The organism is Undibacterium sp. Tian12W (assembly GCF_049339405.1).
GTDB lineage: Bacteria > Pseudomonadota > Gammaproteobacteria > Burkholderiales > Burkholderiaceae_D > Undibacterium.
In genome coordinates this window covers 1-57,671 of sequence record NZ_JBMPPK010000004.1, presented here as the reverse complement: position 1 = coordinate 57,671, position 57,671 = coordinate 1, and the positions used below count along the sequence as shown (strand labels likewise).

Annotated in this window: 55 protein-coding genes; 20 read left to right on the top strand and 35 right to left on the bottom strand. The window is 51.9% G+C overall.

The annotated features are described in order from the left end of the window. The first annotated feature begins 134 nt into the window (after positions 1-134). On the top strand, positions 135-1,064 hold the full coding sequence (locus ACO0LI_RS05955; protein ID WP_423031625.1) for a hypothetical protein: 930 nt from the start codon (positions 135-137) through the stop codon (positions 1,062-1,064). Positions 1,065-1,215: 151 nt separating this feature from the next. Here ACO0LI_RS05955 and ACO0LI_RS05950 read toward each other — a convergent pair whose 3' ends face one another. Both ACO0LI_RS05950 and ACO0LI_RS05945 read right to left on the bottom strand, forming a co-directional pair. Next, complete coding sequence (locus ACO0LI_RS05950; RefSeq protein ID WP_423031623.1) at positions 1,216-2,106, bottom strand: PhaM family polyhydroxyalkanoate granule multifunctional regulatory protein; 891 nt, start codon at positions 2,104-2,106, stop codon at positions 1,216-1,218. A gap of 33 nt (positions 2,107-2,139) precedes the next feature. Next, positions 2,140-3,390, bottom strand: coding sequence for a branched-chain amino acid ABC transporter substrate-binding protein (locus ACO0LI_RS05945; RefSeq protein WP_423031943.1), 1,251 nt, complete (start codon positions 3,388-3,390; stop codon positions 2,140-2,142). A gap of 173 nt (positions 3,391-3,563) precedes the next feature. Between ACO0LI_RS05945 and ACO0LI_RS05940 the strand changes: the two genes are divergently transcribed. Together ACO0LI_RS05940 and ACO0LI_RS05935 are read left to right on the top strand one after the other, a co-directional pair. Continuing rightward, entirely contained in the window at positions 3,564-4,700 is a 1,137-nt protein-coding gene (locus tag ACO0LI_RS05940; RefSeq protein ID WP_423031621.1) for a DUF3108 domain-containing protein, read from the top strand. A 2-nt stretch (positions 4,701-4,702) separates the two neighbouring features. Next, a complete protein-coding gene (locus ACO0LI_RS05935) occupies positions 4,703-5,461 on the top strand; it encodes a DUF3108 domain-containing protein (RefSeq protein ID WP_423031619.1) in 759 nt (252 codons plus the stop codon). Positions 5,462-5,476: 15 nt separating this feature from the next. On the opposite strand, the gene ACO0LI_RS05930 is transcribed toward ACO0LI_RS05935, so the two are convergent. The 3 genes from ACO0LI_RS05930 to queC all read right to left on the bottom strand — a co-directional run bounded on the left by ACO0LI_RS05930 (position 5,477) and on the right by queC (position 8,469). Further along, complete coding sequence (locus ACO0LI_RS05930; protein WP_423031617.1) at positions 5,477-6,919, bottom strand: protein kinase domain-containing protein; 1,443 nt, start codon at positions 6,917-6,919, stop codon at positions 5,477-5,479. 12 nt (positions 6,920-6,931) lie between these two features. Beyond that, the gene (locus tag ACO0LI_RS05925; protein WP_422950141.1) at positions 6,932-7,675 is read right to left on the bottom strand and encodes a metallophosphoesterase family protein; all 744 of its coding nucleotides are present in this window, start codon (positions 7,673-7,675) and stop codon (positions 6,932-6,934) included. Between the two features lie 71 nt (positions 7,676-7,746). Then, positions 7,747-8,469, bottom strand: a complete 723-nt coding sequence (queC, locus tag ACO0LI_RS05920) for a 7-cyano-7-deazaguanine synthase QueC (RefSeq protein WP_423031615.1) — start codon at positions 8,467-8,469, stop codon at positions 7,747-7,749. 154 nt (positions 8,470-8,623) lie between these two features. On the opposite strand from queC, the gene ACO0LI_RS05915 reads away from it, so the two are divergent. Continuing rightward, positions 8,624-9,907, top strand: coding sequence for a lipopolysaccharide biosynthesis protein (locus ACO0LI_RS05915; RefSeq protein ID WP_423031613.1), 1,284 nt, complete (start codon positions 8,624-8,626; stop codon positions 9,905-9,907). Here the strand turns inward: ACO0LI_RS05915 and ACO0LI_RS05910 are convergent. From ACO0LI_RS05910 to ACO0LI_RS05880, 7 genes are all read right to left on the bottom strand, one after another. Further along, the gene (locus ACO0LI_RS05910) at positions 9,876-11,822 is read right to left on the bottom strand and encodes a serine aminopeptidase domain-containing protein (RefSeq protein WP_423031611.1); all 1,947 of its coding nucleotides are present in this window, start codon (positions 11,820-11,822) and stop codon (positions 9,876-9,878) included. The two genes, ACO0LI_RS05915 and ACO0LI_RS05910, sit on opposite strands and share 32 nt — an antisense overlap. 10 nt (positions 11,823-11,832) lie before the next feature. Then, positions 11,833-14,382, bottom strand: coding sequence for a glycosyl hydrolase 2 galactose-binding domain-containing protein (locus ACO0LI_RS05905; RefSeq protein WP_423031609.1), 2,550 nt, complete (start codon positions 14,380-14,382; stop codon positions 11,833-11,835). An 8-nt stretch (positions 14,383-14,390) separates the two neighbouring features. Continuing rightward, positions 14,391-15,377: a DUF1839 family protein gene (locus ACO0LI_RS05900; RefSeq protein WP_423031607.1), complete on the bottom strand. Its 987-nt coding sequence runs from the start codon at positions 15,375-15,377 to the stop codon at positions 14,391-14,393. A 7-nt stretch (positions 15,378-15,384) separates the two neighbouring features. Then, positions 15,385-16,296: an amino acid--[acyl-carrier-protein] ligase gene (locus ACO0LI_RS05895; protein ID WP_423031605.1), complete on the bottom strand. Its 912-nt coding sequence runs from the start codon at positions 16,294-16,296 to the stop codon at positions 15,385-15,387. A 13-nt stretch (positions 16,297-16,309) separates the two neighbouring features. After that, a complete protein-coding gene (locus tag ACO0LI_RS05890; protein WP_423031603.1) occupies positions 16,310-17,479 on the bottom strand; it encodes an acyl-CoA dehydrogenase family protein in 1,170 nt (389 codons plus the stop codon). A 1-nt stretch (position 17,480) separates the two neighbouring features. Continuing rightward, positions 17,481-17,720, bottom strand: a complete 240-nt coding sequence (locus tag ACO0LI_RS05885) for an acyl carrier protein (RefSeq protein WP_422950133.1) — start codon at positions 17,718-17,720, stop codon at positions 17,481-17,483. A gap of 331 nt (positions 17,721-18,051) precedes the next feature. Beyond that, on the bottom strand, positions 18,052-19,260 hold the full coding sequence (locus tag ACO0LI_RS05880) for an ABC transporter substrate-binding protein (RefSeq protein WP_423031601.1): 1,209 nt from the start codon (positions 19,258-19,260) through the stop codon (positions 18,052-18,054). A gap of 183 nt (positions 19,261-19,443) precedes the next feature. Between ACO0LI_RS05880 and ACO0LI_RS05875 the strand changes: the two genes are divergently transcribed. Next, on the top strand, positions 19,444-20,277 hold the full coding sequence (locus ACO0LI_RS05875) for an SIR2 family NAD-dependent protein deacylase (protein ID WP_423031599.1): 834 nt from the start codon (positions 19,444-19,446) through the stop codon (positions 20,275-20,277). A gap of 2 nt (positions 20,278-20,279) precedes the next feature. Here ACO0LI_RS05875 and ACO0LI_RS05870 read toward each other — a convergent pair whose 3' ends face one another. Beyond that, positions 20,280-21,452 (bottom strand): alpha-D-ribose 1-methylphosphonate 5-triphosphate diphosphatase, encoded by a 1,173-nt coding sequence (locus ACO0LI_RS05870; RefSeq protein ID WP_423031597.1) that lies wholly within the window; start codon positions 21,450-21,452, stop codon positions 20,280-20,282. A 280-nt stretch (positions 21,453-21,732) separates the two neighbouring features. Between ACO0LI_RS05870 and ACO0LI_RS05865 the strand changes: the two genes are divergently transcribed. Further along, positions 21,733-22,617: an amino acid ABC transporter substrate-binding protein gene (locus ACO0LI_RS05865; protein WP_422950129.1), complete on the top strand. Its 885-nt coding sequence runs from the start codon at positions 21,733-21,735 to the stop codon at positions 22,615-22,617. Between the two features lie 18 nt (positions 22,618-22,635). Next, positions 22,636-23,313 carry a DUF1045 domain-containing protein gene (locus ACO0LI_RS05860; RefSeq protein ID WP_423031595.1) on the top strand — a complete coding sequence of 226 codons (678 nt, stop codon included), beginning with the start codon at positions 22,636-22,638 and terminating at the stop codon, positions 23,311-23,313. 20 nt (positions 23,314-23,333) lie between these two features. Here the strand turns inward: ACO0LI_RS05860 and ACO0LI_RS05855 are convergent, their stop codons facing one another. After that, positions 23,334-24,215 carry a LysR family transcriptional regulator gene (locus ACO0LI_RS05855; RefSeq protein WP_423031593.1) on the bottom strand — a complete coding sequence of 294 codons (882 nt, stop codon included), beginning with the start codon at positions 24,213-24,215 and terminating at the stop codon, positions 23,334-23,336. Between the two features lie 132 nt (positions 24,216-24,347). On the opposite strand from ACO0LI_RS05855, the gene ACO0LI_RS05850 reads away from it, so the two are divergent. From ACO0LI_RS05850 to ACO0LI_RS05835, 4 genes are all read left to right on the top strand, one after another. Continuing rightward, on the top strand, positions 24,348-24,992 hold the full coding sequence (locus ACO0LI_RS05850) for an NAD(P)-dependent oxidoreductase (protein WP_423031591.1): 645 nt from the start codon (positions 24,348-24,350) through the stop codon (positions 24,990-24,992). Positions 24,993-25,012: 20 nt separating this feature from the next. Continuing rightward, the gene (locus tag ACO0LI_RS05845) at positions 25,013-26,221 is read left to right on the top strand and encodes an MFS transporter (protein WP_423031589.1); all 1,209 of its coding nucleotides are present in this window, start codon (positions 25,013-25,015) and stop codon (positions 26,219-26,221) included. An 89-nt stretch (positions 26,222-26,310) separates the two neighbouring features. After that, positions 26,311-26,613: a hypothetical protein gene (locus tag ACO0LI_RS05840; protein ID WP_422950124.1), complete on the top strand. Its 303-nt coding sequence runs from the start codon at positions 26,311-26,313 to the stop codon at positions 26,611-26,613. A gap of 20 nt (positions 26,614-26,633) precedes the next feature. Next, positions 26,634-27,371, top strand: a complete 738-nt coding sequence (locus tag ACO0LI_RS05835) for an alpha/beta fold hydrolase (protein ID WP_423031587.1) — start codon at positions 26,634-26,636, stop codon at positions 27,369-27,371. Positions 27,372-27,378: 7 nt separating this feature from the next. Here ACO0LI_RS05835 and ACO0LI_RS05830 read toward each other — a convergent pair whose 3' ends face one another. Next, on the bottom strand, positions 27,379-28,773 hold the full coding sequence (locus tag ACO0LI_RS05830) for a CoA transferase (protein ID WP_423031585.1): 1,395 nt from the start codon (positions 28,771-28,773) through the stop codon (positions 27,379-27,381). 119 nt (positions 28,774-28,892) lie between these two features. Between ACO0LI_RS05830 and ACO0LI_RS05825 the strand changes: the two genes are divergently transcribed. Further along, positions 28,893-30,110, top strand: a complete 1,218-nt coding sequence (locus ACO0LI_RS05825; RefSeq protein ID WP_423031583.1) for a citrate synthase family protein — start codon at positions 28,893-28,895, stop codon at positions 30,108-30,110. A gap of 1 nt (position 30,111) precedes the next feature. Here the strand turns inward: ACO0LI_RS05825 and ACO0LI_RS05820 are convergent, their stop codons facing one another. From ACO0LI_RS05820 to ACO0LI_RS05780, 9 genes are all read right to left on the bottom strand, one after another. After that, the gene (locus tag ACO0LI_RS05820) at positions 30,112-30,345 is read right to left on the bottom strand and encodes a helix-turn-helix domain-containing protein (protein WP_422976446.1); all 234 of its coding nucleotides are present in this window, start codon (positions 30,343-30,345) and stop codon (positions 30,112-30,114) included. A gap of 7 nt (positions 30,346-30,352) precedes the next feature. Next, complete coding sequence (locus ACO0LI_RS05815; protein WP_423031581.1) at positions 30,353-30,940, bottom strand: DUF2975 domain-containing protein; 588 nt, start codon at positions 30,938-30,940, stop codon at positions 30,353-30,355. A gap of 179 nt (positions 30,941-31,119) precedes the next feature. Beyond that, positions 31,120-33,519 (bottom strand): TonB-dependent receptor plug domain-containing protein, encoded by a 2,400-nt coding sequence (locus tag ACO0LI_RS05810; protein WP_423031579.1) that lies wholly within the window; start codon positions 33,517-33,519, stop codon positions 31,120-31,122. A gap of 147 nt (positions 33,520-33,666) precedes the next feature. Then, positions 33,667-34,527, bottom strand: coding sequence for an STM4011 family radical SAM protein (locus tag ACO0LI_RS05805; protein WP_423031577.1), 861 nt, complete (start codon positions 34,525-34,527; stop codon positions 33,667-33,669). Continuing rightward, a complete protein-coding gene (locus tag ACO0LI_RS05800) occupies positions 34,524-35,864 on the bottom strand; it encodes an STM4012 family radical SAM protein (protein ID WP_423031575.1) in 1,341 nt (446 codons plus the stop codon). The genes ACO0LI_RS05805 and ACO0LI_RS05800 overlap by 4 nt, the downstream gene beginning before the upstream one ends. After that, entirely contained in the window at positions 35,861-36,676 is an 816-nt protein-coding gene (locus tag ACO0LI_RS05795) for an STM4013/SEN3800 family hydrolase (protein ID WP_423031573.1), read from the bottom strand. The genes ACO0LI_RS05800 and ACO0LI_RS05795 overlap by 4 nt, the downstream gene beginning before the upstream one ends. Beyond that, positions 36,664-37,329: an HAD family hydrolase gene (locus ACO0LI_RS05790; RefSeq protein WP_423031571.1), complete on the bottom strand. Its 666-nt coding sequence runs from the start codon at positions 37,327-37,329 to the stop codon at positions 36,664-36,666. The genes ACO0LI_RS05795 and ACO0LI_RS05790 overlap by 13 nt, the downstream gene beginning before the upstream one ends. Further along, complete coding sequence (locus tag ACO0LI_RS05785) at positions 37,322-38,431, bottom strand: STM4014 family protein (RefSeq protein ID WP_423031569.1); 1,110 nt, start codon at positions 38,429-38,431, stop codon at positions 37,322-37,324. The genes ACO0LI_RS05790 and ACO0LI_RS05785 overlap by 8 nt, the downstream gene beginning before the upstream one ends. A gap of 5 nt (positions 38,432-38,436) precedes the next feature. Continuing rightward, entirely contained in the window at positions 38,437-39,504 is a 1,068-nt protein-coding gene (locus ACO0LI_RS05780) for an STM4015 family protein (RefSeq protein ID WP_423031567.1), read from the bottom strand. A 483-nt stretch (positions 39,505-39,987) separates the two neighbouring features. Between ACO0LI_RS05780 and ACO0LI_RS05775 the strand changes: the two genes are divergently transcribed. Together ACO0LI_RS05775 and ACO0LI_RS05770 are read left to right on the top strand one after the other, a co-directional pair. Then, complete coding sequence (locus tag ACO0LI_RS05775) at positions 39,988-40,200, top strand: cold-shock protein (RefSeq protein ID WP_162043691.1); 213 nt, start codon at positions 39,988-39,990, stop codon at positions 40,198-40,200. 417 nt (positions 40,201-40,617) lie between these two features. After that, the gene (locus ACO0LI_RS05770) at positions 40,618-40,749 is read left to right on the top strand and encodes a hypothetical protein (RefSeq protein WP_422950111.1); all 132 of its coding nucleotides are present in this window, start codon (positions 40,618-40,620) and stop codon (positions 40,747-40,749) included. 217 nt (positions 40,750-40,966) lie between these two features. On the opposite strand, the gene ACO0LI_RS05765 is transcribed toward ACO0LI_RS05770, so the two are convergent. The 10 genes from ACO0LI_RS05765 to ACO0LI_RS05720 form a co-directional block, all read right to left on the bottom strand. Further along, positions 40,967-41,416: a TerB family tellurite resistance protein gene (locus ACO0LI_RS05765; protein WP_423031565.1), complete on the bottom strand. Its 450-nt coding sequence runs from the start codon at positions 41,414-41,416 to the stop codon at positions 40,967-40,969. Positions 41,417-41,442: 26 nt separating this feature from the next. Next, a complete protein-coding gene (locus ACO0LI_RS05760; protein ID WP_423031563.1) occupies positions 41,443-43,272 on the bottom strand; it encodes an ATP-binding protein in 1,830 nt (609 codons plus the stop codon). Between the two features lie 74 nt (positions 43,273-43,346). Beyond that, the gene (locus tag ACO0LI_RS05755) at positions 43,347-44,063 is read right to left on the bottom strand and encodes a PspA/IM30 family protein (RefSeq protein ID WP_162061092.1); all 717 of its coding nucleotides are present in this window, start codon (positions 44,061-44,063) and stop codon (positions 43,347-43,349) included. 99 nt (positions 44,064-44,162) lie between these two features. Then, on the bottom strand, positions 44,163-45,020 hold the full coding sequence (locus ACO0LI_RS05750; protein WP_423031561.1) for a hypothetical protein: 858 nt from the start codon (positions 45,018-45,020) through the stop codon (positions 44,163-44,165). 33 nt (positions 45,021-45,053) lie between these two features. Next, positions 45,054-45,947 (bottom strand): hypothetical protein, encoded by an 894-nt coding sequence (locus ACO0LI_RS05745; RefSeq protein WP_423031559.1) that lies wholly within the window; start codon positions 45,945-45,947, stop codon positions 45,054-45,056. Positions 45,948-45,982: 35 nt separating this feature from the next. After that, entirely contained in the window at positions 45,983-46,924 is a 942-nt protein-coding gene (locus ACO0LI_RS05740; protein ID WP_423031557.1) for an ABC transporter ATP-binding protein, read from the bottom strand. Continuing rightward, on the bottom strand, positions 46,906-47,703 hold the full coding sequence (locus ACO0LI_RS05735) for an ABC transporter permease (protein ID WP_423031555.1): 798 nt from the start codon (positions 47,701-47,703) through the stop codon (positions 46,906-46,908). The genes ACO0LI_RS05740 and ACO0LI_RS05735 overlap by 19 nt, the downstream gene beginning before the upstream one ends. Before the next feature lie 5 nt (positions 47,704-47,708). Further along, positions 47,709-49,406 carry an OmpA family protein gene (locus ACO0LI_RS05730; protein ID WP_422950103.1) on the bottom strand — a complete coding sequence of 566 codons (1,698 nt, stop codon included), beginning with the start codon at positions 49,404-49,406 and terminating at the stop codon, positions 47,709-47,711. Between the two features lie 70 nt (positions 49,407-49,476). Further along, entirely contained in the window at positions 49,477-50,211 is a 735-nt protein-coding gene (locus ACO0LI_RS05725) for a hypothetical protein (protein WP_423031553.1), read from the bottom strand. A gap of 239 nt (positions 50,212-50,450) precedes the next feature. Continuing rightward, positions 50,451-50,993, bottom strand: a complete 543-nt coding sequence (locus tag ACO0LI_RS05720; protein ID WP_423031551.1) for a GNAT family N-acetyltransferase — start codon at positions 50,991-50,993, stop codon at positions 50,451-50,453. Positions 50,994-51,227: 234 nt separating this feature from the next. On the opposite strand from ACO0LI_RS05720, the gene ACO0LI_RS05715 reads away from it, so the two are divergent. Together ACO0LI_RS05715 and ACO0LI_RS05710 are read left to right on the top strand one after the other, a co-directional pair. Next, complete coding sequence (locus tag ACO0LI_RS05715; protein ID WP_423031549.1) at positions 51,228-51,686, top strand: GyrI-like domain-containing protein; 459 nt, start codon at positions 51,228-51,230, stop codon at positions 51,684-51,686. Positions 51,687-51,713: 27 nt separating this feature from the next. Next, positions 51,714-52,586: an AraC family transcriptional regulator gene (locus ACO0LI_RS05710; RefSeq protein ID WP_423031547.1), complete on the top strand. Its 873-nt coding sequence runs from the start codon at positions 51,714-51,716 to the stop codon at positions 52,584-52,586. On the opposite strand, the gene ACO0LI_RS05705 is transcribed toward ACO0LI_RS05710, so the two are convergent. Continuing rightward, positions 52,583-53,491: a LysR substrate-binding domain-containing protein gene (locus tag ACO0LI_RS05705; RefSeq protein ID WP_423031545.1), complete on the bottom strand. Its 909-nt coding sequence runs from the start codon at positions 53,489-53,491 to the stop codon at positions 52,583-52,585. The genes ACO0LI_RS05710 and ACO0LI_RS05705 overlap by 4 nt on opposite strands. 143 nt (positions 53,492-53,634) lie before the next feature. Between ACO0LI_RS05705 and ACO0LI_RS05700 the strand changes: the two genes are divergently transcribed. The 4 genes from ACO0LI_RS05700 (at position 53,635) to ACO0LI_RS05685 (ending at position 57,436) form a co-directional block, all read left to right on the top strand. Beyond that, positions 53,635-54,291, top strand: coding sequence for a hydrolase (locus ACO0LI_RS05700; RefSeq protein WP_423031544.1), 657 nt, complete (start codon positions 53,635-53,637; stop codon positions 54,289-54,291). Between the two features lie 79 nt (positions 54,292-54,370). Continuing rightward, entirely contained in the window at positions 54,371-56,248 is a 1,878-nt protein-coding gene (locus tag ACO0LI_RS05695; RefSeq protein WP_423031542.1) for an amidohydrolase, read from the top strand. Continuing rightward, positions 56,245-56,655 (top strand): hypothetical protein, encoded by a 411-nt coding sequence (locus tag ACO0LI_RS05690; protein ID WP_423031540.1) that lies wholly within the window; start codon positions 56,245-56,247, stop codon positions 56,653-56,655. Before ACO0LI_RS05695 ends, ACO0LI_RS05690 begins: the two co-directional genes overlap by 4 nt. A gap of 43 nt (positions 56,656-56,698) precedes the next feature. Further along, positions 56,699-57,436, top strand: a complete 738-nt coding sequence (locus tag ACO0LI_RS05685; RefSeq protein WP_423031538.1) for a YoaK family protein — start codon at positions 56,699-56,701, stop codon at positions 57,434-57,436. The last annotated feature ends 235 nt before the right edge of the window (positions 57,437-57,671 follow it).

The following is a 57,671-nucleotide window of genomic DNA, read 5'->3' as shown; positions in this document are numbered from 1 at the left end:
AATTACTTGATTGACACGCTTACACCTGTCATGCACCATCCATTTACTTTAATGCATCATGCGCCCAGATACGATGCCCTATTTGGGAACAGGCATAGCTTGACCAATTTCAACAACTTTCATCCAGCGACCACATGAAAAGCTCATCTTCCCTGAAAACCCTCAGCCTGCTCGCCGCCAGTCTCGCGTGTATCACGGCCCCTGCTATGGCTGCAGACTACAGTCCTTTTCCCAAAGCCGGCGTCTATGATGCCAGCGACAATGGCTTTGAACGTCTGTTGACGGTGAAGCCTGATGGCAAATTCACGCTGGAAGTGGCAGAAAAAGGCAAACCCGGTAATTTGCGCAGCGGTGCGGGCGAAGGAAAACTGACGGATGCCCCGGGTGGCTGGAGCTACGCTGAAGGCCGTTGCAATATGACTCTGAAACGCGCTGCGGGCGGCATGCAATTGCATGTAGAAACCTGTGCCAGTGCCTGGGGTGATGTGCCATTCGATGGCAAATACAAATATCAGGGTGAAGAAGTTGCCGCAGCACCCGTCAAGGCTGCACCTGCAGCAGTTGCCGCACCAGTTGCTACAGCTAAAGCCGCTGCGCCTGTGGCGGCAGTTCCACCTGCTGCCCCGGCAGGCAATGGCTTGCCATCGCGCAAGGAGCTTAAGGACATCTGGTCTGGAATAAGTGTAGCTAGTATTGGCAACAAACACATACTCGTCGCCGTCAAATCCATAGAAAATAAATCCGGTGTCCCAAATCCTATTGAGCAATTTTCCAGAGCTGCGTTTGTTATCGATACAAATATCCGGTATGAAGAAATGTCAGCAACTGAGCTCGCAAAATTTCCCTTGCAGTTGATAGACATCCCATTGCCGGCCATCGGCCCCAAAGAAGGTTTGGAATTTAAAAGCGATTGCGTCTATGGCAAATCAGATAAAGTGATCGTCATCAACAGGACCGGCCATCCGACCATCAAACGCTTGTCTGCCTGGATGATGGATAATAATTTGAAGGTAGTAGAAATCAAGCAAATCAACAAGGTTAACTGCGCTTCTCCGTTCTATTGAAATTCCAGTCAGAAATCAGGGTCCGGCATATTTTCGCATAAGCCTTGTCAACCCGGCCCAGTCTGTCAGCGTAATAAAGTCACAGTCAGGGCGCACGCCCGCCCATCAAACCTGCCGATGCTGATCATTCAGCATCGGCATTCTGATTATTTCATTTATCCTTACTTGTTTTGCTAGCCCTGACGGCAGGTTTAGCCGTTGGCTTGGTGGCTGCCTTGCTAACTGCCTTGATTAACGTCTTGCCAGTTGCGGCAGTTTTGGTTTTACTTGCTGGTTTCGCTGCTGCTGGCCTTGACGCAGGTTTGGCTGCTGGCTTGCTGCCAGTTTTCTTTGCCGCTGTCTTTTTTTCTGGCACTTCTACTGTTGCGCCTGCCACCTCAGCCTGTTGCCCTTCCATTGCCTTGCTGACTGCTTGCTTGAACTGCTCTTGCAGTAGCCCCCACCAGGCAGCAGGATTGACGAATGGGGTACTGGTATCTGTTGTCTCTGCAGCTTTTGCAGCTTTTGCAGACCCCGCAGATTGAGCATTCTCGTCTGCCGGCACGTCAGCCTCCACAGAATTTGCACCAGCTTCTGGTGGCATGTCAGCACTATCTTCTTCAACTTCTTCATCTGGATCAGGTTCTGCGACCTTTGTCTTGGCAGCATTGGGATGCATGGGCCAGTCGGCATTGCTGCCTGGATTGCCCACTCCTGTTGTTCCTGTTGTGGCCGCAGCTGTAGCCGACACGGCCTGCTCTGCCATCGCACCAGCCTGTTGTGCATGCTGTGCGAAACTCTCGCCCAATGATTGCAAGGCAGCCAGGGTAGCGCGCTGGACTTCCAGCGCCTGTATGGTGCCGCGCAGCATGTTCATGTTGACGGTCAGCCAGGATTCCACCGTCTTCAAATCCTGAATTTTCTTGTCCAGCTCATCGACTGACATAGGCGGTGCCACCATGCCGGGTACCTGCATATTGCCCCAGAGTTTTTTGACGAAAGACAGGGTATCGCCCATGGCATTCATGCCGGGGATTTCAGAACCAGAAAACGGATTACTCATACGACTTCTCCTTCATATTTTCAAGGTTGCAGTTTATTTAATCTTAAGCATCTTGCATGAGCTGGGCAAGGCCGTCAATCGCGCATCAAAATAACGTTCGGTTTTAAAACCATAGCCACTACCCTCATTATCAAAGCGCACGCCGCTTTCGCCCTTTTTTTGCATGACCGAGACATACAGCGGCTGTATCAGTTGATGGTCTTCTGCACGCATGATGGCATCATGGAAGGCATTCTTGTAATGCGCGCCCTCCATGGCATGGGCCACGGCTGCTGCTTCGGTCGTCCTGGCTTTTTCTATGGCGCTAACCAGCATCTCCACCATGAGCTGCATGCGCAGATGGACATAATCGTCGCGCGGGTCGGGATAGCGTTGACGGAATTGCTGATAGAAGGCGTCACTGTCAGCACCGCCAGCATTGGGATGCCACTCCGCTACCGCACGTACCCTGTCTATGCCAGCATCACCCAGTGCCGCCGGTGCACCCAGGCCATTGCCATAGAAGGTATAGAACTTGGTCACCATGCCAGCTTCCTTGGCCGCCTTGACCAGCAAGGTCAGGTCATTGCCCCAGTTACCGGTGATGACGGCATCGGCACCACTGGCCTTGATCTTGGCCATATACGGCGCAAAGTCCTTGATCTTGCCTATGGGATGCAGGTCTTCGCCAACAATCGCAATATCCGGTCTTTTTTCTGCCAGCATGGTACGTGCTGATTTATTGACCTGGCGGCCAAAGCTATAGTCCTGGCCTATCAGGTAAATCTTTTTGGCGCGGCTGTCAGCCTTGATGACCTCGGTCAGCGCATGCATGCGCATGTCGGCATGGGCATCGAAACGGAAATGCCAGTAACTGCATTTTTCATTGGTCAGCGCCGGATCGACCGCAGAATAGTTAAGAAAGAGCAGGCGATTATCCGGTGTACGCTGATTATGTTTGTTGATGGCATCCACCAGTGCCAGGGCAACAGCAGAACTATTACCTTGCACAACAAAGGGAATATGCTGATCTGTTACATGTTTAAGTGCAGTCAGGGAATCTTCTACTCCCTGTTTGTTATCAAAACTGCTTAATTGCAGGGGATGGGTACCATCAGGCAGGCGCACGCCACCACGGGCATTGACTCTTTCTATGGTGATCTGCAAGTTTCTTTGCACTGCCTCACCGGCATTGCTGAAAGCGCCGCTGAGGCCGTCTATCATGCCTATGCGTATTGGAGCAAGAGCGGAGCCGGGCTTGGTGTTTCCGGGATTTTGCGGCGTCACCGCCTGGACATTCTGCATCAGACATAGTGCCAGCAGTACGGGAGAATATCGTTTCAAATAGCTAATTATTGTCATCGGCATCAGATTAATCCTGGCATATCCAGCATGATTGCTGCAAAAAATGCCATTTTACTCCCTGGCAAAATACCTCAGGTCATCCAAAATTTATCTACTGCGTTTACACTAGCAGGATGAATGCTACCGCCCCTCAATTTGATACCATGTTGTTGACCCGCCAGAATATGCTGTTTTTGACGCTGGCGGTATTGCTGCACCTGTTTGTCTTGTATGGCCTGGACAGAGACGTGATGCCAGACAAGCCACGCTTGCAGGAAAACCCCATCGCAGTGCAATTGCGGGACATTCCCGAACAGACGGAGCAAAAAAACGTCAGCCCCGCCCCGAAACCAGGTCCACAAGCAGCGCCGGAAGCAAAACCGCCTGCTGCGGTGAAGAAGACGGTGGCGCCTTTGATCAGCCCTGAGCCCGAACCCGCCCTCGCGCCAGAACCAGCTCCTGTAGTACCTGTTGAAGTCAAGGATAATACGCCTGTACCAGCAGCCGAGACCAAGCCTGAAGTCAAGGCAGAGGAGGCCAGCGGCACGCCTGGCCAGGACAGCAGCAATACCGAGGGGCCGCAAACCTATCCTGTGCGTGCGCCCCAGACCGGCACGATCAGCATGCGCATCGTGCGTACTGAACCTAACCGCAGTCCGGTCTATGGCGATGGCGAGATTAACTGGGAGTTCAAGACTGGCCGTTACAAGATGAGCATCAATGCCACGCTGGATTTGTTACTGACCTCCATCAACCTGTACCAGATGCACAGCGAGGGCCTGATTGATACGTATGGCATCACGCCTGCGACCAGTTCAGAAAAGCGGCGTAACCGCAGCGAGACGGCAACTCATTTTGACCATCAGAAAAAATCTGTCAGCTTTTCTTCTTCAAATAAAACGGCGGAAATAAAAGATGGGGCCCAGGACAAGGCCAGTTTCCTCATGCAACTGGCTGGCATAGGCTATGCCGATCCTGAGAAATTTCAGACTGGCCGTGAAATCCGGCTGCAAGTCGCGGAAGAAAGGGATGTCACCACCTTTGTCTTTATTGTGACCGCGTATGAAGAAGTCGAGACCAAGGCAGGCAAGTTCATGGCCTGGCATATAGTGCGCCCGCCCTTGCCTGGTTCTTACAATTCCAAGCTCGAAGTCTGGCTGTCACCCGACCAGCACTGGTATCCGGTGCAAATACGCAATACGGAAAGTAATGGTGCCGTGACTACCCAGACCGCGACCAAAATCATCAGCATCACCAATATGGAAAGATAACCATGCGCACCGCAAGCACCCCGCTTTTCACCCTATTTTTTAGCCTGCTGCTGGCATCAGGCCTGAACAGCCCTGTCATGGCGCAGGGACATGAAACTGCCACCAAATATGCGACGAAGCTACCACCGTCGGTTGAGCTGCAATACAGCATCAAGGCCAAACAAAGCGGCTTGCCGCTGAGTGGTTCAGCCTCGGTCAAATGGCAAACCGGCGACCACAAATACAGCATCATCACAGAAACCCATGCCATGCTGGTCGGCAAAATACTCGATGCAAGCAGCGTGGGGAATATCGATGATTTTGGCCTGGCACCCGACAAGTTTGTCGAAAAACGCTTTCGCAAACCCGCCACCACGACCAGTTTTGAGCGTGACAGCAAGACCCTGCGCTTTAGTGCATCTGCTGAAACCTATGTATTGAAAGGTGGCGAACAGGACAGGACCAGCGCCAGCTGGCAGTTGATTGCCATCGCCCGCGCCGCTGGCGATGCTTTCAAGGCAGGTACGGAATGGAAAATGCTGGTGGCTGGCCGCCGCGATGCCGACCCCTGGACTTTCAAGGTCGTTGGGCAGGAAAACATCAAGACCCCGATGGGCGACATGCTCGCCATCCATGTCAGCAAGGCACCACCTGCTGATTCAAAGGACCAGCAACTGGATTTATGGCTGGCGCCCAGTCTGGAATGGTATCCGGTCAGGCTGAAGTTCAGCGATGCGGATGGGGATTATGTCGATCAGGTGCTGGAAAGCCTGAAAAAATAAGGCCGGGCTGCATGACTATTTTTCATGTGCCTTGACAACCGTAACCGTACATTCTGCCTCGGCCACGACTTGAGCAGAAACACTGCCGAGATAGCGGCGCAAGGCAGAACTGCCACGTGAACCTATGATGATGTGATCAACCCGGTTGCTATGGGCATAATCGATGATGGCACTGGCCGGGTCGGATGCCTCCAGCACATGAAAGGTAATCTTGTCGGGGTTCAAATTCAGCGGCCTGGCCCAGTGCTTGAGATCGACCAGTTGTTTGACATGGATGTTCTCACCCTGCTGCATCAGGCTTTCATCCATGCCTATGCGGCTGACCTTGCGTATGGTCAGACAGGCCAGGCGGGCACCAGGTTCGGTTTGCAACATGCGGCGCGTGATATTGCGCAGGCTGGCTGCCAGTGCTTCTGAACCACCGGTCAAATCCAGCGCAGCGACGATGATGGGCGCGCGGGATAATTGACCTGCTGCGCTTTGCAACAAAGCCGGCTCTGCCCCGGCTGCCTGAAAACGCCGTTTGAGTACCGACAGATAACCATCCTGGCCCTGCTTGTCAGCACGCGCCGTTAATTGCAGCTGATCTGGATGCTGCAATAAAAAAGCTAGTTGGGCAGCCGTATCAAAGCGCGCTTGCGGCTCCACTTCCAGGCAGCGCAAGATAATTTCCTGCAGCCATGGCGGTATCTCACTGCGATGACTACGCGGTGGAAGGGGGTCACGGTACAGGCGTTTTTTCAAACCGGACACCGAAGTCGGATGACCAAAGGGCCGCTGCCCGGTTGCCAGGTGATACAGCAAGACCCCCAGCGAAAACAGATCGCTGCGCGGTTCATTGCGTACACCCATGACCTGCTCAGGTGAAATATACGGGCCTGTGCCCATGGGCAGGCGGAATTCTTCATCCAGCAAATCGGGCAACCTGTCATGCCGCGACAGGCCAAAATCGATGAGCACTACCGTACCATCGGGGCGGAACATGATATTGCTGGGCTTGATGTCGAGATGAATCACATGCTGCTTGTGCAGATCCTGCAGGGCATGCGCGACCCTGATGCCAATATCGACCACTTCGGCCAGTGGCAAAGGCGCGTCTTCAAACCGGCTGCGCAAGGATGTACCGGCAATCTGCTCCATGACGATATACGGCTGGGCATCAAAATCACCAGCCCCAAAATAACGCGGCACATGCCTGCCCTTGAGCTTGGGCATGATCATTTGCTCGACTTCAAAGGCGACGATGGCGGTTGGGTCGTCTGTTGAAAACAGCAGGGGCACTTTCATGATCAGCGGGCTTTGCTCTCCTTCATCGTCACCCGGTGTCGATGAGTGGCGATTACGCAGGTCGGTGACACGCCACAGGGCAGCCATGCCGCCGGTATGCAATTTCTCTTCGAGGCGGTAGCCGTCGAATTCCATACCGCTTTGCAGCTTCTGGTGAGGGTAAGCGCTCATCTACACCCTGGCTTAATTACCATGCAGCAGCCTGTGCCCCAAGGCTGGTGGCAGACCGGCCGCAATGATTTTCTGGCAAGCGGTTTCGGTATCGTAAGGGACGCGATAATAAGTCAGCTCCTGATTATCGGTATCAAAAGTCGCATAACAGGCCGCCGGGTTGCCATCGCGCGGTTGCCCAGCCGAACCGGGGATGACCAGCCAGCGCCTTTGCCTGCTCAGTGGTATGCCTTCTTCTGGTACGGGAGTAAATTCACCGGTCTTGCCAGTCAGGCTGATATGGAACAGGGTAGGCATATGCACATGCCCGCAAAAGGTGATACTGGCCTTGGTCGCATGCATGCTGCGCGTGGCTTCCATGACGCCATCGATGTATTCCCATTTCTCCGGTGCCCAGGCATTCGCGTGGACGAACAGCAGGTCTTCCCACTCTATGCGGTAAGGCAGTCTGGCGATGAAGTCGAGTTGCCCGGCATTGAGCTGGGCGCGTGTCCAGTCAACCACCTTTCTGGCAGTCGGGTTCATGCCCTGGCGGTCTCCCTGCAACAGACCGGCATCATGGTTGCCTATCAGCGCCCAGGCCCCCTGGCTGACGTATTCCATCACTTTATCCAGTACCCAGCATGGATCAGCGCCGTAACCGACCAGGTCGCCGAGGAAAGCATAGCGCGTTGCCTTGCGCTGTTGCGCATGTGCCAGGCAAGCCTGCAGTGCTTCACGGTTGGCATGCAGGTCGGTGATGATGGCAATCAGCATTGATGAGCTTCATTCATGGTATGTGCGCTTATTCTAGTCCGGCAAGTTAGCGGCAAGCTTACAAGCTGACATTACAAATCAAAGTTACCGCTGCGATAAAATTCATAACCACGGGCGCGCAAGGCACAAGCCGGGCAAGTACCACAACCATGGCCCCATGGGTGCATGTCGCCACGCTGCCCCAGGTAACAGGTGTGCGTGTCTTCGCGTATCAGATCAACCAAAGCATTGCCACCGAGTTGTTCCGCCAGTTGCCAGGTCTGGGCCTTGTTGATCCACATAAGCGGGGTTTCCAGCTTCAGGCGTGTATTCATGCCAAGGTTCAATGCCACTTGCAGGGCTTTCATGGTGTCATCGCGGCAATCCGGGTAGCCGGAAAAATCGGTTTCACACATGCCACCGACCAGCACATTCAGACTACGGCGATAAGCCAGTGTGGCTGCAGTCATCATGAACATCAGGTTGCGGCCAGGGACAAAGGTATTCGGCAAGCCATTTTCCTGCATTTCTATGGCGATGTCTTCTGTCATCGCTGTATGCGAAAGCTGGGAAATCAGGCCCAGGTCTATCATGTGATCTTCACCGAGGCGACTTTGCCATTCCGGTGAAAACTGGCGCATTTTTTCTATCAGCACCGGCCTGACACTGAGTTCTATGGCATGGCGCTGACCATAGTCAAAGCCAATAGTCTCAACGTGGGCATAGCGGGAAAGTGCCCAGGCGAGGCAGGTGGCAGAATCCTGGCCGCCACTGAACAACACCAGCGCCCGGTCTTTAGTGGTTAAATTATTCATAAATAACGAAAAATAAAGGTAAAGCTATTGTAAAAGAATGAAATACTTTGTCTATCAGCCAGTCTTGATGTTATGTTTCTGATGCAAAATATGCTGAGGTCAGCCCACGCACTGCAATCCCGCATCATAAGCCAGGACTCTCTCGTGCAAGCTCATGAGTTTTTATAAAAAATTTCTTTCTTCTTCCATCTTATCGGTCATCGACCAGGGCATGCTCAGCGCCCTGAATTTCGTTATTGGCATTTTGCTCATGAATCTGGTGGCCAAGGACGACTACGGCCTGTATGGGCAATTGTACGCCGGTGGTTTGCTGGTCGGCCTGATTGTTGATTCCTGGATAGCTGGCCCGCTGACCACGGTTGCGCCATCAGTCCACGGTGACACCCGTAAATCCCTGTTGCGTCACTACTGGTATAAACAGGTGTTCTGGACCCTGGCGATGGGTTCGCTGGCTTTCGTGATTGTGGAGTTCGTCCCGGCGGCAACCCATTACAGCAACAAAAGCTGGCTGCTGGGCGTAGTATTTGCCACTTACCTGGTTGGCAATGGCATACGTGAATATGGCCGTACTGTGGGCTTTATCCAGTCCGATATTATTTCTGTATTACGGCAAGATATTTTATATGTGGGCCTGGTCGGCATAGGCCTGGCGTCACTGTATTTCAGCAAGCATTTTGACCTGGTCACGGTGTTTGTGCTGCTGGCTGGCTCGTCCTTCCTGTGCACGCTGGCCAGCCGCCAGCACTTCCTGGCACATACCTCTACTGATGTCGAAGCCCATGCAGAAGAAGAAATCCGCCAGGCCATCAATGACCATCAGGAAACCATCTCAGGCCATGGGCGTTGGGCGGTGTCTGGCGTCATCGTCGGCTGGTTGTCGAATTACAGTTATGTGTATCTGTCCGGTGCCTGGCTGGGGGTGGCGGCAATTGCCGACCTGAATGCCTCACGCCTGATGCTGATGCCCATACCGCTGGCGGTGGCAGCCTGGTCCCGGGTAGCCAGGCCGGAAGCCAGCCGTCTGATGGCAGAAAAAGACTGGCATGGCTTGAAGCGCCTGACCCTGTTCTCCATCGCCGGGATAGAACTGGTGGTACTGGCCTATGTTGCCCTGCTCCTGACCGCCTTGCCCTGGCTGGAAACCCATGTCATCAGCGCCAAGTACAGCGGGCTTGATCCTTTGGTCATGATGTGGGGCGCGTATTTCGCCATCAATGCGGCGCGCTGGGTGGGTACCTCCTGGTTATCCAGTGGTGGCGCTTACAAGCAAATGTTTTTTCTCGGCAGCGTGACACTCAGCATGGTGTTACTGATCACCGCCTTCAGTATCCCGCGCATGGGGGCGCAAGGTGCAATTGTTGCCCTGATCGTGGTCGAAATATTTGAACTGATCGTGGTCTGGCGTTTTATTCTGCCACGTCTGCAGAAACAGGCTTAGCCTGGTGGTCTGAACTGGCAATCGTATCAAAACGCTGCTGCGGTGCTACAGATGTGACGATGGCTGTCATGCCATCATGCTGGCGATAACTGTAACGATGCAGCAAATGCCTGCCGATGAAATCGACCAGGGCCAGTTGTGACCAACGTGGCGTAAAGGTATGGTCAGCCCCTTTGAAAAACTTCAGGGAGATACGCTCGCTCTGCCCCAGCAATCTTGCATGCCTGCCAAATTGTTCAGTCATGACATCCACTGCCGTATCACTGGCTTCATAAATCAACAGCAACTCTGTACCCCTGGCTTCGAGATTCTTGAAATTACGCGCCACCTGGCCAAGAAAGAGATTGCTGTGCATCAGACGGGTGCCCAATGATTGCCATTGCGTGTGCAAACGCTTGCCTATGCGACGTAATAAATTGCCGGTGATCTGACGAAAATCCACCTGCCCTTTGAGTACGCGTTTCCAGGTATCGCCCCTGGCCAGGGCATGCACATAATAATGGGTGGATTTGATGGTGGCTTTCTTGCGTGCTTCTATGGTGTCGCCCGCACGCCAGCGATAGGTCAACTGGTTCATGAGCACCAGGCCACTGACGCGCTCATCCCTGAGCCCGCTCAGATACGCCATATAAGCACCGGAGCATAAACCTGTCAGTACAAAAGACGGACTATGGTATTTGCCCTGCATGAAATACATGGCGCTACTGAGATCATCAACACTGGATGCGGCATGGACGTCATTTTCCTGATCGTCCGGCGTAGTCCTGCTGTAGCCTATACCCGACTTGTCAAAACGCAGGACATAAAAGCCCTGGCTGGCCAGACTACGCGCGAGCGTGACATACAGGCGGTGATTGCCGACCCGGTGATTGGCACCGATATTACACAGAATCACGGCGGGCAAGGCAAACGCATCTGCGCCGGTCTGGTGGCTGACTATGCCGGTCATGCCTTCAAACTCGACCAGTTCTTCTTCGACGATGGTATTGGCTATGCGCAGGCTGGCGATATCATTGGACGCGGGGGCATCCCTGCTGCCGACTTCGTGCAGGGGAAAGTAGCGCGCCAGCCAGGTTTGCATCTCTTGCCAGATAGCATGTGGCACTTCGGTATCATGCGCGTCTTCACGCATCATCGCAGCATAGCCCGGCAATTCTGACAATTGCAGGGCATGGTCATGATGGTGCCAGGCCTGTACCAGCTTGGCCTCCTGGCCTGTAATATCATCACGTTGCTGCAAAAAGACTGGCATGGCTGGCGCTGGTAGCTTGCTCAAATCCAGCTTACCCAGGCTGCTGCGGGTGGCTGCGCTGAATTCATAACCGGTCAGCTCGTCATCCGTAACCACATGATTGGGGTCTATGGTTTGCTCGGTTTCCACGTCTTTTTGCAGCGAGCTCATGCTGCGCAAGACCAGCATTTCACGCGCATAGGCACGACCCGAGATGACCGGTGCCATCAACATGAGGGCCTTGGCATCGATACTGGCTGCGACAGTCGCTGCCAGCAAGCCGCCCAGGCGCAAACCAAACAGGGCAATATGTTCTACACCCGCCATCTGGCGCAATTGGGTAGCAGCCTGGCGTATATTGTTTTGCCACAGCGCTATGCGCTCACCCCCGGCATCAGCAACATCAGCAACATCAGCAGCATCACCGGTATTGTTATAATCAAAAAAACAGACATCAAAACCGGCTTTTGCCAGATGCGTGGCCAGGTGCTTGTACGCCAGGTAAGACACCATATACTCATGCCCGAAAGGCGGGCAAAGCACCACACCACAACGGCGGCTGCCACCGGCATCGCGTATGCGGGCAGGATGGTACCAGCCCAGCATGGGGGTAGCGGCATCACCAAACCAAAAGGCTTGTGGCGTATATAAAATGTCTTTGCTGGGATACTGTTGTGTTGCCAAATCTGCCCCGCTAATTTGCTACGGTAGTTGCTACGGTAGTTACTACAGTAGTTGCTGTACTAGCCGCACTATTTTCCAAAACCACCCTGACGCCCGTCAGCGCATTCTGTGCCTGCACCTGCCCGGCTTTGACAGACTTGCCGTGAATGGCAGACAGGCTCACTTGCCTGCTGCTGCCAGGTGCCATATGAAAATAATTATCTTCAGGGAGCATGCCAGGAATTTGTATACACACTGCCTGCGCCAGTTTTTGCGTACTCAGATGCAGAACATGATTACCATCCGCATCCAAACTACAATGTGCACGCAAACCCACATCGGCCTGCACTGCGAATTGATGACCCTGCGGGAAATGGAAGTCATTGGCAATGATCTGCTCGCTATCATATAAAACAGCCTCCACCACATCATGCCCTGCAGGCCCGAAGCGATAGGCATAACTGGTATCGACAAAATGCGGCAACAGCGCATAGTCCTGTACTTTGATTGCACTATGTGCCTCCACCTGCACGGCAATACGGCCATGGGCCACGCGGCTTTCTGACTGCCGGTAAAGATTCAGCTCCAGCTCACCCTCGAATGCCTGCGGCCCGTCATTGATGATGTGCAAGCAGAGTCCATTCAAACCTTCATCAGTAATGAGCACGGTCAGCGATGCCATGGCACGCTTCAGATAATAATAGGCCGCCTTGGGTTTGCCATGCGCATCAATAACACCCCAACCTGCGCCTGGCCGCAGGTCTCGCCAAAACCAGACCAAGGCGCCATGACAGGTCGAACCACTGCGACGCCATTCAGCGATGGTGTTCGCCATGACTTCACCGGTCGTAGTACGTGCCAGTGACAGATAGCGTTCACGTTCAGCATAGCGCAGGCTGGCTGGATTTACCTTATACAGCTCTGCCATATAGTGATCGCGCACGTCTTCAAAATCCCAGCCTGTGCCATTGTCACGTGGAATACCTTGCTTCCATGCAGGATGCGGGCCTGGTGTTTCGCCATTGTTGAGCATGCCGTCGATCAGATCGTCGTCGGGCATATTCGAGAAACCCAGACATTCCGAGGTAAAGCGCACTGCACTGCGGCGTGCATCGTCAAGCGGCCGCAGATAAGCACCAACACCAAAGTAATGAGCAACGCCAGTATCAAGCTGGAAAGGCATGACACCACCGCTGGGGCTGGAAGGCCAGTATTGCACATCGGGTCTGTATTGCTCACACAGCGCAGGCAGGGTCTCTGCAAAAAATGCATTGCGCCAGAGTTCTGCAGGCTGACCCAGCATGGCTGCCTGTTGTTCCACTTCGCTATTGCCGCAAACAATGGCAATGCACGGAGAACTCTGCGTACGCTGCAGGAATTGCTGCACTTCTGTTGTGATACTTGCTGCAAAAGCCTCATCACTGACCGGGTAATCCATATTCGCAAACATGCAGTCTTGCCAGACCAGGATGCCGAGCTCATCACACAGTTTATAAAATGCTGTGGTCTCATACACCATGGTGCCGACCACACGCAGCATATTCATGCCTGCATCGCGCGCAAGTGTCAGCATGTGGCGCAAATCAGTGCTCTCATTTTGCAGGGAGATGATATCTACCGGTGTCCAGCAGGCGCCACGACAAAATAGGGAAACATCATTCACATGCAGATTGAAGTCGCCGTCGCGCTGATCAACCCTGATCTGGCGAAAGCCGGTGTGACCAAGATCAAAAATCTGCTTTTGCGTCGCGCAGGAAACATGCAGCTCCAATGTGTATATTGCCGCATCACCATGCGTATGCGGCCACCATTTTTTGACTTCATCTATCTTGCATTGACCATAAATGCGGTACAGATTTTTATCCAGTTGTTCACAGTCCAGGATAAATTCGTGTTCACCAATGTTGATGGCACAAGCCGATACTGCCTGCTGGCTCTGCACGGTCAATTCAATATCCAGCACAGCACCAACACCATCAATACTGCTGCTGATATTTTTATTTGTGATGCGTACGGGACTTTGCAATTCCAGCAGGATGGGCCGGTATGGTCCGACTGGCGCAACCGGTGGTGACCAGCCCGGCATGCGTCCCAGCAGGCTGGTACGCATCCAGCGCAGTTGCTGTTGTTCGACCAGCCGGGTTTTCCAGCGTGGGCGCGGGCGGCGTTGTGCCAGTTGGGTATTCATGGCCAGGAAACGCAGGCTCAAACGACCTTTGCCACTGATGGCAAGCGCAGCCAGATCAAGGCTGTGGGCGATGAACATATTCTCGCTGCGCAAAAGAAGATCATCATTCCAGTAAACTTCAGCATGGGTAGCCAGGCCTTCAAAATGAAGGAAGGCAGCATTCTCAGGCAAATCCAGATCACAGAAATACCAGACATCGGCTTCATCGAAATTGTCTTTGCCGTATTCAAACTGCCCTGCAGCACGCAGTGCGCTGGCAATAGTACCTGGCACCTGCGCCGGTATTTTATCCAGTATTTGCGCAGGCAATGTGGATGGCGACACTGGAGTACCAACAGCAACTTGTACAGCATGCCAGCCAGCAGAAATCGGAATGAGTATTTTTTCTGTCATGTATGCGTTCATCCGGCAGCCAGGCTGCTATCCAACGCGGCCATGCCCTGCTGCCAATGCATCGCCAGTTGTTCTACCAGGGGTGCCAGATCAACGGCTTTTTTACCCATGACGGCTCTGGCGGTTTTCAACAATAAGGTCTTGGTGACTTCGGAGATGGCATCAAATTCCGTGGCTGCTGCCTCGAATTGCAAAGGCTGGTGTTGTTGCAACCAGCGCAAATAATGTGCACCCAGGCTAAAGCCTGCACCGAGTTGCCGCAGGCAGGCAAAAGCGTAGGCATGGTATGCTGCCATGCCCTCTTCTTTCAATTGTTCTACATCGCGAACAAATACCGGCAGGAACAGGCTGACAGGGTTATTGCGCGGGCGTCTGGCCAGGTATTTGCGCAGGAGTGGCAAAGAAATTGCAGCCAGTTCTGCGTCTGTTTTTTTGTGTACCTGATCAAGGCGTACAAACTCGGCAAACAAAGGCATGAATGTCGCATCATGCTGCTTGCCTATCCTGAAGGTTTCTACAAAATCTTCGCCTTGTAATTCATGGTAGCTGCTGTTGTGGAAGTAACCGAGCTTGTGCTGCCCGAGGTCAATTTCCTGTATCGCTATGGTGGTCTTGACGTGATTCGTGCGGTAGTCCGTACCTGCCGTGTCTGGCAGGTAAAACGAATCTGTCTCTGTCAGCACCAGGCGGCCACGGCCCAGCTGTACCGTAGCATTGCTGAGCAAGCCGCGCCAGACATTAAGTTCCTGCACATCTATGCCATACAGGGCAAACAAGTCTTCATGCGGTGGTTTGTAAAACGTCCACTGATCACCATCAAAATCATTGGCAAACACCATCGCCAAACATGCCAGAGGGTTTAGTCCCTGCGCATGCAAGACTTCTATCCAGACATCAATATAGCAATTGGTTTCTGCCCAGGCACGGTCAGCACCATGCAGGGCATGAGGCTGGTAGTCACTGGCGTTAATCGAAGCTAAAGCGTGAAGACTCATGAGCAGGTCATGACCACAATATGTCGCGGGCAGTCTGGGGCCAGTTCTCTGGCTGCATGCCATGCGTCTTGAACAAGGCCATGACGATACGTTCCAGACCAAAACCGAGGCAGGCAGTGTGAGCCAGTTCACCATTCTGCTGGTAAATCTCAAACAGCTTGCCGAAATGATCCTGGTGATAATTGAAGGAACATACCGCCGTTGGTTTGGCTTCAGAGATCACAGGCACCAATACTTCAAACTTCAATTGCTGTTCACGCTGGTTGGCCGCCAGCATACGGCCACCACGACCAAAGAAAGGATCAGAAGCGACATCTGAATGCGCAGGCAAACCCAGGGATTTTAAAATATCCAGGCCGCGCTGCAACCAGATATCGCGCCAGGCCACTACCATGTCAGGCGTGCCGACACGGACAAATTCACGCACGCGGAAAGACTGCATGCGGGTAGGCTCTGGTGAAGGCTCATTCCTGAACACCCAGTTTTGCATATCCACCAGGCGCCCCTCGGCAGGAACGGTACCTGTAAAACTTGGGTACACAGGGTAGCACGCAGCAGGCGTCAAACACACTGCGGTCATGGTTTGCAGATGCGTCCAGGGGCGGCCTTCATGGACGTTTTCCATCAGCTCTTTGTGCTGGGCTTCATTACCGGTAAAGCTGAAGATGGTACCCGCCAGTTGCGGGAAAGAATCCAGATATTCACTACGCTCCAGCACCTTGCGGTCCAGGCAAGGCGGGAAAGACATCTTGACTGCGCCGTCATTGGCAGCCACGCGGCTGACATAATCATCAAAGCGACGCAGCACATCTTCAAACACCGGGCCGCGGCCAAAAATGCCTTGTACACCTACGGGGATGATATGCCCGGCTGCAACCAGATCATCGGTCAGGCCTTCAGGAGAAAAATCAATAGACATGAAATAACCTTTCCTAGTCGTCTTTAAGCACCAGCAGCAAATTGGCATTGGTCGCCAGGATGCGGTCATTGCCGACCATGATGGCGGCTGAATGGGCATCGCGCAGATGGCGGCTCATGCTGAATTTACTATCGTTCTTGTAGCCAAGGATGCCGCAGATGGACAAAGCCTTGGTGACTATGTTGGGCAGTGCTTGAGTGGCATCTATCTTCAGGTTATTCATCTTCAGTGAATAGCCCATGGAAGTCAGCACACCAACCGCCGCATCATCTGCCACAGCCAAGGTTTCATACTCGGTCAGGCAGGCTTGTACTGAAGTGCGCAGGCTTTGCATCATGCTGACCAGCTCAGCCAGACGCAAAGCTGTCGGCGGCACAGTACCGGGATTGGCACGGGCCTGGCCACGTACAAAGGCCCTGGCTTTATTGACGGCTGCTGCTGCACAACCCATCCAGCAACCACCCCACAGCAAATGCGATACTGGCACCACGGTTTGTGCTGACATGTCACCAAAGGGGACATCGATAATCTGGGCTATATCACCGACAGAGCTCATGAGGAAGGGCGGGCTACAGGTGCCGCGCATGCCCATGGTGTCCCAGCCACCTTTTTGCTCCAGCGTGTAGTCAGCCTTGCGTACCAGTATCAATGATTGATCGCTATGCGCAGCATCAGGATTGCGTCTTGCCGTCACCAGTAAATCATCTGCCTGGGCACCGTAAGAAATCGTGGTCGCATCCTTGACCAGCTTGAAGCGCTGGCCATCCACCTCCACCGCACAATGACTGCGACGCATTTCTCCACCCACGCCAACCTCAGATGTCACCGAGGCGATCAGATATTGATGGGCAACCAGTTCACGTAAATAATTCTGGTACCAGGGATTATCCAGCGCATGTCTGACTATGCTGATGACCTGTATCTGGTGCATGGCATAGATCATCGCCGTGGCTGCGCATTCGCGCGCCAGGGTTTCAACGATCTGCACCAGTTCTGTCAGGCCAACACCCGCACCACCAAGCTCTACAGGCACGTAGGCACTCAGCAATTTCTCACTCTTGAGTGCAGTCACGGCTTCGATGGGAAAGCGCGCGTCCTGATCTACAGCATGAGCATGAGGGGCGGCAAATTCTTTGGCGACCAGCCTGGCCGCCAATATCATGGGAGTGGCCGGGGTATCCATATCATGCCGTCAATTCTTGTATCGCTGCATCGATGGCATTGATGCTTTCAAACACGCTGCGTTTGAGCATGCGGTCGGGGAATTCGAGATCAAAAGCATCTTCCAGCGCCAGCATGACATTGACACTGGCATGAGAAGTCATGCCCGCTTCATACAGGTCTGCATCATCTGCCAGGCTATCGATATCGGCAGAAAATTTGCCATGCTCTTTTAATACCTGACGTATCTGTTCTTTGCTCATAGTGACCTTTCTTATCTTTTTTAGCGAACAAATTTTTTCGGAATTAATTCACAAACGTACTTGAATGGCACACCTGTCACAGGAAAAGAACTGAAGGAAAACATTCTAATCCATGGTCGCAATGAGACAACAGGGGCATGCCTTAAAGTTAACAGGATAGCCGAATGCCTATACAACCGAAGTTAAATTTGGTTACGTTTTACTTGCCAAGAAGAAAGAGAAAATACATAAAACTCTGCACTGAAAATTATCCGCCCCACCTGCGTCTGCAGGGGGACGGACAAAGCAAACCTGAAGTCGGCCTATACAATAAAACTGCAGAAAAAACGGCTTATTTGGTACGCAGGATCAGGCTGTTATTCGCATCTTCCTTGTATGCATACGAGACCTTGCCACGCCTGATTTCTCCTATGAAAAGCATGTTCCTGGCGACTGCTTCATGGTCGTTTTTCGAGAAGGGTTTTTTATAGCGCGAGATGACGGTGGAAGTAGTGTCGTACTTCATGTCTTCGAGTGCCATCTTGATCTTGTCACCATCCGTAGAATTTGCCTGCATCAGTGCCAGCGTCAGCATTCTCAGGGCATCATAAGTCTGTGCGGCTGATACAGCAGACGGGATGGATTTAACATTATTTATACGGAAGTAGTTGAGGACGAATTCATTACTGCGACTGCTGGCGTCATTTTCTATGAAGGTCACCGGCATGCGCGCACCCTCGGCATTATTACCAGCGAGTTCAACAAAGCTACGCTGAGACAGTGTCCAGGAACCTGTCAGCGGCACGTTGAACTTGATCTTGCTCATGCCATTGGCAACCATGGCAGCCTCAGAACTCAGACAGTACAGCATGACCACTTGCGCACCAGCCTGCTTGGCCTTGGCCAGTTGCGCGCTCATGTCCTGGTCACCGACCTTGAAACTCTCGACCGCGACGGGTGTGATTTTACGATTCTGCAATTCAGCCAGCAGGTTTTCCTTGCCAAAGCTGCCGTAAGGACTGTCATCATGCAGGATGGCGATTTGGGTGAGCTTGCGCTTGTCGATGACGTCTGCCAGTATCACTGATGGCTGCAGATTATCACTACCGGCGAGACGGAATATATAACTGTCAGGGATGGCTGGTGGCATGAATTGCTTGGTCACGGCAGCACCGGTGGCGGCGCTGATGATGAGCGGCTTTTTACTTTCCTGGAAAACCTTGGCCGCCTGCAGCACGACACCGGTATTGGCATAGCCGACTACAGCAACGACTTTTTCCTTGTCTATCAGTTCTTTTGCCATGGCGGCACCGATTTCAGGCTTGGCCTGATCATCACGCTCGACCAGTTCTATGCGCCGCCCCATGACACCACCTATCTGGTTGATGTCCTGCAGGAATACCCTGGCACCACCACGTATGCTTTCGCCCATATCGGTAGAAGACTTGCCGGTAAACGGGCCTATGATGCCTATGCGTATCGGTGCTTCTTCAGCTTGAGAAGTCGCTGGCAAGGCCAGTGTCAGAAAAAGTCCGGCAATGAGTGCAGAAAGAATACGCATACCTGAGTCTCCAAAATAATTGTCTGTTTGCAACAGTTTGCATCAACTTGGCCTGTTAAGTATCAGATTTTCATGCTTGCTTACAATTTTCAGACAGACTTGCCTGAAATTAAGAGAAATGGCACATTACGCAGGCAGGCTTGGCTTATTCGTCTATTGAAGTACCTTTCCCCAAAATTCATCATGCATCCAGCCCATCTGATACATCAGGCAGCAGAGCTCATCACCCAGGCAGACAGCCTGGTGATTGCGGCTGGTGCAGGCATGGGTGTCGATTCCGGCCTGCCCGATTTTCGTGGCAGCGAAGGCTTCTGGAAGGCCTATCCGGCGCTGGGTCAGGAAGCCATCCCCTTCTATGAAATCGCCAACCCGGCAGCTTTTCGCCGCCGCCCCCTGCAAGCCTGGGGGTTTTATGGGCACAGGCTGGCGCTCTACCGCCAGATCCGTCCCCATGCGGGTTTTGACTTGCTCAGGCAATGGGGAGCCAGCAAACCCCATGGACTATGCGTGTATACCAGCAATGTAGATGGGCATTTCCAGCAAGCGGGCATGGAAACCGCGCTGATCCATGAATGCCATGGCTCTATCCATTATCTGCAATGCTTGCTACCTTGCCGTGACAGCATCTGGCAAGCAGATCAGTTTATGCCAGAAGTCGATGAAGTCAATTGCCAACTTATAAATACTGCACCGGTCTGCCCGCATTGTGGCGGCATGGCCAGGCCGAACATCCTGATGTTTGACGATGCCGACTGGAATTCACAAAGGCAGCAGCAACAGGCAGAGCGGCAATCAAACTGGTTGAGCAAGGTCAAACGTCCTCTGGTCATAGAAATCGGGGCAGGCACGGCTGTGCCCAGCGTGCGCAATTTCAGCCAGCGCATGCAAGCCCATTTTGGCTGCCGCCTGCTGCGCATCAATCTGCGCGAACCGCAAGTGCAGTATGCCCAGGATGTAGGTCTGGCCATGGGTGCGCTGGAAGCACTCAGTGCGATACAGGCGGTGCTGCAGCAATAAACTCAGGCGATCTGTCTGCCGTCACGCCATGCAGCGATGACAACAGGCAAGTTATCCAGCATGCGCACGCGGATAAAATCTGCCTTCAGGCCTACTGCGATCTCGCCCCTGTCATGCAAGCCCAGTGCCCGCGCAGGGGCACGGCTGACAGTGGCAATTGCCTTGGGTAAATCATAGCCATCTTCCTGCAACATGAAGGCGGCCTGCAGCAAACTGGCAGGCACATAGTCGGAAGACAGGATATCGAGCAAATCATGCCTGGCCAGCTCAGCCGCCGAGACATTGCCTGAATGCGAACCACCGCGGACGCGGTTGGGTGCGCCCATGACGATGGCCAGGCCTTGCTGCCGCGCCATTTGCGCCGCCAGCAGGCTGGTCGGGAATTCTGAAATACTGACACCGTCAGCCACGCCTTCATGCACATGTTCTGCGGTCGTATCATCATGTGAAGCCAGCGGGATGGGGTGTGCATGCTGCTGGCATCGTTGTATGACAAGCTGGCGGTTTTCAGCCACATGCCGTTGCTGGCGCTCCAGCAATATGCCCAGCATCTTATCGACTTTCTGTTCACTCCAGCCGCGCTTGCCAGTGACATACGTACGGTAATGCGCGAGGTCTGTCCATTGACGCTGACCGGGTGTATGGTCCATCAGCGATACCAGTTTGAGCATGTCATCCTGCAGGAAGGGGGAAAACAGGTGCAACAGATCCGGTTCTGCCAATTCGAGACGCATATGCAGGAAATGTTCGGCACGCAATAAACCCGCCTGCTGCGCAAGCCGCAAGCCTTCTACACAGGGTTTCAGGGTTTGCATGCGCACACTGTCAGGGTCGATATCACCTACCGCTATCGCATCGAGCACGGTAGTAATGCCTGAGGCTGCAATTTGTGCATCATGCGCGAGTATCGCGGGCATCACAGGCCAGTGCACCTTGGGACGTGGCATCAGGTGCTTTTCCATATTGTCGGTATGTACTTCGACCAGGCCGGGCAACAGATAATCCCCCTGCCAGTCTTCACCTGCCAGACCAGCTACACCATCAGCCAGTTCACTGATCTTGCCATGGCTAAAGAGCATGGAACCACTAAACATGCGATCAGCAGTGACGATGCGCGCGTTGCGTATTGTTAACATTGCGGTGGAAAGGGAACTGGAATCAGTTGAAAAATTCATGGTGATAATGTGCTGTCAGTATGTCGTCACCTTAGCATGATTTTGCCCATGAGCCAGCAAGGCCAGACATCATCACGGGTGGCTCAGCAATCCATATCAAGAAAACATCTTGTTAGCTGAATCATCACATTTAAGCAATATAATTTTACCTTTTTTACTAAATCTTGTTTAGCTGATGCGCCTCAATTTCATACTTTGTCTTGTACCATGACTGTTACAGTCGATTTGCAAGATGCGTAAACTCTCGATGTTGATCACATAATAACGGGTGGAAAATATGATGCGAAAAGCAATTGGTGGCATGACCGCCATGATGTGCCTGGCCCTGCCCCTGCTGGCACAAGCAGGCGATACGATAGGCAAAATACGCAAAACCCAGACCCTGGTGATAGGTATTCGTGAAACTGCACCATTTTCATACACGGATGAAAACAAGCAACCTCTCGGTTATTCGGTAGATCTGTGTCTGAAGGTGGCAGAAGCCATCAAAAAAGAACTCAAGATGCCAGCAATGAAAATACAGTTTTACTCTGTAGATTCAACGACACGTTTCAGCGCCCTGCTGGAAGACAAGATAGACCTGGAGTGCGGCAGCACCACCAATAATGCAGAGCGACGCAAGAAAGTCGCGTTCACCATCCCACATTTCTTTTCCAGCGTGCGCGCTCTGGTGAAAGCCGATAGCGGCATCAAGAACTGGCCGCAATTGCGTAACCGCACTGTAGTCACGACCAAGAGCACCACCACCGTCAAATTGCTCAATGACAGGAACGACACCAGCTCACTGAACATCAAACTGGTAGAAGGTAATAGCGACCAGGATTCTTTCAAGATGGTCGAAGAAGGCAAGGCAGACGCCTTCCCTATGGATGATGTCTTGCTGTACAGCCTGCGCGCTGAATCGAAGGCACCGGCATCTTTCGCCATCGTTGGCGACCCTCTGTCTATCGAGCCCTATTCCATCATGATGCGCAAGGATGACCCGGGCTTCAAGAAGATCGTTGATAGCGAAATGCTGAGGCTCATCCATGACAATGAAATCTACCGCATCTACGAAAAATGGTTCACCAAACCGATACCACCGAAGAACATCAACATGAATATGTCCATGGGCTTCTTGCTCAGGGATTCTCTGCGCTTCCCTACGGATCAGGTTGCTGACTGATCTAAGGTAAACATAGGCATGACAAGATATGCCCTGTATTTTGCCCCTGAAGCAAGATGGTGGCAGCAAGGCAGTAACTGGCTGGGGCGCGATGCAGCCAGCGGCCAGTTACTAGCCCAACCCACTATTGCCGGCCTGGATGCACACTTGCAGCGACAACTGAGCAGCGACGCACGTCGCTATGGTTTTCATGCGACGCTGAAAGCACCTTTCCAGCTTGCTGACAGCCTGACCGAGGCTGACTTGCGCCGCGTCCTGCAAGAATTTTGCGCACAACAAAGCATCATCCAGATAAATGCGCCACAGGTGCAATGGATGGGTAAATTCCTGGCCTTGCGAGCTAGTGGTGACCAGACTGCGCTGAACGATTTTGCCTTTGCCTGCGTGCGCCACTTCGATCATTTTCGTGCGCCGATGAGCGAGGCTGAATTGGCGCGCCGCCAGAGAATACCCTTAAGTCCCCGTCAAAACGAATTACTACTGGAATGGGGTTATCCATACACTGCAGAAGAATTCCGCTTTCATATGACGCTGACTGACAGACTGGATGCGGGAGCAGTTGCAGACAGCCTGCATGATGCAGCAGTCCGGTATTTCACTTTGTCTGAACCATTGATCATGAATAGCATTGCCTTGTTTATCGAACATAGGGCAGGCGCAGACTTTGAGTTGCTGGAGCGCTTTTCGTTTAGCTGAATCAGACACTCCTAAATTCTTCAGGCGGCATAATTGGCGACATGATCTGCCAATAAAGCCAAAGCATGTCTCACCTTGGCCGGCTGCTCATCACGACGCGGCGTAATCGCATGCATCACCAGGTCAGGCAATTTCCAGTCCGGCAACACCGCTACCAGATTGCCATTCGCCAAAGCCTGGTGGTCATCTTCACTGACTGCAATGCTGATCCCCCAACCAGCAAGGCATAGTGCATGCAGGGCCGTGACCTGGGTAGCCCTGATTCTGACTGGCAGCTTCATTTCAATGTTGGCCTTGTCTGGCCCGGACAATTGCAAATGACGGATAGATGCGCCACCGAGCCAGACATGTTGCTCCAGGTCCTGAGGATGCTGTGGCCAGCCATGTTCATTCAGATAAGCAGGCGCTGCGCATAACTGGGCAGACATACTGCCCAGCTTGCGCGCCACCAGACTGGAATCAGGCAGATTGCCTACCCGCAGTGCGATGTCTATACGTTCATCAATCAGATCGACCACCGCATCATCGACCAGCAGGCACAAACTCAGCTTCGGATATTTTTGCAGCGGTGCCAGCGCTTGCGCCAGCATGCCACCAAAGCCTATCGGTGCGGCGATACGCAATTCTCCCTGCGGCTCATCCCTGTGGCGGGCCAGCGCCTGTTCGGCAGAACGGGCAGCCGCCACCATGGCGGCGCAACCCTCAAAGTAGCGTGCACCTGCTTCTGTCAACGTCAGTTTGCGGGTTGAACGATGTAATAGCGACAAACCGAGGTCAGACTCCAGCGCCCGCAAATGCTGGCTGACTGCAGACGGCGTCATGCCCAGTTTGCGAGCGGCACTGGTCAGCGAACCTGCGGTCACCACTTCGGCAAACAGGGCCATGCGTTTGTACTGTTCCATCTCCACTCCAGATAAATCATTTATTTATTAGCTCAGCTTCACAGTGTTAGTGATTTTTCCTATCTATTCAAGAAATTATTAAGTATTCAAACTATGCATCACAAACTAAGCATACACACAAAGGAGTTTCAAATGAAAATCGCATTAATTGGCGGCACCGGTTTTGTAGGCACACCCGTTTTGGCAGAATTGCTGAGCCGTGGTCATGCAGTCACACTGCTGGCACGTACCCCGTCCAAGGTAGCAGCGCAAGCCGGTCTCAGCGTGGTAAAGGCGGATGTACTCGATGCAGCACAGGTCGCACAGGCGGTAGCGGGGCAAGATGCCGTGGTCAGCGCCTACAACCCTGGCTGGGGTGAAGCGCAAATCCACGATCTGTTCCTGCAGGGTACACAAGCCATCTTTACTGGCATCAAACAGGCAGGTGTCAAACGTTTGCTGGTAGTTGGTGGCGCAGGCAGCCTGTTCGTCGCACCTGGCGTGCAACTGGTGGATGTGCCTGAATTCCCTGCGGAATACAAACAAGGCGCACTGGCAGCCAGGGAAGCCCTGAACCTTATCAAAAAAGAAGATTCAATGGAATGGAGCTTCCTGTCGCCACCGATAGGCCTGGCACTTGGCGAGCGTAGCGGCCAATATCGGGTAGGTACAGACAATCTGCTGCCTGGTGTTGCCGATGCACATGCAGGCATTTCTGTACAAGACCTGGCTGTCGCTATCGTGGATGAACTGGAAACGCCCAAGCATATTCAGAAGCGTTTCACTGTCGCCAATTAATTTTCTTCTGATTGCCTATCATGCCCACCACACCCAACGCAATGTCGACTACACCAGCATCCGTGAGTGCCAAAGTTGCTGACAATACTCAGCGCAAATTTTTATATGCAGTCACTGCGCTCGGTCTCGGTGCATTCGCGATAGGCACAGGTGAATTCGCCATGATGGGCTTGCTGCCGGAAGTAGCCAAAGACCTGGCAGTATCCATACCAGAGGCTGGCCATGTCGTCAGTGCCTATGCCTTTGGTGTGGTCATCGGTGCACCCATGTTTGCCGTGCTGACAGCCAGCTGGCCGCGCAGGACTTTGCTGATCGCCCTCATATTGCTGTTCGCAGCGGGAAATTTTGCAGGGACGCTGACTACCGATTTCCTCTCGCTGAATATCGTGCGCTTCATAGCTGGCCTGCCGCACGGTGCTTACTTTGGTGTCGCCACGCTGGTCGCCGCCAATATGGTAGCACCACACAAACGCGCAACTGCAGTCGGGCTGGTGATCCTGGGCCTGACCAGTTCTACCCTGCTTGGCGTACCTGTAGCAACCTGGCTGGGGCAGACATGGGGGTGGCAGACTGCTTATGTTTTTGTCGCCTCGCTGGCGGTAATCAGCAGCGTGGCGGTGTATTTCGTCGTACCGAATGCACCCGCAATAAAAAACGCGAATCCCAGAAGTGAACTGGGTGCACTGGCCAATAAGCAAGTCTGGTTGACACTGGGCATAGGTGCAGTCGGATTTGGTGGCATGTTTGCCGTGTTCAGCTATATCAAGCCGATACTTACGGAAGTAACGAAACTGTCTGCTGGCGTCATCCCTTTGATACTGTCACTGTTTGGTGTAGGTATGGTGGTGGGCAGTATGCTGGGAGCACGTCTGGCAGACAAAAATCTGCTGCGTTCCATCGCTGTACTGCTGCTGTGGAATGCTGTGGTTTTAGGTGGTGTTTCTTTCGCGATGAGCTACACAATATCAGCCATCATCTGGGTATTCTTGTTAGGTACCCTGGTCGCTATCGGACCTGCCTTGCAGATACGCCTCATGGATGTGGCAGGTGATGCACAGACTCTGGCCGCTGCCCTGAATCACTCTGCTTTCAATGTCGCCAATGCACTCGGTGCCTGGCTGGGTGGCGTAGTCATCACGATGGGATATGGCTGGACCTCCACCGGCTGGCTGGGTGCCTTGCTGGCTGTGGGTGGACTGGCGGTCTTTGGGCTTTCGATCAAAAAATAGGCCCGGTATCCAGCGCGCCCAAAAGCAGTCTACAATGAGAACAGAGAAATGGAATAAAGTCCGGCTCGCTATTTTCAAGGAGAGTGCACATGTCCATCACACCAGAGCAACTGCAAGAACTGATGAAGGAAGTGGAGCAGGAAGACCCGATAGATTTTGCTGACCTGCCTTTTGAAGAAGATGAGCTGCGCGCCATCACCGCCCAACATCTGTGCGACATGGCCGATGCGATGGAAAATTTCAGCAATGAAGACAGGCAGGTCACCTTGCTGGCAGTCGCAGCAAAGCTGGTGCTGGAAAATCTGGTCTTGCATGTACAGTTACTGCGCCAGCATGACATACCGGTGAGCCAGCAAGTCAGCAATCTTTTGCAAAACATTAAAAAGAAATAATTCATCCATCATTAAACCGCATGCCAGAATCCACACTCGCTGATACCAGACCAGCACGCCAGTTCCTGCTCATCCCCGGCTTCATGTGTGATGCTAGTTTATGGAAGTTTATGTTGCCCGGGTTTGAGCAACTGGGACAAGTGCATTTCGCCGATTTGAATGAGGGAAACAGCATAGAGGATATGGCGACACGCCTGCTCCCGGTATTGCCTGACAAGGCCATCATTATCGGTTTTTCTCTGGGTGGCTATGTAGCGCGCCGTCTGACATGGTTGGCGCTTCAGCAAGGCAAAGCAATAAATGGCCTGGTCTTGCTGAACACCTCAGCCCGCGCCAGCACAGCAGATGAAGACAATAAAAACCGTCAGCAAATCAAACTGCTCGAACACTATCCCTACAAGGGCCAGACCATGACAGCCCTGCGCCGCGTCCTGCATCCTCAGCGTCAGGATGAAACTGTCATGCTGGCGCATTTGCAGGCCATGTCACTGGCGCTCGGCAAGCAGGTCTTTTTACAGCAACTGTCCATAGCTCGTGCAGATGGTCATCATGAACTGCCTGAAATTACTTGCCCTGCGCTGGTCGTCGCCAGCAGGAATGACCAAATGCGCAGTCTTGCGGAATCAGAAAAACTGGCAAACGGATTGCCTCATTCCACACTGCATATCATTGAAGATTGCGGTCACATGTCGCCATTGGAAAAAGCACCAGAACTCATCACCACATTGCATGGCTGGCTGCAGCAGCATGCAATTTGAGTCTCAATTATGGCAGCCAGACTGGCGCATGTTGCCCAAGTGTAGGCGCAGGTAATGCAAAATGCGCGGGTGTCAGGCTCATTTTTTCTACTGGCGCAATCGCCTGCATTTCGCCAAAACCTGAACTCGATGTCTGCAAGAAAGCGGTGATTTCTTCTGGCCGCAATTCTGCAGCATCTTCATGCAAACCACGTCTGGGCATGGCTTGCAGCCATCGGCCAGTTTGCGCCAGCGATACCCTGACTTTCCAGCTACCGCCTTCAACAGCACGTTTTTGCAGGGCCAGCATGGTTGCATAAGCCAGCAAATAACCTGTTGCATGATCAAGTGCCTGAAAGGGTAGCTTGCCTGGCGCTGCATTGCCTGCCGCCCGCCCTTCCGCATCGGCAATGCCGCTGGCAGATTGCACCAGGCTGTCAAAACCACGACGGTTTGCCCAAGGGCCGACATGACCATACGCCGACAGGCTGACGTGTATCAGGCCCGGATTCAATGCGCATAATTCTTCCGCAGAATAACCAAGACCAGCGATAGCGCCGGGACGGTAAGCCTGCATGAAGACATCCGCACCGCGTATCAGTTCATGTAATTTTTGCCGCGCTTCAGCGTTTCGCAAATCCAGTTGTGCTGAACGCTTGCCACGGCCAGTATCGAGCACCAGCGGCATGATATTCGGCAGATGTGCGGCACTGATTGTCAATACATCAGCACCATGTTGTGCCAGTGTACGCGCACCTACGGGAGCGGCAATCACTCTCGACAAGTCCAGCACACGCACACCACTCAGAGGGCGCTGCCCGCCTTGCTGACCAATAGGTACGACGGGGCCATCAGCTATTTTCCTGACTTCAAACAATGGCAATTCAGCGATGGCCTGCGCCTGTGGATGTGCCTGCCACTCCTTCTCTGTACGTATCATGGCGGCACACATGTCTGCATCATCGAGCACCTGCTCCAGCTCAGCCGCTTTCCAGTCTGTAATGGCTTTGGCGACTGCGGCGCGGTCTTCGGTACATTGCAGGATTGCCAGCACACCATCACGATGATGCGGGAAGTTGGTGTGCAATTGTATCCAGCGACCATCTCCGGCCTGGTAATAACCGGCTATCTTGCTCCATGGGTCATCAGCAGGTTTGCCATTGATGCTGAGATAGCGGTCGCTCTTGAACATGGCCAGGGCGTGCCTTCTGTCTATCGTGATTTTTTGCGCAGTACTGCCACGTGCCTGCCATAGTTGCGCAGCCATCAGGGCTTGCAAGGCTATGCTGGCAGCGGACATATCACCGACTGGGAATGTCGATGGTAATTGCGCGCCATCACCACAGAATGTTACTTGCTGCAAAACCTCTGGCTCACCACCGCCCATTTCCCACAAGGATGCCAATAATGCTGCTGCCGACATGATGCTCTCCCCAATAAAATCAAATTAGCGCACAATGCGATAAACCGTCCATGCAAGCAGTCTAGGATCTGTGTGTGGACATGGTCAATCTTGATTCTGCCTATCAATATAAATTAATCGTGGATAACACTCTCACTGCCAGACAAGCCGCCGAGTTACTCGGCATCAGCCTGCCGACCTTGTATTCCTATGTCAGCCGCGGCTTGCTGCAATCGCACCAATCCCAGGGGCAAAGAGCGAAACGTTACGTTAAGGAAGAAGTATTGCGTCTGCTGGCACGTACCAATGATAGCAAGCGCGCAGGTGGCGCTGCCGAATCAGCGATAGACTGGGGAGTGCCAGTACTGGAATCCCGGATTACTCAGGTAACAAATGGCAAGCTGTATTACCGGGGGCATGCCGTCACTGAACTTGCGGGCACACATACGCTGGAACAGGTTGCGTTGATTTTATGGTGTAGCGACACAAGTCCTTATCTTCCTGAATTCTTGCTGACTGATGTAATGACGCTATGGCCAAAACTATTGGATTTGACGTCGCATCTTCCACCCTACGAAAGAGCCATCAGCATCTTGCCTCTGCTGACTAAAACAGTAGAGGAAATACCCGACATTGATGCCCATCAAACAGCCATGCTATGGATGCACCTGACCGCAGCAGCGCTATTGGGTGTCGCACCTGACCATCAGGCCTTTCATCAAAAGCTTGCAGCAGCATGGCGGTTGAATGAGGAACAAACAGAACTGGTACGCGCAGCCCTGGTTGTCAGTGCAGACCATGAATTGAATGTATCGACGTTTACCGTGCGTTGCGTTGCCTCGGCAGGCGCGAACATGGGCATGGCATTAGTGGCAGGACTGGCTGCACTCTCAGGCCCCAAACACGGTGGTGAAAGCCTGCGCGTCAGCCGCATGTTGCGTGCCGCACTGGCGACACCACCAAATGACATAAGCAGCTTCTTGTCAAAACATCTGCATAAGCATGATGCGCATCAGCATTTCTCACCCAGACTACCGGGTTTTGCTCATCCGCTTTACCCTGATGGCGACCCACGCGGTGCGCTACTGATGAACATGCTGGACAGGAATAAGCATGCAGCCTTGTTTGCCTTGGCAGATTTGGCAGAAGACCTGACAGGGCAAAAACTGAATATAGACTTTGGTCTGGTCGCTGTTGAAATTGCCTGCCAGTTACCGCCAGGTACAGCGCAAATCCTGTTTGCACTGGGCCGCACAGCAGGATGGATAGCCCACGCAATGGAACAAATAGAAACCGGTCAACTGATACGCCCGCGTGCCAGGTATGTTGGCAAGTTTCCTGACACTGGTGCCGTATAGATCAGGTTTCTGTAGCAGGTAGATTGGGCTCATCTGGCGTATACGCCAGGATATCGCCAGGCTGGCATGCCAGCACTTCACAGATTTTTTCCAGAGTATCAAAGCGTATCGCCTTGGCTTTGCCAGTCTTTAATACGGACAGGTTTTGTGGTGTGATATCGACGAGTTCAGCCAGGGTATTCAAACGCATCTTGCGCTGGGCGAGAACGACATCCAGATTAACAGTAATAGGCATCGCGTCCTCAGATGGTCAGTTCAGCTTCTTCATTGAGGTCTACCCCAATTTCCAGCGACCACAGCAGCAACAGGCAAGCACACAACCAGATAATTTGATCGAATGTGTGCGCGAACAAAGGGCCAAAATGAGCTGTTGCCCCTTGCCATGGATAAAAATAACTCACAACAGTTGAAAACAATTTCACCAGAAACACGCTGGCAACAAATGCAAAGTTAATATTGAAGGCTCTTTTTGCATGAAAAACTGCCTTCCTGTTAAAAATTTCTCCCTGATAAAAACAAGTGAGTAACTGCTTGATATGCATGAGTAGCATTTCTATCATGCCAAAAAAAAGAATGGTGCCAAGTATGCCCAGCACTTTTAATTTAGCACTTAAGCCGTCCATTAACAGAGGGACGATTATGTTACCAACCACCGCAGCCTGCGCGAAATAAGCAGACACTGTCGTATCACCAGACTGCGCCATCACAATCTTGATGATGAGTGCAGCACCAGCAGCCGCGACGATGGCCATAGCGAGTAGTGTAAGAAAGAAAAAATATCTGCTCAACTTGCGAATATTGCTAATCCTGGCATGTTTCTGAACTTGCATTTTGAACTCCCGATTGAATTGATGATGTGAATTTTACGTTATAAATTTCGAAATGCAATATTTATTTATCGTTTATCGATAAATAAATGCCGAAATATAATAAATTACAAGAATCAGAGACAAAAGAAAAAGGGCTGCATAAAGCAGCCCTTAACAAAAAACCAGTTCAAATCACATCATTACCAGGCGTAGGCGGCCTTCGCATAGTAGTAACGACCATTGAAACCATAAGGCGAGAATGTGGAATAAGGCAGGGTTCCGCCAGAATTCAAATTACCTGCCGATGTCACCAGATCAGGATATTTGTCAGTCAGGTTATCGACACCGGCACTGATAGTCCATTTACCCAGTTTGACGCTGGCAGCCAGATCCAGCACTGTATTGGCACTGTAAGTCTGGTCCAGTGCGACGCTGTTTTGTGGTGAGACAAAACTACCGTAGCGGGTGGCCAGGCCATGGATATTCCAGTTGGCAAAGGCATAGTCAGCAGAGATGCTGAATTTGTCTTTTGGTGTCGCCTCAGTTGCGCGGTTGATGGTTTGCCTGTCTATCAGCAAGAGATTGTTTTGCGTCAGAATCGCCGGATTGGCAGCAACGTTTTTAACTGTCGTGTCATTGTGATTGTAGGCCACGGTAAAGCCCAGCTTGTCTGTGCCAGACAGCGGGATTTGATAAGAGCCAACGACATCCACACCACGGGTCTTGGTATCAAGCGCATTGGTGAAATAACGTGCCGCACCAACCAATACACCTTGCTGCGCCAATACACTTTGCAAAGAAGCAGGCAAGACCAGGTTACCGGAATACAGGATGCGCTTATCAATATCGATCTGGTAAGCATCTATGCTCAGTGTCGCATTCTTGCTTGGCTGCAGGACTGCACCCAGGCTGTAATTGCGTGATTTTTCGGCTTGCAGCGGTACTGCACCCAGTGCCCTGGCGGCAGCCGTGGAAACGCCAAATGTACCGGTATCCACCAATTGCGATGTACCGTTGATGGTGAGCAGATTAGTCGTGGATATCGTGTAATTCTGTTGCGCCAGTGAAGGTGCACGGAAGCCATTTGACGCCGCAGCACGCAAGGCAAATTCTTTGGTGAATTCAAAACGTCCAGACAATTTGCCAGAAGTGACGCTGCCAAAATCGCTGTAGTTTTCATGACGCAAAGCCAGCGATGCACTCAATTGCTTACTTAGTTCAGCTTCGATATTCGCATAGATGGATGCGCTGTGGCGGCTGAAGCTGCCTGCATTCGAAGGCTGGAAACCAGAGAAACCTTGGGCACCACTACCAAAATAAGAATTCGCTTCACCCGCACCAATTTCATACTGGTCGCGACGGTATTCTGCACCAACGGCCAGCGTCAATGGATTTGCCAGACCCGCAAATTCAAATTCTTTCGCCGCATCAAAGTTTGCCAGGGTCTGGGTATTTTTCAACTTGCCGGCATAAAACTTCGTAGGGCTGGTGGCACCAAGACTCAGATTGACGGTATTGTTGACGTCGAGACTGAATTCGCTGGAACCATAATTGACACTGGCATCCCAGCGCCAGCCATCGGTACGGCCCTTGATACCGCCGACGACTGACACATCCGTATTCGTCCCGGCTTCATTCGGCAGGAAACCATTCGGATACAGCGAGGTGCGCAAAGTCGTACCTGTGGTGTAGGCGGTACGCCAGGTTGCGGCGGCATCGGTGCTGCGGCGGCTGTAGTTGGCAAAGCCATACAGGTCTATATCTGTCGCCAGTGCCAGCGTGGCATTTGCACCCAGGTTGGTTTGTTGCAGCTTGGGGTCACCCTGTACCTGATTAACCCTGCCGTAAAGAGGTTCTAGAGGATTACGGAAATCAGCGCCAGCGCGGTTAGTTTCATTCTGGTTGCGCTGTTCTGCGGTAAAACGCGCCCAGCCCTTGTCACCCAGTGCCGTGCCAAAGTTGGCGCTCAAACTGGCTTGTGTGCCATCTCGTTTGCTGTATTGACCACCACCAAACTGCACTTCACCGCCATTCGCCCCTTTTTTGAGGATGATGTTGATGACACCGGCAATCGCATCTGAACCATATTGCGCTGCTGCGCCATCACGCAAGACTTCTATCTTTTCAATCGAACTGATAGGGATAGTATTCAAATCAGCCGGTGAAGAACCGCGCCCCGCCGTGCCATTCACATTCACCACAGCCGAGGTATGCCAGCGCTTGCCATTCACCAGCACCAGAGTCTGGTCAGGCGACAGGCCGCGCAATTGCGCCGGGCGGCTGGCAGAAGTACCGTCTGCCACTGCAGGACGCGGGAAATTCAGGGAAGGCAACAAACGGCTCAACACCGCTGCCAGTTCACCAGAGCCTGTGGATTGCAAATCTTTTGAAGTTAATATATCAACTGGAGCTTCAGAATCAGACACGGTACGTTTGATACTGCGTGTACCAGTCACGATCACGGTGTCGGATTGTGGCGGGATAATTTCTTGTGCCTGTGCAGACATCGCAGATAAGGCGGACATCAATGCTGTGACCAGTAATGCATTACGCCTTTTTGGCAACAATGAAGATGGTGAGGAATATAAAGTGGTACTCATGCGCGGTCTCTTTCTATGCTAATGAACTTTGGTTGAACCGATATTACTTCCTTGTGCATAGACGACAAACGATTGTTTTCAGCTTAAAGCATGAAAAAATCATATAAGAGAAAAACCACTTATTTCCTTTCTTTCTCCTCAATGCCTTCAGGCAAAACGCACAGGTATCCTTTCCAGCAGGCCGCTGCCATACACTTCTTGCGATTTCATGGAGTCAAGATGGATGTAGCCTATGTGGCAATGACAAGTCGCTTTGCTACAGCTTTCTTTTTTGAGCATGCTGGCCAGCGGGTCTGTAAAGATATTGCCCTTACGGGTCTTGATGAAATGACAGCGGAACAGGTCGCCATTACCTTCGATGGAAACCACCTCACTGCCAGCCTTGCAGTCTTTACCCATGCTTTCATACCAGGGCAGGTTCAACCTGAACAGGTAATCGATGTCTTCGAGGAAAGCGATTTCTTCTTCCGAGTAGTAATCCACTTCACGCTTGTAGGCATTGATCCACATATACACATCTTGCGGCAGGCGCTGGCGCAGAGAAGTAATTTGCGGGAAGTGTTGTTTTAGTCCCACTACACCTACGCTATGGCGTATCTGCAAGGCAGCCAGTTCACTGCATTTGCTGAGGAATTTTTCTTCTGTCACAAAGTCGGGATGATAGGTAGTCCACAAAGCCGTGGTCTGGGTATTGCAACGTGACAGCCATTGCGTATTCCAGGCCAGATTGGTTTGCGCCGCCACCTTGCTCACGTGCGGCAGATGCGACAAACGTATCACTGCTTCCTGATACCATTTGCGCACCAGGGCTTCGCCGTAAGGCGTAATAAACACTTCCATAGGCTGGGCTGTGCTACTGTTTTGCTCTACCCAATCGACAAACCTGTCCAGGTCTTTTTTATCCAGCGCCTGCAGTTCGCGGCTGTTTTTTTCTTTGGCAAAGGGGCAGTATTCGCAACTGTAATTGCAATCTGTCAGGTGACCGCGGTAAATGACTTTCAGACTCATTTGGTGACATACTCCTGCATCTTTTGTTTGACTGCTGGCGAAATAAACCAGTGACCAATGAGATCAGAATAAGCCATGCCTTCGCCTTGCAGTTGCATACGACCGGCATTCTCTTGCGCCAGATTCATTTCCAGCAAGATTCGTAGTTCCGGAAAATCCACATGCACATCCGTACCATAAATGCCTTGGTAATGTGCAGCATCCAACCCTTGTGCCTTCAATAAAGACTTGATCAGGTAACGCCGTTTCCTGTCATCCTCAGACAGGCGTATACCATAACTGGCCGTCGTGAAGTCAGCACGTTCTTTGGTGACATAGTCATCGATGATCGCGGCCACATTCGGCTTGGCCACTGCATATTCCGTCGAGTAATGCACATCTGTCGTGTAAGACCTTGCATTCGTACCCAGACCTATCATGCCATCTTCCTGACATGAATATTCTGAACTCTCACGCAAACCAGCTACCTGCTTGCGGAACAGGCGCATCGAATCCTGCGCGTAACCGTTGGCCTGCAAAAAGTCCCGGCCTAAGCGGTACAGCGTGCTGCGTATGTCTTGGTTTTGTATACTGATATGCTTCTTGAATAGCGAAGTCAGCGGGCGCACATACAAGGGGTACAGGAAGATTTCAGTTGGTTGAAACTGCACTGCTTTTTGCAGCGATGCCAGCCAAGTTTCTGCAGTTTGCCCTGGTATGCCATAAATCAAATCCAGATTAAATACCGGGAACTGGTAGCTACTGATTTTTTCGAGCAGCGGTTCCATCACTGTTTCTGGCTGTACCCGCCCTACTGAACGCGCCTCGGACTCAATAAAACTCTGTATGCCTATGCTGAGTCTTTGCACACCATGTTGCGACAGGAAACTCAGCTTTTCATCATTGATGGTGTCAGGTGAAATCTCGAAAGAACCCGGCGTGTTTTTCAAATTTACACCCAGGATATCGGTGTATACAGTAAACAATTGCTCCAGTTGGCTGATGTCCAGATGACTGGGTGTACCACCACCGATAGCATAGCCGGCAAAGTTGAAATCACCCAGGCTATCCCTTACCACTTCAGCTTCCAGCTGGACTTTTTTAAGGTACAGATTGACCAGGTCTTCCCTGGGATGCGACACCGTAAACAAATTACAGAATGAGCATTTCATGCGGCAAAAAGGAATGTGCGTGTAGAGATACAGCGCATGTTTTTTCTCTGTTGCCCACAATTCTTTCAGATCCAGTTTTTCTTCAAATGGCCTGTACGCCGTTTTATGCGGATAAGAATACAGATAGCTTTGAAAACGATTGGTCTCTTCCAGATAGCGGCGAAACGTATTGTTAACATCTGTCATGACAGAATCCCTTTGCGCATATGAAAATCAGCATAGGGAATAGTCCAGACCTTTTCATGCCCCAGCCTATGCCCGGTATAACCGTCTTCGCCATAGGTGGTGCCATGATCAGAACTGATAATCACAAAGGTATCGCCCATTTGATTGAGTGCCTGGAACAAGGGTGGCAACTGGCTGTCGATATAACGCAATGCCGCAGCATGACTTGCCAGGCTATCACCAGCGGCAGCATCGGCACCCTGCAGGTAATGACAATTGGGTTGGTGTAGTGCAGATAAATTCATAAATAAAAAAACTTTTTGATCAGGTTTTTGTTGCAGCAACTCTACGGCAAATTCAACTTGATGCCTGGTTGAGTCAGGATCAGTCACGCCAAAATCTGGCTGCCAATAACTTTCCTGGAACAAATTGGGCAAGACGCACGATAATGGATTTTGTTTCTTGAAAAAACCGACCCCGCCTATACAGATAGTGCGGTAACCAATGTCAGCAAATCCGCTGACGATGTCTGGCGTATCGAAACAATAACTGGATGTACCCGTGGTTTCACTGCCCGCGAACTTCAATGAAAATAAACGCTCATGTACGCCCGGTCTGGCAGGTGTGGGGAGAAAACCAGCAAAAAAAGCACAGTGCGATGCGTAGGTAAAAGAGCCGGGCGCATGGCGCTCTTCCCAGCCTGCAGGCAATACGCTCGCAAGAAAAGGCGTGCGCCCTGCGGCAAGCTCTTGTTGTGCAATATCAAAGCGCAGGGTGTCCAGAGTAATGAAGAGGACATTGCTCTTGCCTACGATCTGGTTCATATCATGCATGCCAGAGCCTCCTCCAGGTCATGGATACCCGATAACTGATGGTCTGGTCTGACTGCCACGGTTTCATTTTCAGGATTGATGAAAATTGTTTTTAATTGCATGGCCATGGCTGGCTGCATATCATTGATGTAGTCGTCCCCTATCATGACTGCACTGGCATGGCGAGCGTAACCCAAGGCGTGTGAAAACAAGCGCTGGTCAGGCTTGCTGTAACCGACTTCAGCAGAGATAAAGACATGCTCAAAATAATCGACAAGTTCTGCCTGCCGCAGCTTACGACGTTGCATGTGTGCAGAACCATTGGAGATAATCATGAGCTGATAATCTGCAGAAAGACGCTCCAGCATCTGCTTGAGCAGTCTGTCTGATTTCACAAAATCCGGCAGTGACATATGATCTTCCCACAAGCTTTCTGCGGTGTAAGGAAGTCTTGGGAAACGCTGCAATACCTCATAACAAAAAAGTTTGCGGTCCTTTCTGCCATGACAGTCTAGCGTAATCATTTCATCATAGACTAAGGACATGTCCTCATCAAAAAATGCTGCTTGATTTCTGATGATGAAATTCAGTATGTAAGCATCGAAGGCCGCGTCCCTGTTCACCAGGGTATTGTCGATATCAAACAGCAGACTGGCTTTGTTTGCACTAAGCATGAGCCAGCCTCTGCCTTTCCAGTACTACATTGATTTCTGCCAGATAGGTATTCTCGCCATTGTGCAGCAAATTCGGCAATAAATCGCCAAAGGCGTTGGCTTCCAGCAGTACGGGTGATTTATCATTTCTGGGTAACAGGATATCCAGTCCGGCATATAGCGAGCGCGGGAACGCCTGCATGGTTTTCTCTACCAGGGTATCAATCTCTTGCCAGGTCGATGATGACAATTCCAGTTCATCTACAGCGCAGCGCTGGTTACCCAGATGCAGATTAGTCATGGGGCCACGACTGAGCCTGGCAATTGCATGTCTGCGCTGGCCAGCGATACCCACTACCCGCAAATCGTAAGAACTGTCCTCATGTTTGGCCTTGGGTATCCAGTTCTCTACCATGGCACCATGTGCGAACAAGAAATCGAGAATGTTCTGTATCTTGTCTCGCGCAGTATATTTTTTGATTTTCAGTGAATTGTAATAACGGTCGCCATCCAGGCCATGCACAATCTCTACAGTAGAGTAAGCCTGTTGTTTACCGTTCCTTTTATTGTACTCATAAGCGACGATGCCCGATGCAGAAGAGCTGGAATTCAGTTTGATAAAGAAGCGGCTGTATGCCTGCGTTTCTGCGTAAGCGAAAAATTCATCGTAGCTGGAAAATACTGGCAGACTGGGTAGCGTATGGTCAGCCAATATTTGCTTGCATAAGGGCTTGTTAAACATGCTGATGATGTCTTCAGGGTGATTGAAGCAGTTCAGCCTCGCTATCTGCTGCGCGATAGATTCCATCAATTTGGAAAAACCAAGAAACCATATTCGCGGATGATAAATCCTGCCACGTTCATCTTCTAGTCCGCTGGTATTTTCAAGACCACCAAGGGCGAGTATCTTCTTTTCCACGGCAAAATTCTCACCAGGCGACTCTATCCTTACCGTGTCGCCATCCTTGAGTACATCAGGCAGTTTGCACTCTCCATTCAAGATGCTCAGGTAGGGGATGACCAGGGCAGTATCCTGCCCTGCTTGTTGCAATGCTTCCTGAAAAAAATGCACGCGCCGGTTTTCAGGATTGCCTATCAGTACAAAACGGGATTTCTGTTGCATCTGTCTTATTCTGTGACCGCTGGATAACGCCATTCATCTTCAGTGTCTTGCTGATCAGTGACATCAACCAGAATAGACAATTTCTTGAATTCCTTGATCATGTCATTCGACAAGTAGTGGTAATGCAAGTCCAGTTTTTTAAGCCCGGCTATCTTGCTGCTATCCAGTAATGCGCGACCACCTTCATCGCTGAGTGTGCCCATGGACAGGTCCAGGGTTTCCAGTTGTTCCAGCACGGATGCCTGTGCAATTTCAGTTGCAATCTCATTGGCAATTTCACTATCTACCAGGCCCAGGTGTTTCAGTTTGGGGAACAGGCCTTTTTGCATGAAAGGACGCAAGTCGTCTATCTTGCCATCAAAGCCGTATTCATCAACACCGATATACAGTTGCAGGTATTCAAGATTGGGCAAGTGGGCAGTCGCAATTTTTTCTATGGCCTCTTTGGGCAACCCACCGCATTCTATGGTCAGTGCTTTGAGATGCTCATGTTTTAATGGCTGGGAAGATAAGACCAGGTCTTTGGAACCCTTGATGTGCAAGCGTTCCAGCGCGGGGAAGGCTGCAAACAGTTGGGTGTAATCGGCCTGGGTGATCCAGGATATCTCGCACTCTTCTGAATCCATGTCACCAACGAACAATTCTTTCAATTGCGGCAGTTTTCCTGGATTGGCGATCAGCAAGTCCAGGGATGCTTGCGGACCTTCTTCATATGCTTCTTCCCAGGCCGCTATTACCAGTGACTCAACATCTGTTGCCTGGCTACTGTCCAGAAAAGCCGTTACTTTTTCCAGCAAGGTCTTGCCCTCTTCTGCCTCATCGTAACTGACGCCTATACGTCGCGCTACTTTCTTGGCGCTGGCACCGTTTTTTTCTACATAGCCTTTCTTGGTTTTTTCACTGATCAGCTTTTCCATTTCTTTTTGTGCTTTTTCCGGGGTATCAAAGCTGCTGATTTTTTCCTGGCCTACGGTGCCGATCTTGCCGTACTTCACATTCAGGGTATTCGCTTCAATTTCAATCTGCCAAAACTTGTAAGACTTGGAATCCTGGTATTCAAAATAATGTTTCATTGCCTGACGCCTTTAAAATGTGCGGTTGGTCTTACGAAAGAATGATCAACAACTCATTTTTCGCGTTGGGGAACTGCAAAATATCTTGTCTTTCACACCAGATAATCGGGTTCACATTGCGCCTTGTCAAGCAAGAAAATCAATTGTTACATTGCATTTTTTCAGCATTTATTTTCCTGTGAAGATGAGTCAATTTCTGAGACACAAGCTCCTGCAGAGGCTGCTTTATTCGAGCTGTAGTGGCAAAGCAATTAGTTGCCACTATTCACTGCCCATCAAAAATATTTTTAAAAAAAATTAGGCACTTTTAAAGTAAACGTGTATATTCCGTTCTGTACTTGCATCAAGTCCTTAATTTGTTGGTCCCAATTCCGCATAGCTTTATCTCTCTGGCTGTTCTGTCTTTTTTCCACTGGTTTTATCACTTGCTTACAAGTCCATATTGGGCGATTTTGCCTATGGTTTTATCAAAAGGAAAAAAACATGAGTACTCAAACAGGTATAGTTAAATGGTTCAACGATGCCAAAGGCTTCGGCTTTATCGCTCCTGATGCAGGTGGTGCAGATTTGTTCGCCCACTTCCAGGACATACAGTCCAGCGGCTTCAAAAGCCTGAGCGAAAATCAGCGTGTGTCTTTCGAGCGCACAGCCGGTCCTAAAGGCGACAAAGCCAGCAACATCCAAGTTCTGTCCTAATATCAGACCAAGGTCTTTATTGACCTTGTCGGGTGAATTCAATTTGCCCGGTCGCAGCGCTTTTGACTAATTTAGTAATACCGGCCAGTGACACCACGCAGATAGCATGGGTTACTGGGAATTAGTCAATCGCATGGCGACACCCTTCATCTGTCAGTGTTTATGTCTCGTACAAAATGCTGATGCGCAGAATGATACTTACCGGCTCTTGGTACCACGCAGATAGCATGGATCTAGAGAAAATGGTATTGTCGTTAAAGGATGCATAGTGCATCCTGTGCACAAGACCGCAGAGTAAGCTCAGCCTACTCCAAAGCGCCTTCATTCTCACCGGCTGGATTTGCATGTCTATGTATATGCGAACCGGGAAATGGTGTAGTGAAGTGTTGAAGGATCTCATTCGTGGTACATCCTGTCATGGACCGAACTATAGCGGACCAGCAGGAACAGGCAAACACCCCCACATTACACCGCGCAGATAGCACGGGTGATGCACCAATCAATGACACCACGCAGATAGCACGGGTTGTTGTCAGTTTGCCGGAATGAATGGAATGCCCACCCCTGGTGGGCTTTTTGCGTTTACGCCTATGCGTTTACTTCGGGTGTGAGCTCATACATCCAGACCTCAGTTTTGTGCATGGAGATGGGCTTCGATCAATTGAAGGCAATGAAATTGCTACGAATACCCATCACCATCCCAAGCTTTCCGTGGTGAGACTTTAAGCGCAGAATGCAACAGCAGGCATGCGATATAGAAAAATAATCAGCCCAGTTCTTTTGCCACGACAGCCACTGATCCGGCATCTGGCAAATGCGATAGTTGTGCCAGCATGTGGTCTTTGATGGTTTCATTGATTTCATCAAAACGTCCCGGTGCCAGATTCAAAGCGGCCGCGATATCGCGCACTGCCTGGGTTTCTGCATCGCTGAATGTGCCATCGGCAAAGCCTGTCATGACGCTGAGTGCAACCACCATTTCACGTTCTTGCTCAGTTGCGAAATCGCTTGCTGCCAATTTGTAGGCGTCAGCAGCGGCCAGCAATTCATCAAAGGATGGATGGCTTGCAGTGCTGATGCTGCCTTCGTAAAAACTTTTGATCAAGGCAGATTCTGCGGGATGGATGCCATCTGTTTTTGCTACCTGTAACATGATTTTGCTGGCGGCGATAATGGCGCTATCACTCAGGGATTGCGGGGCAAAAAATGGAAACATGGTTTTCTCCTGGATATAGATAAAATTTAAATCGCATTGCGCAAGACTTGCAATTGCTGCTGCACTTCTTGCGGTGTCATATTCTTGAAGCGGTCTGGCAACATGGAGCGGCGTGAAGTTTCAAACACGGCCAGCATCTCCATGAAGGCGATCATTTGTGTTTCTTGCGGTGGCATGAAGTCGGCCACGGCCATCTCGAAAATTGCAGAAGTAATTTCACCATCACCACGTTTGGCGAACTCCAGTGCCAGCAGCGCTACCGCCTCCAGATCAGCATTTGAATAACCGCGCAAGACGTCAAACACCGGCAAGGTATTGGCCCAGTCTATCGAACACTTGACGTCATAACGGCTGAGTATGGCCTTGACGATGTCGGCGCGTTCAGTGGCAGTATCTGCGTAAAAGAAAGGGATTTTCCTGTCGAGACGGCCAGGGCGTTTGATGTCGGTATCAAGCTTGTCAGGGCGGTTGGTCATGAGGATGAACAAGACCTTGCCGCGATTTTCGGTATCGGACATGAACTCTTTAAGGCGGGCAATCACGCGTGAGCTAGTACCGCCATCAGAATCATCGCCCTGTTTGCCAAAACTGCGGTCACCTTCATCAATGACCACGGCGATAGGGCCCATGGCCTTGACCGCGGTCAGCACACGTTCAAGATTGGCTTCAGTCGAACCCACCCATTTCGAGCGGAAATTCTTCAGGCTCACGCCTGACAATCCAGCCTCTTTCAAGAATGCCTTAATCACAAAGGTCTTGCCCGCCCCCATAGCACCAACTGCCAGCAAACCCATGGGTGATCTTGCCTTGTCGCCGGACTTAATGGCCTTGGCGATTTCCATTAACTCTGTCTTGATGTTCTCATTGCCACCAACTGCACTGAGATCATGCTTGGGTTCGATGAATTCGATGAGGCCAGCGCATTCTTTTTCTATCAGCTCACGCTTGCGCTTGCGTACTATTTCCATCATTTCGGAATAGGGGTCGACATCGACGTCCACAGCCAGGGTCTTGCCCGGGTCTATCAGGTGAGCGATTTCTTCCGGCGTCATGCCAGCCGTGATGGCAGATAGTTTTACTGCCCGGTCTTCTGCATTAGCCTGGCCTTGCAAAAGACTGGCGATGAGCTTGGTGCGCTCAGCTTCGCGCAAACCTTGTGGACCTTCTGCCGCAACGATGCTGCTTAGTTGTATCACGCGCAGACCCGCAGTTTGCTTGGCAAGCAATTTGACTTGCTGCTCTTCCATCTTGGGAGCGTAATGCCTGACTGCTATTTCGCGCTCTGCTTCTTGCGGTATTGGCACTTCTACTGCCGCCACCTTGGGATTGGACATGATCGCCTGATTGATCTCGGCCAGTGACTCGCACAGCAGGATAACGACATTATCTTTTTGCGCCAGCGCATCATCGAGTGACCAGCGATGCAGGGTGGTAAAAGCAATGCGGTCTTCCAGGGACATCATCTGCGGGTCGCCATTCGGGAAGATCGTGCCCGCATAAGGGAAGATTACGGCATTCGACGCATGTTCACGCATGCGGCGTTCTACCGATTCAAAGATGCCAGGCAAACTCTTGTCAGCCAGATAGCCGTACAAGACTTCTTTCTCTTCTGTCGTCGCGCCTTGCAGAAAACGTACACCGCGGTCAAGGCTGATTTCCATGATGCGGTTCTTGTTTTCCTTTAGCAGGACCTGAGACAAAAATTCAGACATGCCATGGGCCACGCCATCGACGAGGTAGCGGTCAAATACATTGCCATACAAGACAAAGACCGAGGCTTCGCCTGCCAGATATTTCTGTCTCAGCTGTTCTGCCCAGACGGGCAATGTGCGCTTGCTAGTGCCAGTTTCGCTCATGGATGTTTGCTCTGTCTCTTTGCTTTAAATATTCACTAATGACAACGGATGTTGACACGCCTTGCCAAAACCAATTACATGGTCTTGCCACCGCTGTTGGCTTCTGCCTGGCCAGCACGGGCTTTTTTCATGTCTTCGAGTTGCTGCTTGGCGGTCACTGCACCACTGCTCTGGCGCAGTTTTGCCAGACGTACGTCGAGATCAGAGCTGCGCAATTCCTGACCCAGATTGGCTTCAGCCACGGTGTTCTTGATATGGTCGCGCACATTGCTGAGCGCCTTGACTTCGGCATCGACAGACAGGCCTTCTAGTTGGTTCTGTATCGATACGCGTGCTTGTGCGCTGTGCATTTGTGCCAGCATGCGGTCTTTTTCTGCCTTGAGTTTATCGATCTCACCTTTGACTTGCAGCAGTGAATCCTTGGCATCGTCTGCATCTGTCTGGGCGATTTTCATGTCGTCCTGCAGGGCTGCGACGCTGGCATCGAGCGCATTTTTCTTTTGTATTAACACGACTGCGAGATCATCCTGGTTGGTGGCGATTGCGCCTTCCAGATCAGCAGTGATGGATGCCAGCTCTGCCTGCTCAGCCTTCAGGCGCGCTTCTACATCCTGGCGGCGGCGTATGATGGCAGCAGTCGCCGCCTTGAGCTTGGTGTACTTGCTGATCATGGAATCGATGGAATTCTGGTAGGCGATTTCCGGGTGGCGTTTTTCCACATCGGTAATCCACAATGAGACGAAGCCTGACCAAAGATTGGATAAGCGGGCGATGAAATTACTGTCAGACATGTTGATCCTCTTTTAGGTAAATAACTAAGCGTGAACTTAGCGTGAACTGAGCTTGAATTGACTATAAGTTGAACATGAGTTGATCATGAGTTGATCGTGTTATCGAACTATCGCTTCGAAAAAAGTTTTGTGATGCTTGGCAAAAGTCTGGAAGCCATGATCCAGGCTGGCACGCATGGCTGCATGTTCTTTTTTGGGGCTATAAGTAAAGGCCAGTTCTGCACCTTTGGTGGCCCATTCAAAATGGTCAGCCTCGGCTGCGCCGCCATGACCACTATGTATCTGCAACCATTGATAACATGGATGGCTTTGACCGGCGATTTCCTGCTTGGCTTTTTTCAGGAAACGGGTCACTTCTTTTTGTTCCTTGCGCAGGTATTCATCTATCATCGAGAACTCGCGGTCAGCCAGAATTTCTGAGCCCAGATGGTAACCTATCGCTGCCATGATGGCGTCCCTGTTGTCTTCACTGCCATTGCCGTAACCCTGCGCAACCTTGGCATTCAGGGTCTTTAACCAGGCAGGTTCATTGAGCATTTTATTCAGTTCTGCGGTGGAGGCCGCATAGCCTTGCTGACGCGAATAACGCAGTAAGCCAGCCAGGGTTGCCTGCGCCAGGCAGCGGTGGGTATCGCGGTATTCTGTATCGCGGTCATCGAATTCATCACGCGCCGCATCAAAGAAAAAACTCGCGATAAAAACACTGCGGTCATTCAGCAAACGCTCGGCCACGGTCTGATCAACGAACATGGTGCGCGAGCGGCCTATCTTGCCGGACAATGAAGCCACACCAGAACCAAAAAAGCCATTCCAGCTGGTATAACGGGCAAAGAAACGCAGCAAGCCTACCGCACCTTCTGCGCCAGCGAGATCCAGCGCATTTTTTACCCTAGACTGTGCCAGATCAAAATCTGCCAGTCCCTGCAAATCTTCCTGCGTGATGATGCTGTATTCCATGATCTTCGCTTTCCAGTGTTCACTGCATATTTTTTACTGCGTATTTTTTTGTGCCTGCGGCTGTACTTTTACCCCGGCTGCAACGCGGCTTTGCTTGCGGTTTTCCAGCTCTTGCGAAATCACCGGCATGGTATCGCGCAAGGCACCTTCGAGTTCAGCTTCCAGGTCTTCTTCCAGCCCCAGCTTGGCTATCGATTCTGCCAGCTTGGAATCAACGTCGGATGAAGTCGGTGCAGTCATGATGGTCTGGTAAATTTCATCCATCTGGTCGGGCATGGAAATGATGGCTGCTTCTATCGCCGCCTTGCGACTCAGCATGCGGCGCTGGCGTGTGATGAGCGAAAGATAATCATTGCGCGCTTTTTGCAATTGCAACTGATCCATGCCTGGCTTGATATCTGCCAGGTCCTGGTCTATGCGCTCCAGGCGCGTTTCCACTTCTTTCATATTGACGGAATTGGCCCGCTCTTCTATGACCGTCAGGGCCAGCCACATGCTCAGGTAATCGAGGGTAGCATCATCAAGTTTTTCCACATCATTCATGGACAGACTGGTGCGGCTGTCACTGGCATACTGGTAAAGGGAAGCAACATGCTGCAGCATGCGTTGATAGGCATCCATCGAGCCAAATACCTTGAAGGCGATGCCTTCAAGCTTGTGGATTTCTTCCAGGAAGTGCTGTCTGGAAGCGGCCCTCTCCTGCTCGCGGTATTTTTTATCGACGGCAGCGCGGAAATTTTCTGAATACGGGATAAACATGGCGGCGATGGTTTCCCCAGCCACCAGGCCTATCAAGGGTATCAGCGCGGCATTGAAACCGTAGGGTATGGATATCAAGACGCTGGCGGCGACCGTGCCCAGCACGGCAAACATATTGCCCTGGCTGTACAGCATTTCCTTCACATATGAAACTTGTTTGATCTGCACGTTTTTATTTCAATTCTTTATTTCAATTCGCTATTTCAAATGGTGACTCTGAGCGTACCGCGTCCGGGACTGAGTTTGTGTAGTTGTGTCAGTACACGTTCCTGCATGTTGACTGCCTCGGTAGAACGCTGCCATACGGCTGAACGCGGGCGACTCTCGGTAATTTCAAAGTCGTCTGCAATCTTGGCGGGCTGGGTAGAGAGCACGATGACACGGTCCCCCAGCAACAGGGCCTCAGTCACATCATGCGTGACAAAGACGATCAGGCAGGGGCTGGTCTTGTGCAGGGTAATCAGCAGTTGCTGCATTTCTTCACGGGTTTGTGCATCCAGCGCGCCGAAAGGCTCATCCATGAGCAAGATACGTGGGCGCAACACCAGCGCCCGTGCCAATGCCACGCGCTGGTTTTGGCCGCCGGATAATTGCGCAGACGACAGGTTTTTTTTATCTGTCAGCCCTACAGCTTCGAGCATGTCATCTACGCGTTTTTTCCATTCAGCTTCAGGGAATTTTTTCTTCCACAAACCAAGGCGAAACGGGAAGGCGACGTTTTCATAGACTGTCAGGTCTGGCCGGTTGGCGTAGCGCTGGAATACCATGACGGCATCATCATGCGGTCCATCACAGACGTCGCCATTGATATGCACGGAGCCAGATGTTGGTGATTGCACGCCAAAAGGACGCACGCCACCCATCATGTGCAGCAAGGTACTTTTGCCGCAGCCTGACGGGCCCAGCAACATATTGATGGTGGGCTTGTCAAAAGACAGGCTGATACCATCGATCACGCGTGTCACAGGGCCATCGGCATTGGCATATTCCTGCACGATTTCATTGAGTTGCAGGCTGATGTCGGTGTTGGTCGTCATTGTGCTGGTCGTCATTGTGCTTGCCGGGCTGCTGTCTGCCATAGTATCCGTCTTGGTATCCATCTTGGTATCCGCCTTGGTATCCATATTCACTGCGAAGTTTCCCATGGATAGAGTTTTCTTTTCAACAGGCGCATCAACTGATAAGTCACCAGCGCCAGCGCGATGATGACGATGATGCCTGCAAACACCTGGTCCATGGCGCTGAAACGGCGCGCATTCTGTATCAGTTGGCCCAAGCCTTCGCGGGCATTGACGTATTCAGCGACAGTAATATAAGTCCACATGACCGAGATACTGACAACGACAGCGTCAGCAATACGCGGCATGGCCATGGGCAATACGGCTTTTTGTATGCATTCCCACGGTGTGGCACCGAGGTCACGGGCGCTGATGTAATAGCTTTGTGGCACGGCCTGTATGGCATCGCGCACCATGGGCACCAGATACACTACTGCACCGATGAACAGGAAGGCGATCTTCATGACTTCACCTATGCCCAGCCACATGACGAGGATGGGCAGCAAGGCGACTACCGGCGCAGAACGGAAAGGGTCTATCAGCGGCGACAGCAAGGCATTCAAGCGCGGTGCTGCGCCCATCATGACACCGACAGGTATGCCGATGGCGATGACCAGCAGGCCAGCGGCAAATACCCGGCCTGCCGACCACAGGGTGGCATTGAACAACATGCTGTTACCCTCGTTCCATGACAGGTAAAGCATGGCTTGTGCCACTGCCCAGGGCGACGGCAGCCTGGTCGGACTAACCGCGCCTGATGCTGCCAGCGCAGCCCACAGCACCAGTACCGTGGCCACCGATGCTATGCCGAGCTGGCGTCGCAAGCCCGGTGCCATGGGGGAGTAGGGATTCCAGAATGTCGTCATGATGCTTAACGTGCAAATACGCCGATGCGGGTAGTACGGTTCAAGCCACGGCAATCTTCCAGTGCCAGGCCATCCGCTGCCGGATTACTTTCATTACACAATGGTTTATCCGGGCCATTACCAACTATTTTGAAACGTGCTTTAGGGAATTCCCATTGCTCATTCAGATATTTCACCACTGCCGCAGCACGGGCCTGTGACAAGCGCAGGTTGGAGTCACGTGCACCAACGCCGTCACTATTACCACTGACTTCAAAATAAGCGCTGCCATTATTTTCTATGAAAGGCACCATCTCGGTATCAACGACGCGCTGGGCTTTCTTGGTCAGTTCAGCACTGCCAGTAGCAAAACCGACGGTGACTGGCTTGGTGACACTGGCTGCTTGTTGTGTAGCTGCTTTTTGTGCAGTTTCAGTAAATTGATATTGCGGTTTGGCTGCCGCTGTTTCCACTGCCGTATTCTTGGCCAGCATGGCCTTGATGAAGCGGTAGTCAAAACTCTCTTGCGGATTAACCACTGGCGATTTTGGATTCGCCAATGCGCCTGCAGCACGGTAGATGCTATCAAAACGGCGATATACGCGGTCATAGTGGTTAGTACCACCGACCAGGCCCAGGATACGGGCATTGTCTTCGAGACCTGTCCATACCAGGTTGCTGAACAGGGACTTGATGAAAGGCTTGCCTTCCTGCTTGGCCAGCAGCTTGAAGAATTCTTCTGTATTCACCAAAGCATCGACGGCATTGTCAGGTTTTGCTCTAGCCTGTGTCACGCCTTCCATCCAGCCTTCAACAAATTTCTGGATGACGGGGATGTTTTCTTCTTTGGCCAGTACGCGGCTGTCACACACCATGATGTCAAAAATCAGGTTAGTTGCAGTCTTGGTGGAATACACGACATGACCACCTTTAACATTGCGCAGGGCCAGTGACAGGTCAGGGTCCCACAGCGCGGCGGCATCGACGTTGCCGGATTCCAAAGCAGCGCGCACGCCAGCCGTGCCTTCATCAGCATTGATGAAAACAAACTTGACGCTTTCTTTCTTGCGCGCGGTCATCGAAGAATTTTCTATCGCATCGATCAGCATGCCATGCGAAGGAGTGAACTGCAGTACCGCGACCGAATGGCCTGCCAGGTCTTCCACAGTGCGTATGCTACCGTCTTTGGCGATGACAGCATCTGCACCCTGGGTATTATCAACGACCATCACGGCACGCGCATCCAGACCAGCATTGCGCAGATTAGGTTGCTCCTGCGCCCATGAGTCAGACGTACGCCATGCGCATTGCGCCGCGCCCGATTCAAACACGGTTGCCAGCGCCGGGATGTCATCCTGGATGACGAATTGCATATTCACACCCTTGGCTGCATACACAGAATTGGGCTGGGTAGTCAGGCTGTTGCCATTGGCAACCAGCGCAGGCGCATAACCATGGAAGCTGACGATACTGACTTTCAATGGGTTACCGCTAGAACCGAGTGGCCCGCTGCCCGACACTGGCGCAGGAGCAGGTTTGCCAGAAGGCTTCACACCATTGGCTTTGCTCGTTGCCGATGCACTGGCTGTCACTGTCGCGCCGGATTTTGCATCAGCCCGGTTGGCCCACCAGTCCTTGAGTGCCAGATTCCAGGCCGCAGAGCCTGCGGCTCCGAGGATAATCACTGCAATAAGTCCTTTAGCAAGAGGGCTAGCTGTAGCCATGGTCATTCCTTGATGATGTGTTGTTAGTCAGTGTGAGGTCGGTGTAAGTTCGGTCTGAATTGCTCTGACCTCAGTGTGAAAATTGCGCCGGGATTTCGCGCAATCTTTCTACTTCTGTCTGCAGGCGCTTCACTTCGCGCTCACAGTTTTCCATTGCAGATTTTTGTCCACCTTCCAGATTGGTGATCTGTTCTGCAGTTTTTTGTATCTCGCGTGCTAGCAGTCTTTCCATTTCAGCGATCTGCTTGCGTATTTCTGTGACGGCTCTTTCTTCTGCCGCTTTCAAATCAGCGACTTCGGTAATCACTTGCTGCTGGTTGGCAGTGAGCTGCGATTCAAGTGCTTTTTGATAGTCTTCCAGTGCGGCGATTTTTCTTTGGGCATCGATGATGGAATCATCGATAGTCCAGTTATCGTCAGCCGCATCCATGGCATGCACTGCTGCCTTGCGGGTAGCTTCGTCCATGGCGCGCAAACCGTCAAGCAACCTGAGCAGGCGTTCCGCCGGGAAAGGGGAATCGGGTATCTGGGCGCTTTTGAAGATATCTTCAAATGACTTGCCACCGGCGACATCAGCCGCCGCGTAGGCGATGGGTGGATTGATGGCTGGAGCCAAGGAAGTGCCAGCATCACTGGTGTTTGGCAATGGCGGCGGATTGGTACCCGCAGTTTCATCAGTAAATTCGCTGGCAGCCTGGTTTATCAGGAGTTCGTCGTCCGGCGCCACACCATGCAATTTCAATTTTTCTTCATCAGATAACTCGACCAGCTTGGCAGCAGCCAGAAACTTCAGGATACCTTTCACGCGAATTACCTCTTCAGAAAAATCTATGTGTGCAACAAGATACAACAGGCTGGCATAAATTGCCACTTTGATTGCATGTACCGGTCGCTTGAAAACCGGCTATTTGTCTCTGGGAGAACACAGTATCATCTGTCCATTGTGCGAGTAGTGCACCATGTATGGGATTGCACCGGAAATTCAATAGCTATTTCACAATATACTTTTCTTCAGGTCATTTTCATTTCCCACTGGCAAATAAGCTAAATCAGTTGCTTGCGCATGCGACTTAATGGTGCAACTATGCCGCCAGGCAAATCCAGATCGACGCGCTCAAATACAGTAAAACCACAAGCCAGATACAAGGGTTCACCCGGCATGGTGGCGGCCAGCTCCAATACTGTAAATCCCGCTGCCTGTGCCTGGGTGCTGCAGTGTTCGAGCAAAAGCCTGCCCAGGCCACGGCGCGCGGCCTTAGGTTCTACAAAAAAAGCCCGTATGCGTGCTGCATCGGTCGCTGGATCAAGTAAGTTATCCCCCCCCTGCTTGGCCTGGTCACCACCAAACAGGGTCTTGCGCTTGCTCCAGCCACCGCAAGCCAGCATGCTGCCCTGCTCTTCGATGACAAAATAAGTCTGGTCATGGATGAGCTGGCTATCGACACCAAACACGTGTGTGAGCAAAGCCTGCGCCTGTTCAGAGGTATAAAAGCTGGCACTGAGTTGTATCGCAGAGCGGGCGATCAGGGCTTGCATAACAGCGATGTCAGCTTCCTTTGCGCAGCGTATCGTCATATTTTCATTCATCACTTTTTCCTTTCCCTTTCAGCGGTGCATATCCCTGACACCATAGTCATCAATGAACTATAAGTCCGCAAGATTTGTCAAATCCCTTCATGTTAAGGTGAGCACCTCGCTGAGCAGTCAGTTTTTTATTTATCTCAGCGATCTATGCAGAGCCGGGCCTAAAATCTGGGAAACCATCATACGGCAATTCATCAAAAAACGAGATAGCTCAACAATTCAAGAACAGGATAAACCATGCAAACAAAAATCGTGAAAATAGAAAGCTTTCAGGTCAGCGGCCTGCAAGTACGCACCCGCAATGCTGATGAAGCCGATAATGCTACTGGCAAGATAGGTCCTATGTGGGGGCAATTCTTTGCCAAAAATTTGCCTGAGATCTTGCCAGCGAAAACCGGTGATGGAAAAATCTATGGCGTGTATTCAAATTATGAAAGCGATGCGAATGGCTTGTTTAACGTAACAGCCGGTGTCGCCGTGATGGCAGCCTCAGCAGAGCTGGCCAATGTCAGCATTGCTGCCGGTCGCTATATGGCATTTGAATGTGAAGGCGAAATGCCTGCCGCTATCATCAAAGGCTGGGGTGAGGTGTGGTCTTATTTTTCGGGTCAGTCAGAATACCAGCGTAGCTATCTGACTGACTTTGAAGAATATCAGGGACCTGCACAAGCGGCGATCTACATCGGTATAAAATAAGCGCCACTTTATTATCATGAGGCCAGCATGTCCGCATTGTCCACCAATCCAGCCCTGCAAATCAGTTATGAACGCCGCCTTTCCCGCGTCACCAATTATCTGCATGCGCATCTGGATGAAGACCTGGATTTGAACAAGCTGGCCGACATCGCCTGCATGTCGCCCTACCACTGGCACCGCATCTATCGCGCCATTCATGGCGAGAGCGTGGTAGCGACAGTCAAGCGCCTGCGCCTGCAAAGAGCAGCGACCTTGCTGGCGCGCAGCGATATGACGATAGATAAAATTGCAGAATTTTCCGGCTACCCCAACCTGCAATCTTTCACCCGTATTTTTGCATCTGTGTATGGGCAACCACCGGCGCGTTACCGCAAGGAGGGTAGCCACCAGCAAATCCCATTGCCAGATGAACTCAGTGCCGACCTGCACTTCCCGGTCAGCATCACCAGCATAGCCCCGGTGCAATTGCTGAGCATAGACAATACCGGCAGTTATATGAGCATCAGCAAGACTTTTGATATCCTGAATGGCTGTGCCGCCTCACGACAATTATTTAGGGAAGATACCCGCTGGTTCGGTATTTACTATGACGATGCAATGACGGTGGATGAAGACAAGCTGCGCTCAAAAGCCTGCATCAGCGCGCCTCAGCCTTTGCCGGAACAGGCATTGCAAGAACCCCTGTCTTTGACGGAGCTGCGCGGTGGCAAATATGCCGTGCTGACTTATAAGGGCCCTTATTCTGACATGCAGCCGGTTTATCGCTGGTTCTTTGGTGTTTGGCTGCCAGCATCCGGTGAAGAGATAGACGATGCGCCGCCGTTTGAAGAATACCTGAACAACCCGCGTGATACTGCACCCGCAGATCTACTGACAAATATCTACATGCCCTTGCGCTAAGCGAATGGAGAAAGCGCTTCATCATTGAATTCCCTGACCAGGAAATCAATGAAAGCCCTGGCCGCCATGGGCAGCCTGCTGGACGGCACGTACAAGGCATACAGGCTGATCAATGGAGCCTCTTGCCAGTCACCGAGTATCTGGACCAGCTCACCCCGTGCCACCCATTGTTGGGTGATGAAATCCGGCTGCAAGACTATGCCCAGACCATCGGCGGCGGCTTGCGCCAGCATCTCGCCATTATTCGAACACAGGGCACCGCCTACGCGTACGCGTTTTTCACTACGGCCATCACTGAGCAGCCATTCAGCCCCGGTCAGGTTGTGTCCATAATTCAGGCACCTGTGCTGGGCCAGGTGTGCTGGCTCTCCGGGTATGCCATGCTGTTCAAGATAAGCAGGGCTGGCATACAGCGAACGTTTGACGGCACAGATGCGGCGTGCTGCCAGATTGGAATCACTCACATGGGCGATGCGCAGGCTCAGGTCAAAACCCATTTCTATGGGATTGAGCATGCGGTCGTTCAGATCCATGCGTAACTCAACACGCGGATGCTGTTTCAAAAACTGACTCATGCGCGGTGCCAGCATGATGGTGCCAAAACTCATGGGGGCATTCACCACCAGCTTGCCAACAGCCTGGGTACGTCTTTCAGTCAGAGCCAGGCTTACTTCATCTGACAGTGCCAGGATAGAGCGCACGTATTCATGCAGCTCTGCACCTGCACTGGTCAATGACAAAGCGCGGCTGGTACGGTTCAGGAGCTTGACGTTATAGGTTTCTTCTAGCGAGGCCACCAGCTTGCTGACCTGCGAGCGCGTGACATCCATTTCACGCGCAGCCGCAGCAAAACTACCATGCTGCCAGGAGAGGGCAAAAGCGCGAAAGGCATCGAGTCTGTCCATGCAATGTTTCCAATCTGGATACTTAATGAAGACATTTTACTATCTAGTGCGCATTATGGAAACAATCTACAGTACACATGTCTGGACGCCAATTGTTAAAACCTAATTTAAAACCTGCCTTTCAAACCGATGGAGCACCTATCATGAGCAACCCAAAACTTGATTTACTGACAGCCGCCAACCACAGCCTGATCCTGATTGATCATCAGCCACAAATGACCTTCGGCGTTGCCAGCGGCATAGACCGCCAACTGCTGAAAAACAATGTGATAGGCCTGGCCAAGTCTGCCAAGGTATTCAAGGTACCGACCGTACTGACTTCAGTAGAGACTACCGGTTTCTCCGGTGAAATCTGGCCTGAACTGCTGGCCGAGCTGCCAGACAACAAGATTTTTGAACGTACCTCGATGAATACCTGGGATGATGAAGCAGTCAAAGCCGAGTTGAAAAAGTTTGGCCGCAAAAAACTGGTGTTTGCAGCATTGTGGACTGAAGTCTGCCTGACTTTCCCGGTACTGGAAGCCATGCGCGATGGTTATGAAGTGTATTTCGTTGAAGACGCCTCTGGCGGTACCTCAGCCGCTGCCCATAATATGGCCTTGCAACGCATGATACAGGCAGGTGCAGTGCCCATGACCTGGCAGCAGTACCTGCTGGAACTGCAACGCGACTGGGCTAAAAAGGATACCTACGAAGGCACTACAGGCGTGGTGGTTGAACATAGCGGCGCCTATGGTTCTGGCATAGATTATGCAATCACCCATGTACACAAAATGGCTGCACGCAAAGTCACGCATTGAATCACAATGAGCGACAATCAGTAACAATGAGTGGCTGCAAAAATGCAGCCTGTGATCCATCTTACCTCTATCTGACATCATGATCGCTATCGCCGACACACTGTACCTGAATGGCCGTTTCACTACCCTGGACAAACAAAACCCTCAGGCAAATGCGGTAGCGATTGCTGATGGCAAATTTATCGCCGTCGGCGATGCCGCAGAAGTGCGCCGCCACATTGGCGCACACACCAACGTCATTGACCTCAAAGGCCGCACCGCCATCCCCGGCTTACACGACAGCCACACCCATCTGATAAGGGCAGGCTTGAACTACACCATGGAATTGCGCTGGGATGGCGTGCCCTCCCTGGCAGACGCCATGCGCATGCTGAAAGAGCAGGTTGCCCGTACCCCGGCGCCACAATGGGTGCGCGTGGTCGGTGGCTTCACTGAGCATCAGTTTGCAGAAAAAAGGCTGCCAACGCTGGCAGAAATCAATGCTGCCGCACCTGATACGCCTGTGTTTATCCTGCACCTGTATGACCGTGCGCTGCTCAATGGTGCAGCCCTGCGTGCAGTTGGCTATACCAAAGACACACCGAGTCCGCCAGGTGGTGAAATCGAACGCGACAAACAGGGCAACCCGACCGGGCTGCTGCTGGCCAAACCAAACGCCATGATCCTGTATGCAACGCTGGCAAAAGGACCCAAACTGGACCCGGATGCGCAAGAGATTTCTACCCGGCTGTTCATGCGCGAGTTGAACCGGCTCGGCATTACCTCGGTCATTGATGCGGGTGGCGGTTTTCAAAATTACCCGGATGACTACCGCATCATAGAAAAACTGCAGAAGGCAGACGAGCTGACTGTGCGCATCGCCTACAACCTGTTTACTCAGAGACCGAAGCAGGAAGTAGAAGATTTCCAGACCTGGAGTGATTTGCTGCCACCCCTGTCTGGCGATGCGATGTACCGCCACAATGGCGCGGGTGAGATGCTGATATTTTCAGCAGCTGATTTTGAAGATTTTCGCGAGCCACGCCCAACTCCTGTCGATAGCATGGAAGATGAGCTGGAGCGCGTAGTACGCCTGCTGGTAGAAAAGCGCTGGCCTTTCCGCCTGCATGCGACTTATGACGAAACCATCAGCCGGGCACTGGATACTTTTGAAAAGGTGAACCGTGATATTCCATTCAATAATCTGCACTGGTTCTTTGACCATGCAGAAACCATCAGCCCACAAAACATAGACCGTGTCAGGGCCTTGGGTGGCGGTATAGCGATACAGCACCGCATGGCCTATCAGGGTGAATATTTCATTGAGCGTTACGGCAGCCAGAAAGCTGCGCATTCGCCGCCGGTGCGGCGCATGCTTGATGCCGGCATTCCAGTCGGCGGCGGTACCGATGCCACCCGCGTTGCCAGTTACAACCCCTGGGTCAGCCTGGCATGGATGATCACTGGCAGGACCGTCGGTGGTACTAAGCTGTATCAGTCAGATAATCTGCTGGACCGGGAAACCGCCTTGCGCCTGTGGACTACAGGCAGTGCCTGGTTTGCCAATGCGGATGGCAGACAGGGGCAGATCAAGACCGGACAACTGGCGGACTTCATCGTGCCATCAGCCGATCTGTTTGCAATTCCTGAAATGGACATCGCCGGCCTGGTGTCGCACCTGACCGTTGTTGGCGGCAAGGTCGTGCATGGTGACGACGTGTTTTCTGACCTGGCTCCACCTATGCCAAGGGCAGCCAATGACTGGGCACCAACCAATGTCTTTGGTGGCTACTGGCGCGAACCGCTGGTGCAAAAAAACAAAGCTGGTCATCTGCAAAAACCTGTACAGCATGCCAACTGCTGTGCGAAACCCTGCCAGGTTCATGGGCATGGCCATACGTCCAGCTGGCTCAATCCCGTGCCGGTATCGGATGAAAAAAGTTTTTGGGGCGCACTGGGTTGTGGGTGCTGGTTATGACACTGCCTTCTTCGATACAGACACTGGCCCTGGCTATGCTGGCGAGTGTGTTCGCCTGGAGTGCCGCTGACAAACTGTTGCACTGGCAAGACGGGCTTGCTGAAGTCCGTGAACAACTGCCTTTTGCTCCTGTGATTTTATTATGCTGCACCGTGTTCTTGCAGGCTGCTGGCAGTTTATGCTTGCTGGCAGCAGCCTTTTTTCCCGAGCAACCCGTGCTGCATTATCTGGGCGGCTGCGCAGCGCTCGGCCTGGCTGGTTTCACCTGTATGGCAACGCTGCTGTTTCATGCATTCTGGCGCGAGAAAAATGCGAAGGAAGCAAGACGCATACTGACTGTGTTTCTGGAACACCTTGCTCTGGCCGGTGGCCTGTTGCTGGCAGCCACGTTCTTGCTGACTGCATGAATCACCCAAGCTGAATCATATCTATTCGAAACGGACAATAAACATGGCAACCGACATTTCTACAACAGCATCAGCCAACAATCCCGCACCGGCATTTAATGCGTGGATGGCACCCCTGCTGGCCCTGGTCGCCGCGTATATAGATACCCTGGGTTTCATCGCCCTGTTCGGCCTATTCACCGCCCATGTCACGGGCAACTTTGTCCTGATCGGTGCCGCCTTCGTGCATGGTGGCAGTGGCATGACTTTAAAGTTCCTGGCTTTCCCGGCTTTCATCGCTGGTGTATTGGTGGCCAAATGGACCCACGGTTTTTTGAGCGCACGTGGCAGCACGAGGGTATTAAAAACCTTGCTGGCGCTGGAAGCGATGTTCCTGTTCGCCTTTGCCATGACAGGTATTTTGCTGCGACCTGACCTAGATGCCAACCCCGGATACACTGCCATCGCCACCGGCATGCTGGGTGCGCTGGCGATGGGCTTGCAGAATGGCACCAGCCGCCTGAGCCTGTCCAGCCTGGTACCCACGACGGTCATGACCGGTAATGTGACACAGATCGTGATTGACCTCGTCGATGCCGCATCAGGCAACATTATTGCGCGCGAACGCATACGCCGCTTCATCCCTGCGGTTGCGGGTTTTGTAGTGGGTGCGGTCGGCGGTGCTCTTGCTTACGTCGGCCTGGGCTTCGTTGCCGTCCTGCCTGTGATTGCGGTGTTGCTAGTACTGATTTATATTGCAGACCCGATTATTAAGCCAATTATTACAGGCCCGCGCCAGTAATCCGCAAGGAGGATATCCACGTGCAGATTGCGGACTGCGGGCTTGCAGGCCATATTGCCTAGCCAGGCACGTCACCCTTGCGCGTTACTTTGCCAGAACCACCGATGGAATTAAATTACCTCCGGCAAAGCCGGAGGTTTATTGCTGGGGCGCCTCAAAGGCGCTGGTAACCCTTGAGCCGCCTAAAGGCGGCTACAGTCCCAATTTCATTTGGTCGTAACGCTCATCTTCCTGC

Coding starts and splice junctions, on each gene's coding strand:
- ACO0LI_RS05955 (WP_423031625.1), top strand. CDS start 135: ATGAAAAGCTCATCTTCCCTGAAAACCCTCAGCCTGCTCGCCGCCAGT.
- ACO0LI_RS05950 (WP_423031623.1), bottom strand. CDS start 2,106: ATGAGTAATCCGTTTTCTGGTTCTGAAATCCCCGGCATGAATGCCATG.
- ACO0LI_RS05945 (WP_423031943.1), bottom strand. CDS start 3,390: ATGCAGAATGTCCAGGCGGTGACGCCGCAAAATCCCGGAAACACCAAG.
- ACO0LI_RS05940 (WP_423031621.1), top strand. CDS start 3,564: ATGAATGCTACCGCCCCTCAATTTGATACCATGTTGTTGACCCGCCAG.
- ACO0LI_RS05935 (WP_423031619.1), top strand. CDS start 4,703: ATGCGCACCGCAAGCACCCCGCTTTTCACCCTATTTTTTAGCCTGCTG.
- ACO0LI_RS05930 (WP_423031617.1), bottom strand. CDS start 6,919: ATGAGCGCTTACCCTCACCAGAAGCTGCAAAGCGGTATGGAATTCGAC.
- ACO0LI_RS05925 (WP_422950141.1), bottom strand. CDS start 7,675: ATGCTGATTGCCATCATCACCGACCTGCATGCCAACCGTGAAGCACTG.
- queC (WP_423031615.1), bottom strand. CDS start 8,469: ATGAATAATTTAACCACTAAAGACCGGGCGCTGGTGTTGTTCAGTGGC.
- ACO0LI_RS05915 (WP_423031613.1), top strand. CDS start 8,624: ATGAGTTTTTATAAAAAATTTCTTTCTTCTTCCATCTTATCGGTCATC.
- ACO0LI_RS05905 (WP_423031609.1), bottom strand. CDS start 14,382: ATGACAGAAAAAATACTCATTCCGATTTCTGCTGGCTGGCATGCTGTA.
- ACO0LI_RS05900 (WP_423031607.1), bottom strand. CDS start 15,377: ATGAGTCTTCACGCTTTAGCTTCGATTAACGCCAGTGACTACCAGCCT.
- ACO0LI_RS05895 (WP_423031605.1), bottom strand. CDS start 16,296: ATGTCTATTGATTTTTCTCCTGAAGGCCTGACCGATGATCTGGTTGCA.
- ACO0LI_RS05890 (WP_423031603.1), bottom strand. CDS start 17,479: ATGGATACCCCGGCCACTCCCATGATATTGGCGGCCAGGCTGGTCGCC.
- ACO0LI_RS05885 (WP_422950133.1), bottom strand. CDS start 17,720: ATGAGCAAAGAACAGATACGTCAGGTATTAAAAGAGCATGGCAAATTT.
- ACO0LI_RS05880 (WP_423031601.1), bottom strand. CDS start 19,260: ATGCGTATTCTTTCTGCACTCATTGCCGGACTTTTTCTGACACTGGCC.
- ACO0LI_RS05875 (WP_423031599.1), top strand. CDS start 19,444: ATGCATCCAGCCCATCTGATACATCAGGCAGCAGAGCTCATCACCCAG.
- ACO0LI_RS05870 (WP_423031597.1), bottom strand. CDS start 21,452: ATGAATTTTTCAACTGATTCCAGTTCCCTTTCCACCGCAATGTTAACA.
- ACO0LI_RS05865 (WP_422950129.1), top strand. CDS start 21,733: ATGCGAAAAGCAATTGGTGGCATGACCGCCATGATGTGCCTGGCCCTG.
- ACO0LI_RS05860 (WP_423031595.1), top strand. CDS start 22,636: ATGACAAGATATGCCCTGTATTTTGCCCCTGAAGCAAGATGGTGGCAG.
- ACO0LI_RS05855 (WP_423031593.1), bottom strand. CDS start 24,215: ATGGAACAGTACAAACGCATGGCCCTGTTTGCCGAAGTGGTGACCGCA.
- ACO0LI_RS05850 (WP_423031591.1), top strand. CDS start 24,348: ATGAAAATCGCATTAATTGGCGGCACCGGTTTTGTAGGCACACCCGTT.
- ACO0LI_RS05845 (WP_423031589.1), top strand. CDS start 25,013: ATGCCCACCACACCCAACGCAATGTCGACTACACCAGCATCCGTGAGT.
- ACO0LI_RS05840 (WP_422950124.1), top strand. CDS start 26,311: ATGTCCATCACACCAGAGCAACTGCAAGAACTGATGAAGGAAGTGGAG.
- ACO0LI_RS05835 (WP_423031587.1), top strand. CDS start 26,634: ATGCCAGAATCCACACTCGCTGATACCAGACCAGCACGCCAGTTCCTG.
- ACO0LI_RS05830 (WP_423031585.1), bottom strand. CDS start 28,773: ATGTCGGCAGCAGCATTATTGGCATCCTTGTGGGAAATGGGCGGTGGT.
- ACO0LI_RS05820 (WP_422976446.1), bottom strand. CDS start 30,345: ATGCCTATTACTGTTAATCTGGATGTCGTTCTCGCCCAGCGCAAGATG.
- ACO0LI_RS05815 (WP_423031581.1), bottom strand. CDS start 30,940: ATGCAAGTTCAGAAACATGCCAGGATTAGCAATATTCGCAAGTTGAGC.
- ACO0LI_RS05810 (WP_423031579.1), bottom strand. CDS start 33,519: ATGAGTACCACTTTATATTCCTCACCATCTTCATTGTTGCCAAAAAGG.
- ACO0LI_RS05805 (WP_423031577.1), bottom strand. CDS start 34,527: ATGAGTCTGAAAGTCATTTACCGCGGTCACCTGACAGATTGCAATTAC.
- ACO0LI_RS05800 (WP_423031575.1), bottom strand. CDS start 35,864: ATGACAGATGTTAACAATACGTTTCGCCGCTATCTGGAAGAGACCAAT.
- ACO0LI_RS05795 (WP_423031573.1), bottom strand. CDS start 36,676: ATGCATGATATGAACCAGATCGTAGGCAAGAGCAATGTCCTCTTCATT.
- ACO0LI_RS05790 (WP_423031571.1), bottom strand. CDS start 37,329: ATGCTTAGTGCAAACAAAGCCAGTCTGCTGTTTGATATCGACAATACC.
- ACO0LI_RS05785 (WP_423031569.1), bottom strand. CDS start 38,431: ATGCAACAGAAATCCCGTTTTGTACTGATAGGCAATCCTGAAAACCGG.
- ACO0LI_RS05780 (WP_423031567.1), bottom strand. CDS start 39,504: ATGAAACATTATTTTGAATACCAGGATTCCAAGTCTTACAAGTTTTGG.
- ACO0LI_RS05775 (WP_162043691.1), top strand. CDS start 39,988: ATGAGTACTCAAACAGGTATAGTTAAATGGTTCAACGATGCCAAAGGC.
- ACO0LI_RS05770 (WP_422950111.1), top strand. CDS start 40,618: ATGGACCGAACTATAGCGGACCAGCAGGAACAGGCAAACACCCCCACA.
- ACO0LI_RS05765 (WP_423031565.1), bottom strand. CDS start 41,416: ATGTTTCCATTTTTTGCCCCGCAATCCCTGAGTGATAGCGCCATTATC.
- ACO0LI_RS05760 (WP_423031563.1), bottom strand. CDS start 43,272: ATGAGCGAAACTGGCACTAGCAAGCGCACATTGCCCGTCTGGGCAGAA.
- ACO0LI_RS05755 (WP_162061092.1), bottom strand. CDS start 44,063: ATGTCTGACAGTAATTTCATCGCCCGCTTATCCAATCTTTGGTCAGGC.
- ACO0LI_RS05750 (WP_423031561.1), bottom strand. CDS start 45,020: ATGGAATACAGCATCATCACGCAGGAAGATTTGCAGGGACTGGCAGAT.
- ACO0LI_RS05740 (WP_423031557.1), bottom strand. CDS start 46,924: ATGGGAAACTTCGCAGTGAATATGGATACCAAGGCGGATACCAAGATG.
- ACO0LI_RS05735 (WP_423031555.1), bottom strand. CDS start 47,703: ATGACGACATTCTGGAATCCCTACTCCCCCATGGCACCGGGCTTGCGA.
- ACO0LI_RS05730 (WP_422950103.1), bottom strand. CDS start 49,406: ATGGCTACAGCTAGCCCTCTTGCTAAAGGACTTATTGCAGTGATTATC.
- ACO0LI_RS05720 (WP_423031551.1), bottom strand. CDS start 50,993: ATGAATGAAAATATGACGATACGCTGCGCAAAGGAAGCTGACATCGCT.
- ACO0LI_RS05715 (WP_423031549.1), top strand. CDS start 51,228: ATGCAAACAAAAATCGTGAAAATAGAAAGCTTTCAGGTCAGCGGCCTG.
- ACO0LI_RS05710 (WP_423031547.1), top strand. CDS start 51,714: ATGTCCGCATTGTCCACCAATCCAGCCCTGCAAATCAGTTATGAACGC.
- ACO0LI_RS05705 (WP_423031545.1), bottom strand. CDS start 53,491: ATGGACAGACTCGATGCCTTTCGCGCTTTTGCCCTCTCCTGGCAGCAT.
- ACO0LI_RS05700 (WP_423031544.1), top strand. CDS start 53,635: ATGAGCAACCCAAAACTTGATTTACTGACAGCCGCCAACCACAGCCTG.
- ACO0LI_RS05695 (WP_423031542.1), top strand. CDS start 54,371: ATGATCGCTATCGCCGACACACTGTACCTGAATGGCCGTTTCACTACC.
- ACO0LI_RS05690 (WP_423031540.1), top strand. CDS start 56,245: ATGACACTGCCTTCTTCGATACAGACACTGGCCCTGGCTATGCTGGCG.
- ACO0LI_RS05685 (WP_423031538.1), top strand. CDS start 56,699: ATGGCAACCGACATTTCTACAACAGCATCAGCCAACAATCCCGCACCG.